General features: G+C 60.4%; 36 protein-coding genes, 1 tRNA gene, 2 rRNA genes and 1 pseudogene. 18 read left to right on the top strand and 22 right to left on the bottom strand.

Features of this window, described 5'->3' with window-relative positions:
* A pseudogene (locus DQ393_RS10790) lies at positions 1–1,348 on the bottom strand (IS701 family transposase); the annotation flags it as partial.
* Between the two features lie 394 nt (positions 1,349–1,742).
* On the opposite strand from DQ393_RS10790, the gene DQ393_RS10785 reads away from it, so the two are divergent.
* Positions 1,743–2,807: a D-alanine--D-alanine ligase family protein gene (locus tag DQ393_RS10785; RefSeq protein ID WP_112341778.1), complete on the top strand. Its 1,065-nt coding sequence runs from the start codon at positions 1,743–1,745 to the stop codon at positions 2,805–2,807.
* 35 nt (positions 2,808–2,842) lie between these two features.
* Here the strand turns inward: DQ393_RS10785 and DQ393_RS10780 are convergent, their stop codons facing one another.
* Positions 2,843–3,190 carry a CAP-Gly domain protein gene (locus DQ393_RS10780; RefSeq protein ID WP_112341783.1) on the bottom strand — a complete coding sequence of 116 codons (348 nt, stop codon included), beginning with the start codon at positions 3,188–3,190 and terminating at the stop codon, positions 2,843–2,845.
* Positions 3,191–3,654: 464 nt separating this feature from the next.
* Between DQ393_RS10780 and DQ393_RS10775 the strand changes: the two genes are divergently transcribed.
* The 4 genes from DQ393_RS10775 to DQ393_RS10760 all read left to right on the top strand — a co-directional run bounded on the left by DQ393_RS10775 (position 3,655) and on the right by DQ393_RS10760 (position 7,848).
* Complete coding sequence (locus DQ393_RS10775) at positions 3,655–4,839, top strand: four-carbon acid sugar kinase family protein (RefSeq protein WP_112341777.1); 1,185 nt, start codon at positions 3,655–3,657, stop codon at positions 4,837–4,839.
* Positions 4,836–5,852: a 4-hydroxythreonine-4-phosphate dehydrogenase PdxA gene (pdxA, locus tag DQ393_RS10770; protein WP_112341776.1), complete on the top strand. Its 1,017-nt coding sequence runs from the start codon at positions 4,836–4,838 to the stop codon at positions 5,850–5,852. The genes DQ393_RS10775 and pdxA overlap by 4 nt, the downstream gene beginning before the upstream one ends.
* A gap of 550 nt (positions 5,853–6,402) precedes the next feature.
* Positions 6,403–6,876, top strand: a complete 474-nt coding sequence (locus tag DQ393_RS10765; protein ID WP_112341775.1) for a VOC family protein — start codon at positions 6,403–6,405, stop codon at positions 6,874–6,876.
* Positions 6,877–7,104: 228 nt separating this feature from the next.
* On the top strand, positions 7,105–7,848 hold the full coding sequence (locus DQ393_RS10760) for a metallophosphoesterase (RefSeq protein WP_112341782.1): 744 nt from the start codon (positions 7,105–7,107) through the stop codon (positions 7,846–7,848).
* 57 nt (positions 7,849–7,905) lie between these two features.
* Here DQ393_RS10760 and DQ393_RS10755 read toward each other — a convergent pair whose 3' ends face one another.
* The 5 genes from DQ393_RS10755 to DQ393_RS10735 all read right to left on the bottom strand — a co-directional run bounded on the left by DQ393_RS10755 (position 7,906) and on the right by DQ393_RS10735 (position 14,163).
* The gene (locus tag DQ393_RS10755; RefSeq protein ID WP_112341774.1) at positions 7,906–11,064 is read right to left on the bottom strand and encodes an efflux RND transporter permease subunit; all 3,159 of its coding nucleotides are present in this window, start codon (positions 11,062–11,064) and stop codon (positions 7,906–7,908) included.
* A gap of 22 nt (positions 11,065–11,086) precedes the next feature.
* Positions 11,087–12,235 (bottom strand): efflux RND transporter periplasmic adaptor subunit, encoded by a 1,149-nt coding sequence (locus tag DQ393_RS10750; RefSeq protein ID WP_112341773.1) that lies wholly within the window; start codon positions 12,233–12,235, stop codon positions 11,087–11,089.
* A gap of 59 nt (positions 12,236–12,294) precedes the next feature.
* Complete coding sequence (locus DQ393_RS10745; protein ID WP_112341772.1) at positions 12,295–12,903, bottom strand: TetR family transcriptional regulator; 609 nt, start codon at positions 12,901–12,903, stop codon at positions 12,295–12,297.
* Between the two features lie 231 nt (positions 12,904–13,134).
* Positions 13,135–13,614 (bottom strand): hypothetical protein, encoded by a 480-nt coding sequence (locus DQ393_RS10740; RefSeq protein WP_112341771.1) that lies wholly within the window; start codon positions 13,612–13,614, stop codon positions 13,135–13,137.
* Between the two features lie 117 nt (positions 13,615–13,731).
* Complete coding sequence (locus DQ393_RS10735) at positions 13,732–14,163, bottom strand: OsmC family protein (protein WP_104824404.1); 432 nt, start codon at positions 14,161–14,163, stop codon at positions 13,732–13,734.
* Between the two features lie 329 nt (positions 14,164–14,492).
* Between DQ393_RS10735 and DQ393_RS10730 the strand changes: the two genes are divergently transcribed.
* Both DQ393_RS10730 and dgoD read left to right on the top strand, forming a co-directional pair.
* Positions 14,493–15,302: a FadR/GntR family transcriptional regulator gene (locus DQ393_RS10730; protein WP_169646382.1), complete on the top strand. Its 810-nt coding sequence runs from the start codon at positions 14,493–14,495 to the stop codon at positions 15,300–15,302.
* Between the two features lie 31 nt (positions 15,303–15,333).
* The gene (gene dgoD / locus DQ393_RS10725; RefSeq protein ID WP_112341770.1) at positions 15,334–16,482 is read left to right on the top strand and encodes a galactonate dehydratase; all 1,149 of its coding nucleotides are present in this window, start codon (positions 15,334–15,336) and stop codon (positions 16,480–16,482) included.
* Between the two features lie 333 nt (positions 16,483–16,815).
* Here the strand turns inward: dgoD and DQ393_RS10720 are convergent, their stop codons facing one another.
* From DQ393_RS10720 to DQ393_RS10695, 6 genes are all read right to left on the bottom strand, one after another.
* Complete coding sequence (locus DQ393_RS10720) at positions 16,816–17,532, bottom strand: Bax inhibitor-1/YccA family protein (RefSeq protein ID WP_112341769.1); 717 nt, start codon at positions 17,530–17,532, stop codon at positions 16,816–16,818.
* Between the two features lie 22 nt (positions 17,533–17,554).
* Complete coding sequence (locus DQ393_RS10715; protein ID WP_112341768.1) at positions 17,555–18,322, bottom strand: anti-sigma factor family protein; 768 nt, start codon at positions 18,320–18,322, stop codon at positions 17,555–17,557.
* Positions 18,309–18,848, bottom strand: coding sequence for a sigma-70 family RNA polymerase sigma factor (locus DQ393_RS10710; RefSeq protein ID WP_112341767.1), 540 nt, complete (start codon positions 18,846–18,848; stop codon positions 18,309–18,311). Before DQ393_RS10710 ends, DQ393_RS10715 begins: the two co-directional genes overlap by 14 nt.
* A gap of 64 nt (positions 18,849–18,912) precedes the next feature.
* A complete protein-coding gene (locus DQ393_RS10705) occupies positions 18,913–19,836 on the bottom strand; it encodes a bestrophin family protein (protein ID WP_112341766.1) in 924 nt (307 codons plus the stop codon).
* Positions 19,837–19,956: 120 nt separating this feature from the next.
* Entirely contained in the window at positions 19,957–20,709 is a 753-nt protein-coding gene (gene msrA, locus DQ393_RS10700; protein WP_112341765.1) for a peptide-methionine (S)-S-oxide reductase MsrA, read from the bottom strand.
* 112 nt (positions 20,710–20,821) lie between these two features.
* Positions 20,822–21,031, bottom strand: a complete 210-nt coding sequence (locus DQ393_RS10695; protein WP_112341764.1) for a SlyX family protein — start codon at positions 21,029–21,031, stop codon at positions 20,822–20,824.
* 234 nt (positions 21,032–21,265) lie between these two features.
* Here DQ393_RS10695 and DQ393_RS10690 point away from each other — a divergent pair, with 234 nt between their 5' ends.
* The 5 genes from DQ393_RS10690 to DQ393_RS10670 are packed head-to-tail and all read left to right on the top strand — an operon-like array spanning position 21,266 to position 26,309.
* Entirely contained in the window at positions 21,266–22,102 is an 837-nt protein-coding gene (locus tag DQ393_RS10690; RefSeq protein WP_112341763.1) for a metallophosphoesterase family protein, read from the top strand.
* Complete coding sequence (locus DQ393_RS10685) at positions 22,099–23,262, top strand: ABC transporter ATP-binding protein (RefSeq protein ID WP_112341762.1); 1,164 nt, start codon at positions 22,099–22,101, stop codon at positions 23,260–23,262. Before DQ393_RS10690 ends, DQ393_RS10685 begins: the two co-directional genes overlap by 4 nt.
* Positions 23,255–24,178 carry a carbohydrate ABC transporter permease gene (locus DQ393_RS10680; RefSeq protein WP_112341761.1) on the top strand — a complete coding sequence of 308 codons (924 nt, stop codon included), beginning with the start codon at positions 23,255–23,257 and terminating at the stop codon, positions 24,176–24,178. Before DQ393_RS10685 ends, DQ393_RS10680 begins: the two co-directional genes overlap by 8 nt.
* The gene (locus DQ393_RS10675) at positions 24,175–25,011 is read left to right on the top strand and encodes a carbohydrate ABC transporter permease (RefSeq protein ID WP_112341760.1); all 837 of its coding nucleotides are present in this window, start codon (positions 24,175–24,177) and stop codon (positions 25,009–25,011) included. Before DQ393_RS10680 ends, DQ393_RS10675 begins: the two co-directional genes overlap by 4 nt.
* A 32-nt stretch (positions 25,012–25,043) precedes the next feature.
* A complete protein-coding gene (locus DQ393_RS10670) occupies positions 25,044–26,309 on the top strand; it encodes an ABC transporter substrate-binding protein (protein WP_112341759.1) in 1,266 nt (421 codons plus the stop codon).
* A gap of 71 nt (positions 26,310–26,380) precedes the next feature.
* Here DQ393_RS10670 and DQ393_RS10665 read toward each other — a convergent pair whose 3' ends face one another.
* Positions 26,381–27,364 carry a substrate-binding domain-containing protein gene (locus tag DQ393_RS10665; protein WP_112341758.1) on the bottom strand — a complete coding sequence of 328 codons (984 nt, stop codon included), beginning with the start codon at positions 27,362–27,364 and terminating at the stop codon, positions 26,381–26,383.
* Between the two features lie 237 nt (positions 27,365–27,601).
* On the opposite strand from DQ393_RS10665, the gene DQ393_RS10660 reads away from it, so the two are divergent.
* Positions 27,602–28,519, top strand: coding sequence for a 3-hydroxyacyl-CoA dehydrogenase (locus DQ393_RS10660; RefSeq protein WP_112341757.1), 918 nt, complete (start codon positions 27,602–27,604; stop codon positions 28,517–28,519).
* A gap of 229 nt (positions 28,520–28,748) precedes the next feature.
* On the opposite strand, the gene DQ393_RS10655 is transcribed toward DQ393_RS10660, so the two are convergent.
* The gene (locus DQ393_RS10655; RefSeq protein ID WP_112341756.1) at positions 28,749–30,329 is read right to left on the bottom strand and encodes an aldehyde dehydrogenase (NADP(+)); all 1,581 of its coding nucleotides are present in this window, start codon (positions 30,327–30,329) and stop codon (positions 28,749–28,751) included.
* Positions 30,330–30,555: 226 nt separating this feature from the next.
* On the opposite strand from DQ393_RS10655, the gene DQ393_RS10650 reads away from it, so the two are divergent.
* Positions 30,556–32,067, top strand: coding sequence for a mechanosensitive ion channel family protein (locus tag DQ393_RS10650; protein ID WP_112341755.1), 1,512 nt, complete (start codon positions 30,556–30,558; stop codon positions 32,065–32,067).
* On the opposite strand, the gene DQ393_RS10645 is transcribed toward DQ393_RS10650, so the two are convergent.
* The 3 genes from DQ393_RS10645 to DQ393_RS10635 form a co-directional block, all read right to left on the bottom strand.
* The gene (locus tag DQ393_RS10645) at positions 32,064–33,593 is read right to left on the bottom strand and encodes a S10 family peptidase (protein ID WP_112341754.1); all 1,530 of its coding nucleotides are present in this window, start codon (positions 33,591–33,593) and stop codon (positions 32,064–32,066) included. The two genes, DQ393_RS10650 and DQ393_RS10645, sit on opposite strands and share 4 nt — an antisense overlap.
* Positions 33,594–33,768: 175 nt before the next feature.
* Positions 33,769–34,473 carry an isochorismatase family protein gene (locus tag DQ393_RS10640; RefSeq protein WP_245430307.1) on the bottom strand — a complete coding sequence of 235 codons (705 nt, stop codon included), beginning with the start codon at positions 34,471–34,473 and terminating at the stop codon, positions 33,769–33,771.
* Between the two features lie 123 nt (positions 34,474–34,596).
* Positions 34,597–35,079, bottom strand: coding sequence for a MarR family winged helix-turn-helix transcriptional regulator (locus tag DQ393_RS10635; protein ID WP_112341752.1), 483 nt, complete (start codon positions 35,077–35,079; stop codon positions 34,597–34,599).
* 77 nt (positions 35,080–35,156) lie between these two features.
* On the opposite strand from DQ393_RS10635, the gene DQ393_RS10630 reads away from it, so the two are divergent.
* The 3 genes from DQ393_RS10630 to DQ393_RS10620 all read left to right on the top strand — a co-directional run bounded on the left by DQ393_RS10630 (position 35,157) and on the right by DQ393_RS10620 (position 39,803).
* Complete coding sequence (locus DQ393_RS10630) at positions 35,157–36,020, top strand: haloalkane dehalogenase (protein WP_112341751.1); 864 nt, start codon at positions 35,157–35,159, stop codon at positions 36,018–36,020.
* A gap of 148 nt (positions 36,021–36,168) precedes the next feature.
* A complete protein-coding gene (locus tag DQ393_RS10625; RefSeq protein ID WP_112341780.1) occupies positions 36,169–37,059 on the top strand; it encodes an amino acid ABC transporter substrate-binding protein in 891 nt (296 codons plus the stop codon).
* Positions 37,060–37,241: 182 nt separating this feature from the next.
* Complete coding sequence (locus tag DQ393_RS10620; RefSeq protein WP_112341750.1) at positions 37,242–39,803, top strand: GcvT family protein; 2,562 nt, start codon at positions 37,242–37,244, stop codon at positions 39,801–39,803.
* A gap of 3 nt (positions 39,804–39,806) precedes the next feature.
* On the opposite strand, the gene DQ393_RS10615 is transcribed toward DQ393_RS10620, so the two are convergent.
* Positions 39,807–40,715 (bottom strand): alpha/beta fold hydrolase, encoded by a 909-nt coding sequence (locus DQ393_RS10615; RefSeq protein WP_112341779.1) that lies wholly within the window; start codon positions 40,713–40,715, stop codon positions 39,807–39,809.
* Between the two features lie 236 nt (positions 40,716–40,951).
* Between DQ393_RS10615 and DQ393_RS10610 the strand changes: the two genes are divergently transcribed.
* The gene (locus DQ393_RS10610) at positions 40,952–41,725 is read left to right on the top strand and encodes a class I SAM-dependent methyltransferase (protein WP_112341749.1); all 774 of its coding nucleotides are present in this window, start codon (positions 40,952–40,954) and stop codon (positions 41,723–41,725) included.
* A gap of 239 nt (positions 41,726–41,964) precedes the next feature.
* Here DQ393_RS10610 and DQ393_RS10605 read toward each other — a convergent pair.
* The 3 genes from DQ393_RS10605 to DQ393_RS10595 form a co-directional block, all read right to left on the bottom strand.
* Positions 41,965–42,041: transfer RNA gene (locus DQ393_RS10605), tRNA-Met, on the bottom strand.
* Between the two features lie 454 nt (positions 42,042–42,495).
* Positions 42,496–42,610, bottom strand: a 5S ribosomal RNA gene (gene rrf / locus DQ393_RS10600).
* Positions 42,611–42,879: 269 nt separating this feature from the next.
* A 23S ribosomal RNA gene (locus DQ393_RS10595) occupies positions 42,880–45,773 on the bottom strand.
* Positions 45,774–46,131 lie beyond the last annotated feature (358 nt).

The following is a 46,131-nucleotide window of genomic DNA, read 5'->3' as shown; positions in this document are numbered from 1 at the left end:
CTAGCACTACTTTGGCAGAATTGAATTTGGGGTCATTAGGAACCTGATACGGCAGTGAGGACATCGTTGTGGTGGATGGTGGTTTGAGAGCGCGGCTATGACAGCGCGTCGGATGGCCGGCAGTGTCGGCTTAGGCGGGCCGTGCCTCTTCCTTTTTTTCCCGCTTTGCCTTGTTGAGGCGTTGATGTTGAAGAAAGGCATAGGCAATCATCGTCATCAACGCGTGTCGGTGGAGGCCCTGCCATGATCGACCTTCAAAGTGATCGAGGCCGAGCTCTTCCTTCATCTGCTGATGGGCCTGCTCGCAGACCCATCGCGCCTTGATGGCCGCCGTGAGCGCTTTCAAGGTCGCCTCGGCCGGCAGATTGGAGAGGTAGTATTTGCGCTCGTCGTTTGAACGCCATTCACCAACGAGCCACGCCACTTCGCCCGGCATGTGCTGCTGTCCCTTGTCGAGGATGCGTTGCGGGTTGCCATCAGCAATCCGAATGCGTAGGGCAGCGAAGCGTGCTGTCAGTCGACCTTTCGTGCCGTGACGCCAACTGACCTTCTTCCAGGTGTTTCCTTCCAAGATCGTTTCGGCTGCGGTCGACAGCGTATCGGGGATCGAATGCTTGCGTGGCCGTCCATGGCCGGCGACAGGAAAGACCAATGCGACATCATGAGGATAAACCTTCTGATGCTTGGGAATACCGACAGCCCAGGTGAGATTGCGTGCACTGAGCCCCTGGCGAAACGCAGCCGACAGACCATAGCCGGCATCCGCAAGCACGGTGCCAAACCGCACGCCTGCGGCCATCAGCCGATCGATCTCGCCGAGCGCGATCTCCGGTTTGGTGCGGGATCGGCGCATCTCCTCGGGAACACCAGCCTTCGCCATCCGATCCTGATCACTCGTCCAACTGTCGGGCAAGAACAATCGTAAGCCCACTGGGACGGGAACCTCGTCGCGGGCCAGCGTCAACGACACCAGCGTCTGGCAATTGGCGCGCTTGCCGAGCATCGACGCGTACTGCGGCGCCACCCCAACAGAATGGTCGCCTTTCTTCGGTAGACCTGTGTCGTCGATCACCAGAAAAGCATCTGAAGCCCCGACAATCCTGTCGGCCTGCACCGCCAGTTCCGCCTCAAGAGGACCGGCATCCCAAATCCCATCCGAGATGAAATGATGCAGGCGGTCGTAGCGATCAGGTGCCAGACGTTCCGCCATCGGCTCGATACTCTTGCGATCACCAGGTCCGATGAGGCCCGAAATATAGACCGGGCACATCTGCCGCCGCTTCTTGTGACCAAGCTTCTCGACGAACGGCTTCAGCCAATCCGCCAGCGCAACATCCAGTTCCGACATCTCGCGCACCCCTGTGAAAGTGCCCAAGATGGCCCATCATCGTAAATGACCGGTTAATCTGCCAAAGTAGTGCTAGGAGTGAGAAATACTGCCGCCCATCCCTCATCCGTAGAAGTGGCTCGTAGCAAGACAATCTCAGTTATAGAAGATCTCGTGATAAATGTGGTTAAGAAGTTCTGATAGCTTTTCTTTACCTTCTTCTCGCTCCTGAAAACCTGCTAGCGCAACACCAGCGGAGCCTTTCTGGCTTCCGTGACTGATAAGGCAAACATAGGCATAGATGAAGACGCTGCTAGGTAAGCCGCCATCACGCCACCCCACCCCAATTCCGCTGCAATCCCCCGTATAACCCCTGCTCCCATCACATCCTCTTTGGCCCGGGAGAAAAGCCTCAATGTCGAAACTACGCGTCGCCGTTCTGTTTGGCGGTCAGTCCACCGAGCATGAGGTTTCCGTCATGTCGGCCCGCAATGTCGTCAAGGCGATCGATGGCGCCAGATATGAGATCGTGCCGATCCTGATCGATCGTGCCGGGCGCTGGCTGCTGGTGGAGGAAAAGGGCGGCGCGCTGCCGGAGCCGATTACCTATGAAGGCCGGCAAGTCTGCCTCGTTCCGGGCGGCAAGGGGCGGCTGATGGCGATCGAAGGGTCTGGCGCGCGCGAGCTGCCTGCGGTCGACGTGCTGTTTCCGGTGCTGCATGGGCTGAACGGCGAGGATGGCTCCATTCAGGGCCTTGCCCAGATCGTCGGCCTGCCCCTCGTCGGTTGCGGCATTCTGGGCTCGGCCAACGCGATCGACAAGGATATGGCAAAGCGCCTGCTGCGCGAGGCCGGCCTGCCGGTGGCGCGCTCGGTCACACTGACGCGCGGCGACAAGCCAGATTTCAATGAGATCGTGAGCACGCTCGGCTCGCCCGTCTTCGTCAAACCGACGCGCCAGGGCTCGTCGGTCGGCGTCAGCAAGGTGCAGGATGCCGCATCCTTCGAGAGCGCACTGGCCGAGGCCTTCCGGCATGACCGCAAGGTGCTGGTGGAAGAATTCGTGCGCGCCCGCGAGATCGAATGCGCCGTGCTGGAACAGCCTGACGGTTCGCTCTTCGTCTCCGTGCCGGGCGAGATCGCCACGGCCGCGACCCACGGCTTCTATTCCTACGAGGCGAAATATCTCGATCAGAACGGCGCCGTCGTCACCGTGCCGGCGGATATTCCGGCTGATACGGCAGAGGTGCTGAAGCGCATGGCAGCGGATGGCTTTCGCGCGCTCGGATGCGAAGGGCTGGCGCGGGTCGATTTCTTTCTACGGCCGGATGGCAGCGTCGCCATCAACGAGATCAATACCATGCCCGGCTTCACCAATATCAGCATGTATCCCAAGGCCATGGGCGCGTCGGGCATTCCCTATCCGGAACTGATCAGCCGCCTGATCGAGCACGGGCTGGCGCGGGCGCGGCAAGGCTGATCCATAGCGACGGCAGGCTCCGATGCCGCCCGCCGTCAGACCTTTTCTTTTTTCCTGGTCTTCACCTTCGGCTCGGCGGGCGCATCCGGCGTCGGCGCGAGCAGCTTTCTGAGCGAAGCGATCTTGTCCTTCACCAGCGGGCGGAAGCGGCTGGCGCGATAGGGCATGTCGGCGGCGCCATAGCCTTCCGGGCCGTCATCATTGCCGCGATGGATCTCCTCCAGCTTCACGCCGATGAAGGTGCCGTCGACATAATGCGTGTACTCGCCGACCCAGCGGATGGTGTAGATCGTTCCCTTGCGGATCAGCTGATCGATGCTGACATGCTTGAACGTATCGTCGATGCAGACGACCTTCTGGCCCACATGGAAATCGTAACTCACCCTGCCCTCCTTGACGCGACTGAAGCGATCCGCCGCGTGGTTGAGATACAAGCATAGCCGCATATGCACAGTCGAGTAAACGCGGGCCGGCGTCGCAGCCGCGATCAATGAAACGGCGGGGCAATTGCATATGGGGTGAGATCGTTGTCGCGCACCCTCCTTCTCCCCTCGGGGAGAAGGTCCCGACAGGGGGATGAGGGGGATTTGCCGGAAGCACGAAATTCTCGGATTCGGTTCAATCGCCCCCTCATCCGACCCTTCGGGCCACCTTCTCCCCGAGGGGAGAAGGTACATGCGGCACCTGCCTGCTCCATATGCCATAGCCCGACATGAAACGGTGACAAAGCAACCCGTTGACATCCCTAATGGAAGGCTGAAGATTGCGCTTCGTCCGAGCCGCCGCAAGGTCTCCCGTCCACTCCGATATCCGCTACCCGCAAGGCCGCTGAAGGCTCCTAAAGTTCATGCCCACTCTCCGCCTCATTGCTGATGACCTCACGGGCGCGCTTGATACCGCCGTCGAATTCGTCGGTGTCTACGGGCCGATCGCGGTCGAGCGCAGCGATGCGCTTTCCGAGAACCTGCCGGATTGCCTCGCGATCGATAGCCGCACCCGCGAGAAGACGGCCGCCGAGGCGGAAGCAATCGTCGGCGGCATTGCGCCGTTGCTGCGGGGGGCCGATCTCGCCTTCAAGAAGGTGGACAGCCTGTTTCGCGGCCCCTGGGCGGCGGAATTGGCTGCCTGCTTCCGGCTCGGCTATTGGCGGCACTGCATTCTGGCGCCAGCCTTCCCGCATCACGGGCGGCACACGAAGGGCGGACGGCAGGTGCTTTATGCCGGCAAGGACGCCTGGCGCGATGTCAGCGGCGATCTCGTGACCCATTTGCGCGCCGAGGGATTGCCGGCCTTCCATACGACGCTCGATAACCTCGAAGGCAAGCACATTCCGGATGGCATCCATGTTTTCGATGCGCATACGGATGACGATCTCGATGCCATCATCGCATGTGTGTCCTCGCGGCTGGAGGGGCCGGTTCTCTGGAGCGGCACCGGCGGGCTCGCCCGTGCTCTGGCGCGCAATATCGAGCTGGCAACGCAGCTTCCGCCCCACGCCGAAAGAGACGCAGGCGAACGCCATCCGGCCCCCTCCGTTCCCATATCGCGCCGGCTGCAAAGGCCGGTGCTCGGCCTGTTCGGCTCGGACCAGCCGATCACGCTCGCGCAACTCCAGGCCTGCGGTCCCAACTGGCTGAAGCTTGGCGAAGGTGCTGATGCCAAAACCGTCGATCATCAAATCCGGCAAAGCGGCGTCGCCATGGTCAGCCTCGACCTGCCGACAGGGCTTGAACGCGACGATGCCGCAAGGTGCATCGCGGCGAGCTTCGGCCGCATGGCCAGGGCATTGCCCGCCCCGGGCACATTGATCGTCGCCGGCGGCGAGACCCTGCGAAACCTGTGCTCGGCGCTCGACGTGTCAGCGCTCAGCATCACCGGCCAGGCAGCGCCGGGCCTGCCGCGCTCCACGATCGTCGGCGGCCCCTGGCAGGGCACCACTGTCATCTCGAAATCAGGTGCATTCGGCGGCCCCACCCTGTGGCGCGATCTCTTAAGTGAAAACGGGCTGATTGCCGGAGGAGAAGAACCATGACGCGGCACTTAGCAATCACCATGGGCGATCCCGCCGGCATCGGCCCGGAAATCATCGTCAAGGCTGCAGCACGACTCAAAGATAGGCTCGATGAAGGTAAGCTGAAGCTGACCATTATCGGCAGTGGCCCTGCCCTGCGGCTTGCCGAGCAACAGCTTGGCCTCGATATCGAAATTCCGGACGTGCAGATGGAGGCCGATTGGCCGAACCTCTGCTTCATCCAGGCCGATGCCGAGGGAGAGCCGATCCTGCCGGGCCGGCTTTCTGCCGATGGTGGCCGCATGGCGTTCAAGGCGATCGAAAAGGGCGTTCAGCTAGCGCTGTCAGGCAAGGTCGGCGGCATCGTCACCGCGCCGCTCAACAAGGAAGCGCTGAACAAGGCTGGCTTCCATTATGCCGGTCATACCGAGCTTTTGGCCGAGCTCACCGGCGCGCGCGGCTCCGTGATGATGCTCGCCCATGGCAATATGCGCGTCAGCCACGTCACCACCCATGTCGCACTCGAGGATGTGCCGAAGCGCCTGACGCCCGAGCGGCTGCGCCTCGTGATCGACCTCACCCACAAGGCGCTCAGGAATCTCGGCATAACCAGCCCGAAGATCGCGGTGGCGGCGCTCAATCCGCATGCCGGCGAAGGCGGCCTCTTCGGCTGGCAGGATATCGATATCTCCGCGCCCACCATCGCCAGGGCGGTGTCCGACGGGCTCGATATCGTCGGTCCCGTTCCCGGCGACACCGTCTTCGTCAAGCTGCGCGCCGGCCAGTATGACGCCGTCATCGCCATGTATCACGATCAGGGCCATATCCCGGTCAAGCTGCTCGGCTTCGAGATCGATCCCGCGACGGGCAAATGGATGGATCTTTCCGGCGTCAACATCACCCTTGGCCTGCCGATCGTGCGCACCTCGGTCGACCACGGCACCGCCTTCGACATCGCCGGCAAGGGCATCGCCAATGAGCGCAGCCTGATCGAGGCGATCGAATTCGCGGAGAGGCTGGCGACGAGCGATTGAGCTTGGTGTCGCATCGGCCAAATGCCTTTCTCGCCTATCGCACCGCTAATGCCCCCCTCTGTCCCTCTCGGGACATCTCCCCCACATGGGGGGAGATCGTTGGGCGTATGTCGCTCCGTTTCAGCTAAAACAACAGGAACACAGGAATCAGCAAGTTTAATGCTTGCTTGAGGCAGGAAGGTGCAGCGAGTGACCAATCTCCCCCCTTGTGGCAGGGCTATCGCATATGGAGGCGGACGAGCACCGTAAGCTCCTTCTCCCCTTGGGGAGAAGGTGGCCCGAAGGGTCGGATGAGGGGGTTATCTATTTGAATTCATGGATTTTAGTGGCCTTGGCGGGCACCCCCTCATCCGCCTGGCGGCACCTTTCCCCGCTGGGGAGAAGGGGGACAGCGGCGCCCTCCGCGAGTTCCCAATCGATATCTAAAAGACAATTTTACCCGCCCGCATCGCGTTGAAAGGCATTTTTCAAAGCTCGGTGTCGGCATCCTGTTTCCTCAGACGTCCTCCGGCAGCTTAGCTAGAGAAGTCCAACGAGAGAGGAACACCCAATGTCCAAGATTGCCCCATGCCTGTGGTTTGCGCGGGAAGCCGAGGAGGCTGCGAATTTCTATGTCTCGCTCTTCCCCGATTCCCGGATCGATCATGTGCAGAAGAATATTGTCGACATGCCCTCCGGCAAGCCCGATGAGGTTCTGGTCGTCACCTTCACGCTCGCCGGCCAGCGCTTCATGGCACTGAACGGCGGCGACCGCATCGAATATAATCATGCGATCTCGCTGGAGGTGGATTGCGCCGACCAGGCTGAGGTCGACCGCCTTTGGGACGGCCTTGTCGATGGCGGCGCGCCGGTGGAATGCGGTTGGGTGACGGATCGCTATGGCGTCTACTGGCAGGTCGTGCCGGCGGTTCTCCGCAAGTATATCGCCGATCCGGATCCGGCAAAGGCCGCTCGCGTCATGCGAGCCTGGATGGGCATGGTCAAACTCGACATTGCCGGACTCGAGGCCGCCTATCGCGGTTGAGCGATCGTTCTGGAGATCGCGTCATGGGCGAGGTTTCCGACGGCGATCTGAAATTCCCTGCAATTTCAGCGGTTCAGACCAATGCCTGCGCTCGTAAGACTTGCGGCAGGTCCATGCTTGGAATACCGTCCTATAAGGACTCGCCGAAAGCGGGTTTCTCGACACTATTTCAGGCAATTGGACTGCCGCGGCCGTTCAGGCACGACCCGGCAGGGAACGGTCGATTTCATGCAGCAGCAACGGAACCGCATCGATCTCACGGGACGGGATTATACCGCGATCTATGCGCTGAGCGACATCCATGGCTGCCACGACGAGATGGCGGAGGCTGAAAGGCGTATCATTGCCGACGCCCGCACCCTTCCCGGCCGAAAGCTCCTGCTGTTTCTCGGCGATTATGTCGATCGCGGCCCGCGCTCCAGTGACGTGCTGGCCCATCTCAGCGCGCCGCCGCCGGCAGGCTTCGACCGCTATGCGCTTTGCGGCAATCACGACGATGTCTTCCTGCGCTTTCTCGATGATCCCGATACCAACGTCCATTGGCTCGAATTCGGCGCGCTGCCGACGCTCGCCTCCTATGGCATCGATGCCCGGCATGTTCTTTTCGACCTTGGCTATAGCGTCCAGCAATTGCGCGACATGACGCTCAGCGCCATGCCGCCGGCGCATGTCGATCTGCTGCGTTCATTGGCGGTAGCCGTCACGTTCGGCTCGACGCTCTTCGTCCATGCCGGCATCAAGCCCGGCATTCCCTTAAGCTATCAGACGGATGAAGACCTGATGTGGATCCGCGAACCCTTCCTGTCGGAAGGACCGCAATTGCCGCTGCTGGTGGTCCACGGTCACACACCGCATTCGCGCCCCACGTTCGGCTCGGGCCGCATCGGCATCGACACGGCAGTCTCCATGGGCGGAAGCCTGACGATCCTGAAGATCGCCGAAGGTAAACACACGATCCTGCTATCGATCTGAACGGCTCAAACAAATATCCCGGCTCGAAAGCCGGGATATTTGTTTCTTTCAGATCTTTTACTCCGCGGCCACGGCCGGCGGCAGCTGGATCGTATTCTGCTCCTCCTCGTCGGCCCGCTCCTTGGCCGGCGGCTCGACCGACTTGCTCTTGGGCTCGCGACCGAAGAACAGGGCATAGCCGGCAGGCAGGACAAAGATCGTCAGCACGGTCGCGACCAGAATGCCGCCCATCATGGCGTAGGCGAGCGGTCCCCAGAAGACGCCGCGCGAAATCGGGATCAGCGCCAGCACGGCCGTCAGCGCCGTCAGCATGATCGGCCGGAAACGACGCACGGCCGAGCCGATGATCGCCTCCTTCCGGTTCATGCCCGCCGCGATATCCTGGTCGATCTGGTCGACGAGGATGATCGAGTTGCGGATGATGATACCGAGCAGCGCGATGACGCCGAGGATCGCGACGAAGCCGAAGGGCGCGCCGCTGATCAGGAGGGCACCGGCCGCACCGATGATGCCGAGCGGGCCGGTGGCGAGCACCAGCATCGCCTTGCCGAAGTGCTGCAGCTGCGCCATCAGGAGCACGACGATGATGACGAGCATAATCGGCGCCTTGGCGGCGATCGAGGCCTGGCTTTCGGCGCTATCCTCTGCGCCGCCCTGGATCTCGATCTTGTAGCCGGCCGGCAGGCTGCTCCTCAGATCAGCCATGTCGCTGTAGAGCTTGGCCGTCACGTCGTTCGACTGCACATTGTCGGGCAGGGTCGCCCGCACGCTGATGGTCGGCAGGCGGTCACGGCGCCATTCTATGCCTTGCTCCATCACGGGCACGATCTTGGCGACCTGCGACAGCGGCACGAAGCCGCCGCTATCGGTCGGGATATAGACCGAATTCACCGAGGTCAGCAGGTGACGGCTCGCGTCCGGCTCGCGGGCGACGATCCCGACGGTTTCCTCACCTTCGCGATAATTGTCGAGCGTGACGCCGGACATCGTGGCCTGCAGCATCTGGCGGATGCGCTGCGAGGTGACGCCGAGAGCGCGGGCGCGATCCTGATCGATGACCAGCTTCATGGCCGGCACCGGCTCAAGCCAGTCGTCATGGATGGCACCGAGCAGCGGGTTCTGGGCAAAGCGCTGCTTCACCTCGTCGGCTATACGGCGAACCTCCTGCCGGTCGGGACCCATGACGCGCAGCTGCACGGGCCAGCCGGTGGGAGGACCGAGGAACAGGCGGTCGACCTTGCCCCGGACGGAGGGGAAATCCGCCGCCAGGATACCGCGCATCTTCGTGATCAGCCGCTCGCGGGCCGGCTCGTCCTTGGCCATGACCAGCATCTGGGCATAGTTCGGATTGGTGAGCTGCTGATCAAGCGGCAGGAAGAAGCGCGGCGCGCCCTGGCCGACATAGGTGGCGATGAAGCGCTTGTCCGGATCATCGGCCATGCGGGCTTCCAGCGCCTGCGCCTGCCGCTCGACTTCCTTGATGCTGGTGCCCTCGGGCAGCCACAGGTCGACGAGAATTTCCGGACGCGAGGACTGCGGGAAGAAATTCTGCGGGATGAACTGGAACGACCAAAGGCTGCCGACGAAGGCGGCGAGCGTCAGGAGCAGAACGATAACGCGGTGGCGCACGGCCCAGGTGACCGACGACCGCAGGCGGCGATAGAAACGCGTGTCAAACACGTCATGATGCTCGCCGGCATGGTGGCGCTGCTTGAGGATCATGTAGCCGAGCCATGGCGTGAAATAGACGGCCACGAACCAGGAGACCACGAGCGCGATGCCGACGACGTAGAACAGCGTGCGGACATATTCCCCGGCCGTCGATGCCGCAAAGCCTACCGGGATGAAGCCGGCTGTGGTGATCAGCGTGCCCGTCAGCATCGGGAAGGCGGTCGAGGAATAGGCGAAGCTCGCGGCATCGAGCTTTACGAGCCCCTCTTCCAGCTTGCGCTCCATGAGCTCGACCACGATCATGGCGTCATCAACAAGCAGGCCGAGCGCGATGATGAGCGCGCCGAGCGAAATGCGCTGCAGGTCGATGCCGAACTCGTACATGATGGCGAAGGTCGCGGCCAGCACCAGCGGAATGGCGATGGCGATCACGAGGCCGGAACGCCAGCCGATCGACAGGAACGAGACGATCAGCACGATGACGAGCGCTTCGCCGAGCGCATGCATGAATTCGCTGATCGCGTCGGTGACGACGTCTGGCTGGTTGGCGATCTGATCGACCTGAACGCCGACCGGCAGCGAGGCTTCGAAGCGCTTATAAGTTTCCTCAACGGATTTGCCGACATCGGTCACCTTGAAGCCAGGAGCCATGACGACGCCGAGCTGCACGCTCGGATGGCCGTTGAAGAGGAACTTGGCGGTATAGGGGTCCTGCAGCCCGGCGGTGACGGTGGCGATATCGCCGAGACGGGTCACCTGGCCGCCGGCGTTGAGCCGCAGGTTCTTGATATCCTCGATCTTGTTGACGTCACCCTCGACCGAGATGCGCACAGAGCGGGTGCTGGTATCGACGGTGCCGGCCGGATCGACATTATTCTGGCCGATAATGGCGTTCCTCAGGTCGTTGAGCGTCAATCCACGCTCGGCCAGGACCTTGGAGGAGACGTCGATATAGATCTGCTCCGCCTGGTCGCCGATGATGGTGGCCTTCTCGACGCCGGGCGTCGAGAGCAGCATGTCACGGGCCTGGATGGCGAATTTCTTCAGCTCCGGATAGGTGTAGCCGTCGCCGCTGATCGAATGCAGCGTGATGAAAGTATCGCCGAATTCATCGTTGAAATAGGGACCGAGCAGGCCGGACGGCAGCTCGTTGCCGATATCGCCCACCTTCTTGCGGATCTGGTAGAAGGCGTCCTTCACCTCGGCGGTGTTGGTGTCGCCCTTGATCTGGATGGTGGTGATGGCAAAGCCGGCGCGGGTGTAGGATTTGACCCAATCGAGATGCGGCGTTTCCTGCAGCTTGCGCTCGATCTTGTTGACCACCTGGTCTTCCATGTCCTGCAGCGAGGCGCCCGGCCAGACAGTCTGCACGACCATGACGCGGAAGGTGAAATCCGGGTCCTCCTTCTGGCCCATATGGGTGAGACCGAGCGCGCCGGCGATGATGATGAGCCCGAACAGAAAACGAGCGATGCTTGGATGGGCGATCGCCCAGCGCGACAGGTTGAAACGCTTCCTCTCGCCGGAGGTGCTGTTGATGGACATGATCTCGTCCCCTCGATCCGGGTCAGCGTACGATATCCGCCGAGGCGGCTTTGGTGTCTGCGGAGGCCTGCTGAGCGCCAGCGCTCGGAAGCTTGACCTTCATGTTCTCGGTCATGAACTGCGTGCCGGCGGCAATGACGACATCGCCGGCCTTCAGGCCATCGGCAACCCTTACGCCGTCATCGGCGAAATCGACAACCTTGATGGCACGGGAATGGACCGTGCCTCCGCTCCGATCGACAATCCAGACGATCTGCTGTCCGTCCTTTTGCGCAAGCGCGCTCAGCGGAATGGACACATAGGGCTGCGTATTGCCGGCGAGCGCTTCGATGGTCGCGGTCATGCCGAGCAGCACGCGCGGATCGTTCGGCAGGCTCACGCGCACCGCGAAGGTGCGCGACTGGTCGGCGCTGCCCGATACTTCGCGCACCTTTCCATCCAGGACGAGAGCCGAGTCGGACCAGAAGCGTGCCTTGACGTCCTTGCCGACCTTGAATTGCGCGATATCCATTTCCGGCACGGCAACCTGCACTTCCTTCTCGCCATCGACAGCAACGGTGATGACGGGCGTGCCGGAACTGACCACCTGGCCAACATCGGCATTGATCGCAGTCACGATACCGCTCATGTCCGAGGTCAGGTCGGCATAGGCGACCTGGTTCTTCGCCTCGGTCAATGCCGAAGCCGCGGAATCCCGGGTCGAGACGGCCTGCTCATAGGAAAGCTCCGCCTGTTCGAGCTGCGACTTGGAGGTGACATTCTTGTCGAAGAGCGTCCGTGCACGCGTGCGGGCGAGCTCGGTCGTCTGCACCTGTTTTTCCGCCGCATCCAGATCGGCCTGCGAGCGGCGCACCGCAAGAATATAGTCGGTGGCGTCCATGCGGGCGATCACATCGCCGGGTTTTACCCTCTGGCCGATATCCACCTTGCGTTCGACGATCTTGCCATTGACGCGAAAGCCGAGATTCATGTCCGTCCGCGCGCGAACGACGCCGGAATAATCGAGTTTGCGCGTTGTATCAGCCTGAGCGATCTCGACGACCTTCACCGGCCGGATCACCTCCGCCGTCTCCTCTTTCTTCTCATTGCAGCCCGCAAGCCCAAGCCCGAAAGCGGCAAAAAGAGCCGCGCCGGCAATGGTCCGTAAAGTGTTGGTCGTCAGCGAAACCATGTCGCTCTCCTAAAGTCGAACAAAGAGTAAGAGCACGCCGGGCACCCGGATGCGCATTGTTATTTCTTCAAAGCCCTGATGACGAACGCGATGATATCCTCGGGATCCGCCTGGTAGGATTTGGCAAGGCACTGTGCCACCATCTGCGGATGACAGAGATCGACGGTCGTCGCAGCGAAGCATTTGGCGGCAAGATGCGGATCCTGTTCGGCGAATTCGCCGGCAGCGATGCCCTCGGCGATGATCTCGGCGACCAGCGCCTGCGTACGCTCGATATGCTTTTCGATGACATGCCAGTCGCGCTCGATGGCGACGATGACCATCTCGTGAACCTTCTGCTCATCCAGCATGGTCTCCAGTATCATCTTGTACTGGGATAGCGCGTAAGCCCGCAGCCGCTCGGTCGCGCTGATCGGCTGATTGCGGATACCAAGGGCCATCTGGTAGCTCTGGCCGAGCATCCGCCCACAGATAGCCTGATGGATTTCCGTCTTGGAACCGAAGAAACGATAGATATTCGCCGTTGACATGCCGAGATCGCGCGCAATGTCGGCCACGTTCGTCTTGCTGTAGCCATAGTGGCGAAACAGCTTTTCTGCGGCATCGAGAATGCGGGTGATGTTTTCCTGGCGGGCAGAATCGGCGCTGACGTCGGAAAGGTCGAGCATGAGCAAGCCTGATGGTTTACGAGTGACGATTTTCAATTTTCGTCACTCGTAAACCATCAGAGCGCCGATGTCAAGAAAACCGCCTGCAACCCACAGGCGGTTTTCGGATGCTATTCAATAAACCGAGAATGTGCCGAACAACTTGAAACAAGAGTTAAATCATCGACAACGTTCCTCGCGGAACGCAGCGAAAGTGTCCGGCATTTTATCGCAGCGGCGAAAGTCGCCTGCTCAGGCGCCGATAAGCGTCGGATGAAAGCGGCGAAGGCTGAAAAAGCCGACGAACACGATCACCACCAGCAGCACCACCTGCGCGGCTAATATCGGCGGCTCGTTGCCATTCGGCGCCAGCGCGTTGAGCACCGGTATCTTCTGGAACGACTGAACGATCAGCACGAGACAGTTGAAGAAGAGCAGCACCAGAGCGCCGATCACGAAGACGGGACGCCAGATACCTGCAAGATGAAACCTGTAGCGCGCCAGCGCCGTCGGAATGAAGATGAGAAGACAGACAGTCCCGACGATGATCGCCGGCGTGACGCCGTGAAATGGAAATAGAAAACCCGTCAGACTGGTGAGAACGGTGGTCAGCATATAGACGAGCGTCGACCGATTGTGACGGTTGCCCACGAGAAATCCATAGGCCACGACAATGCCGCTCATGATGGCAATCAAGCTTATGACAACATGAATCAAGAGAATTCCAGACATTCGCCTCTCTCCGTGAGCACCGCATTTCAATGGAAATGACAGCCCAATGCCCGGATGCGGAATATATACGAAACGCGCCGCGCCAGCTAGCGCGACGCATAAACCTGAAATTGCGGCCTAGGCGGCGTGAACTTCCAGGGAAATCGGAACGGAGGCAAGCGCCTTGGAAACCGGGCAACCGGCTTTCGCCTTGTTGGCGAGCTCGGTGAAGGTCGCTTCGTCGGCGCCGGGAACCTTGCCCGTCAGCGTCAGATGGATCGCGGTGATGGCGAAGCCGCCTTCGACGCTTTCAAGCGTGACCTTCGCCGTCGTCTCCATGCTTTCGGCAGTGAAGCCGGCTTCATTGAGGATCAGCGACAAGGCCATGGTGAAGCAGCCGGCATGCGCAGCACCGATCAGCTCTTCCGGATTGGTGCCGGGAACGCCTTCGAAACGGCTGGCAAAGCCGTAGGGATAATGATTGAGCGCACCGCTTTGCGTCGAGATTTGACCCTTGCCGTCCTTCAAACCGCCTGACCATTGAGCCGAACCTGTACGATTGATCTGCATGTCGTCCTCCTTGTCGTTGAATGAAATTAGGGAGCGGAAGCCGCCTCCCCGTGATGATCGACGGCAAGCGGCTTGGCCACCTGCACCGCCACCATAACCCTTCTATCCGCTGAAGACGACGCCGCGGTAACAAAAGCGGCGTCGATCCCAAAAGGCAATACGAGTTTTCCAAATCATCATACAAGAATATTGCCAATGTATGATGATTATCGTATCATGATATCGACACGGCCGCGAAAGCTGGCCGGGCATCGCCTGCATGCAAGATCCGCCTGCCCTTGGCCGGGGAGATATTGGGAAAGCGTGCGAAACGGTGTGGGGGAGATAGGGTGGAATCGCTGGAAAGACAGGGCCTGGCAAAACAAGGACATGGCTCCTCGACGCAGACGGCGCGCCGCCCGCGTGTGCGCAAAAACGTGACCGCCGCGATCGCCGAAGACATCTGCGCCGAACGTTATCCCTCCGGTTCGACTCTGCCGCGCGAAAACGACCTTTGCGAAATATACGGTGTCAGCCGCACGGTTATCCGCGAATCCCTCAAAGTGCTGGAATCCAAGGGCCTCGTGCGCGGCAAACCGCGCATCGGCACCACGGTCTGCAACAAGGATGACTGGAACATTCTCGACCAGGATGTGCTGGAATGGATGGGTCCCTACATCGCCGATTTCGATATTCTCGGCTCGATCCTCGAAGCGCGGCGCACGATCGAACCGGCTGCCGCCGAATACGCAGCGGAAAGGGCGACAGCTCGCGAGATTGCCGATCTGGAAAACGCCTGGGAGCGCATGCGCGACAGCGGCGATGATCCGGAAGGCTTTACGGAGGCCGACGTGACCTTTCACAACGTACTTCTGAGTGCCAGCCACAATCAGGTCTTCCGGCGCCTGTCCAGCGCCATGCATGCCGGCCTCAAATATGCGCTCCATGCCTCCAACGTCGCCGCCCATAGCCGCGACGAGGCGATTGCGGTTCACGGCGAACTGGTAGAGGCGCTGCGCCTGCGCGACCGCGCCGCCGCGCGCGACTGCGCTCACCGCATGCTCGATCTTGCCGCCCGCGATCTCGCCGTCGAACGACGGCTGGACGAAGGCCGGAAAACAAATCCCGAAACCCCGAGATCCGCGGCATCGCGCCGCTGACGCAACCCGAAGTCCAAACGGAATCATTCCCATGAAAATCACCAAGCTGACGACCTATATCGTTCCCCCGCGCTGGCTATTCCTGAAGATCGAGACCGACGAAGGCATCGTCGGCTGGGGCGAGCCCGTGGTCGAAGGTCGCGCGCTCACCGTCCAGGCGGCCGTGCACGAGCTGGAAGACTATCTGATCGGCAAGGATCCGTTCCTGATCGAGGATCACTGGAACGTCATGTACCGCGCCGGCTTCTATCGCGGCGGCGCCGTCCACATGTCGGCGCTGGCCGGCATCGATCAGGCGCTGTGGGACATCAAGGGCAAAGCGCTCGGCCAGCCGATCCATTCGCTGCTCGGCGGCCAGGTGCGCGACAAGATCAAGGTCTATTCCTGGATCGGCGGCGACCGTCCCTCCGACGTCGCCAACAATGCCAAGGATGTGGTTGCCCGCGGCTTCAAGGCGATCAAGCTCAACGGCTGCGAGGAAATGCAGATCGTCGATACCTATGACAAGGTGGAAAAGGCCGTCGAAACCATCGCCACCATCCGCGAGGCGATCGGCCCCTATATCGGCATCGGCGTCGATTTCCACGGCCGCGTCCATCGTCCGATGGCCAAGGTGCTCGCCAAGGAGCTGGAACCCTACAAGCTGCTCTTCATCGAGGAGCCGGTGCTTTCGGAAAACCGCGAGGCACTGAAGGAAATCGCCAACCATTGCTCGACGCCGATCGCGCTCGGCGAACGCCTTTATTCGCGCTGGGATTTCAAGTCGGTGCTGTCGGACGGCTATGTCGACATTCTCCAGCCCGACCTCAGCCATGCCGGTGGCATCACCGAATGCCGCAAGATCGCCGCCATGGCCGAGGCCTATGACGTGGCGCTCGCCCCGCACTGCCCGCTTGGCCCGATCGCGCTTGCCGCCTGCCTGCAGGTCGATGCCGTCAGCTACAATGCCTTTATCCAGGAACAGAGCCTCGGCATTCACTACAACAAGGGCAACGACATCCTCGACTACATCTCCAACAAGGAGGTGTTTCACTATGCCGACGGCTTTGTCACCATTCCGCAGGGTCCCGGCCTCGGCATCGAAGTCGACGAAGCCTATGTCATCGAACGCGCCAAGGAAGGCCATCGCTGGCGCAACCCCGTCTGGCGTCATGAGGACGGCAGCGTCGCCGAATGGTAATACCACGCCCGTCACCTGACGGACGAGAAACCGCATATCTCCAATGATGAAAGGCCCGATGGCAGCAGATCTGCGCTATCGGGCCTTTTCTTTGGACGGTGCTCTCCTGGTCCGGCGCCTTCCCCTTGCCGCCCCGCGGCGAAGGTGATTTTCGCGAGCGGTTCAGCCAAGTTGGCTCGCCCCCAAAAAAGGTTGCGCCTGCAGTATCGGCGCAGATACTGCAGGCGCGTCATGCGTCTCAACAAGCCCCCAGGGAGACGCATTCCCGGAGCATGATCACCGAAGGCGTGGAGTGCCCTTCAGCTCAGATCATGCTCAAGCGATTAATTCCAACTATTCCCGTTCACCCGTGAAGTTCAGCAGCAGCTGGAAGATGTTGACGAAGTTCAGGTAGAGCGACAGGGCACCGAAGACGGCGAGCTTCTGTTGCGATTCCTGATCATAGTTTTCGGCATACTGTTCCTTGATGTTCTGCGTATCCCAGGCGGTCAGGCCGACGAAGACGACGATGCCGATGATCGAGATGGCGAACTGCAGCGCGCTCGAACCCAGGAAGATATTGACGATGCTGGCGATGATGACGCCGAACAGGCCCATCATCAGGAATGAGCCGATGTTGGAGAGATCACGCTTCGTCGTATAGCCGTAGAGGCTGGTCGCGCCGAACATGGTCGCGGCGATGAAGAAGGTACGCGCGATGCTCGTGCCGGTGAAGACCAGGAAGACGGAGGCCAGCGACAGGCCCATGACCGCGCAGAACGCCCAGAACATCATCTGCGCCGTGCTGGCCGACATCGACTGGATGCGGAACGAGAAGAAAAACACGAAGGCAAGCGGCGCCAGCATGACGACCCACTTCAGCGGGCTCTGGAAGATCGGCACATAGAGCGCCGGCGTCGTGCCGACGATCAGCGCGACGATTCCCGTCACGACAAGGCCGATACCCATGTAGTTGTAGACGCGCAGCATATGCCGGCGCAGCCCCTCGTCGAAGAGCGCCTGCGAGCCGGCGGCGGCTCCGTAGCCGTATCGCGGATTGGTCGGGTTCATGGTCGTTCTCCTTTAATTCGAACTAGTAGAGGCTTCGGGCAAGCTGTTCGGCATCGCCGTCGAGCTGGCTCGCCTGGCCATTGCCGATCAGCGCATAGGCGACTTCACCGATCTGCCAATAGGCAGCCTGGACATCGTCACGCTTGACGTGACTGACGTCCTTGACGGCGAATGTGCCCGGGCGAACGGCAAACAGTGACAAATGCCCATCCTTGCCAGCATCGACCATCATTTCGACGCTTGGACCGAACTCGGACGGATAGATCTGCGCGTCGGTGACGCGCCAGCCACCCGGCAGCTCCGGCAGGACGATCGCCGTCGACGCGCGGATTTCCTCGGGATTGTAATTCGCGATCGACTGCTGCTTGATCTCTTCGCGTACCGCCGTTGTCTTGTAGGCGCGTACTGCGTCATCGACAAAAGCCGGCGGCCGTGTCGACGCGCTGACTTCGCTTGCCGTGAAGGCGCCGAAGGATGTATGCGCGACCCAGCCGGTCGTCACCAGTACGGCAATGGCCGCGACGCGCTGAAAAGAACTCAGCATGCGTCCATAGGCCAGCCCGCGCTCCAGCCGCCGGGCAGCTTCGCGCGTTTCGGCGCGGACGACATGGCCTTCTCCGGCCAACGCCATGCGCAATTCACCGCGGATACTCATATCGGCCATCACCTTGGCCGCGATCTCGGGGTGCTCGGAGAGATAGGATTCCACCTCGACACGGCGTGCGAGCGTCAGCTCGCCATCGACATAGGCGTCGAGATCGGCATCGATGATCGGATCAACGATTTTCATTGCCGCCTCCCTCGATAAGCCTGAGATGTGAAACTTTGGAGGTCGCCTCTTCGAAAGAGCGTAAGCTCGCCCTTGCCCGCGCGATGCGGGACATCAGCGTGCCGACGGGAATGCCAAGCGCTGATGCCGCCTCCTGATAGGAGAGATCCTCGATCGCCACGAGATGCAGCGCCTCGCGCTGCTCCTCAGGCAGACTGAAGAAGGCTTCGCGGACCTGGCTCAAGCGCACCGTATGATCCTGCGATGCCGGCAATACCGGCTCAAGTTCGGCCGCAGCCTCCTCGTGACGGCGGTTCTGCGATTTCGTCTGGCGCAGGCGGTCGATATGCACATTGTGCAGGATCGACAACAGCCAGGTGCGCAGATTGCCGTCGCGTCGGAAGGATGCCTTGCGCTCGTAGGCCTTGACCAGCGCGTCATGCACCAGATCCTCGGCCTCGTCCGCATTGCGCACGAGCGAGCGGGCATAACGTCTCAGCGAACCGAGCTGCCCCAAAACATCGAATGTGCGTCCTTTGCGTTCCATACACCTATATACGGAAGCACTCCGGATTCTATTCCATCGCTCGACGAATATTTTTGCCGATTTTTTACATCAGCAGGAAATCTTTGGGTTGCGGCAGCGGCGGCAGGTCGGTTTCCCCAAGCGCTTCGCGCAGATTGATCTCGATCGTATCCGCAAGCGCGCCGATGGCGAGCGCATTGGGACGCTTGCCGAAAGGGTCTTCCAGCTCGTCGCCCAGCGCATCGAGACCGAAGAAGGTATAGGCGATAAGGGCCGTCACGAAGGGCGAGCCCCAGCCGAGCGTATCGACATAGCCGAAGGGAAGCAGGAAACAGAAGAGATAGGCGGTGCGATGCAGAAGCAGCGTATAGCCGAAGGGCAGCGGCGTATTGCGCAGCCGCTCGCAGGCGGCCTGCACCGCACCCATCTGGCCGATCGTGATATCCAGCATCTGATATTGGATATCGGAAATCACACCCGATGCTTTCAGCCGCGCGAGATCGGCGGACATCAGGCGCAGAATGAGATCAGGCTTGTTGCGGGCCGCATGGTAGAATTCCGCCTCGCTTGGAGCAAGCAAGCGCAGCACCTTGCCCTCGTCGCTGCCGGGCCGCAGAAGACAGACCAGCGCCTGCGCGAAGGCCATGGTCAGCCGCAGCAGGTTTTTGCGCGCCTCGACGCCCGCACCGCCTTCACTCTCCAGCACCAGCGTCTGCCGGGCGAAGCCGCGCGCGAGCTGGACGAACTGCCCCCAGTCGCGCCTCCCCTCCCACCAGCGGTCGTAGCAGGCATTGTTGCGAAAACCGAGAAAGATCGAAAGCGCGATGCCGAGCAGCGAAAGCGCCGAACCGTTGAAGGAGACGATGAGGTTCGGTCGCTCCTCATGGCCCCAGACGATCAGTGCCGATAACAGAAAGATGGCGATGATCTGCGGCAGAATGCGTCGGATGATCGACCCACGAAGGATGAAGAAAAGCTGGAAGAGATTCGGCCGGTCGCGGACGATCATGACGAAACGCACTCTCGATGACTATCTGGTGAAGCAGAAATACACCAGCATCGGGAGTAACGAGAATTTCTTGCAAGGCGGCCCTGACCGGCGGGCATCGCTCGCCGGTCAGGCAGACCATCATTTCGCGCTGACGCTTGCCGTCACCAGAACCGGGTCGGCGCGATAATCCCCAGGGAAGAGATGCTGAAGATTCTTGATCTTCGGCAGGTCGTTGATGACGATATAGGGATAGCTCGGATGCGTCGTCAGGAAATCCTGATGATAGGCCTCGGCGGCATAGAATTGCCGAGCCGGCTCGATCTTGGTGACGATCGCAGCATCGAAGACCTTGGCATAGTTGAGCTGGTCGATATAGGCCTTGGCGATATCGGCCTGCGACTGGCTGGTCGGGAAGATGGCTGAACGATATTGCGTGCCGGTATCCGGGCCTTGACGGTTCAGCTCCGTCGGATCATGCGCTACCGAGAAATAGATCTGCAGCAGATGGCCGTAGCTGATCTTATGGGGATCGAAAACGATACGCACGGATTCGGCATGGCCGGTATCGCCCGAGCCTACCATTTCATAGTGCGCAGCATTCTTGCTGCCGCCGGTGTAGCCGGATGTGGCGCTGATCACGCCGTTGACGTGCTGGAAAACGCCCTGAACGCCCCAAAAGCAGCCGCCGGCAAGCACCGCGGTCTCCGTATTGGCGGAGGATGCCTTTTCATCCATGCTCGGCGCGGGAATGACGCGGGCGTCCTCGGCAGAGGCGCGACCGACAAATTGCAGCGCAACGCCGCCAAGCAATATCGCCATCGCCGCAAAGCCGGCCAAGCGAGTGACGCGGGCTGAATAAATGCGGATCGTGTCTGTCGATAAAGTCTTCATGACGATTTCCTCTCGACCGCGATTATAAATGCTCCGGTCATAAGGAAATACGGGAAGACAGGGATTTTTGTTACACACGCCCGCGTGTAACACCGAAACGTGAACGAGGCCCTCAGTAATGCGGCGGCTTGGTGATGGCCGGAGCGTCGAGCGACTGCTCCTCCAGCGTCAGAAACCGCTCGGTCAGCCGATCAAGTTTCTGCCGCGTCTGCTCCACTACCTTCCATTGCTCGGCAAGCTGGTCGGAAAGTTCCTCGATCGTCTTGGCCTGGTAGGCGACCGTCTCCTCAAGTTTGATGATGCGGCTCTGTTCGTCTGACATGTCTGATCCCTTTCACAACGATCTACAGCACCGGTACCGCCGCGTACAGTCTTTCCATTTGGCGTAAGGCAAGCGGCAGCGTCGTTTGACGGCAATGTGACAAAACTGAAAAACAGCTGAAAACACCTGTTACCTGACTGACATGGGGCCCCTCTAAAGAGAGCGCAGAGACGCGTCGGTTTGAGGGCAATCCCTTCCGCAGGCGCACCATTCTGAAGATTGCGGAGAAGCGCCTTGAAGATCATCCAGATCACCGACACGCATTTGAGCCCCAACAAGCCGCATTTCAACGGCAATTGGGAGCCGCTGGCGAAATGGATCGAGGCAAGCGGCGCCGATCTCGTCGTTCATACCGGCGATCTCAGCGTCGATGGCGCCGACAAGGACGAAGATCTCCTCTTTTCCATGGATCTGATGCGGCAGATTTCCGTGCCGATGCTGATCGTGCCCGGCAACCACGATGTCGGCCACCTGCCCGGCTCCTATCAGCCCGTCAATCCCGAGCGGCTGGACCGCTGGCGCCGCCTCGTCGGTCCGGACTACTGGGCGAAGGATATCGGTAACTGGCGCCTGATCGGCCTCAACAGCATGCTGATGGGCTTCGAGGATGCCGAGGAGCAGAAGCAGTTCGACTGGCTGCAGGAGAAGCTCGAAAGCCGTGGCGAGCGCCGCATCGCCCTCTTTGCCCACAAGCCGCTCTTCGTCGATGCGCCCGATGAGGGCGATACCGGCTACTGGAGCGTGCGCCCCGCCCAGCGCCGTCGGCTCTACGATCTGATCGCGGCCCATGACGTGGCCCTCTTCGGCAGTGGCCACCTGCACTGGACCTGGGAAGGCCGCTTCAACGATACCAAGCTGGTCTGGGCACCGCCCGCAGCCTTTATCCTCGGTGAGATGGAACGCGAAATGCCGGGCGAACGGCTGATCGGCGCAGCGATCCATGAACTTGGCGAGACGGTCTCGACCGAGCTCGTCGCCGTGCCCGGCATGAGCGCCTACTTCCTCGATGATGTCGTCATGGAAGTCTATCCGCAGGCAGCACCGAAGGCAAAGAAGGAGCCGGCCGAATGAGTGCGCTCTCGCTTCGCGGCATCGCCAAATCCTTCGGCGGCAACGCCATCCTGAAAGGCGTCGATCTCGACGTCCAGCCTGGCGAGTTCATCGCTCTCGTCGGCCCGTCCGGCTGCGGCAAGAGCACGCTATTGCGCATCCTCGCCGGCCTCGATCATGCAGACAGCGGCGAAATCGTCCTCGGCGGCAGGGACGTTTCCGGCGTCGCCGCGGCGGATCGCAATATCGCGATGGTCTTTCAGTCCTATGCGCTCTATCCGCACCTGACGGCCTCGGAAAACATTGCCGTGCCGCTTGCCATGCGCCGCCTGTCGCGCGTGCAGCGCCTGCCTTTCATCGGCTCGCTGATCCCCGGCCAGCGCGCGACTCGCGCCGGCATCATCCGCGATGTCCGCGAAATGGCCGTCTCGCTGAAGATCGATCACCTGCTCGACCGCAAACCTGGCCAGATGTCCGGTGGCCAGCGTCAGCGCGTGGCGCTCGCCCGCGCCATGGTGCGCCGTCCCGCCGTCTTCCTCATGGACGAGCCGCTTTCCAATCTCGATGCCAACCTGCGTGTTCACGCCCGTGGCGAGATCGTCGATCTGCACCGCCGCGCCGGCGTGCCGACGGTCTACGTCACGCATGACCAGGCCGAGGCGCTGTCGATGGCCGACCGCGTCGCCGTCATGATCGGCGGCCAGCTGCTGCAACTCGCATCGCCCCAGACGATCTATGACGACCCGGCACATGTGGAAGTCGCCCGTTTTGTCGGACAGCCGCGCATCAATCTGCTGCCGGCGCTCGCCGAAAACGGCACCGTCGCCTTTGGCGGCATCCGGCTGGCGCTCGAAGACAGTGCCTTTGCCGGCAGGAACGTGACCCTCGGCATTCGCCCGGAATTCGTGCAGCTCTCCCAGGGCCGTCAGGATGCGCTCGCCGCCCACATCGAGCGCATGGAGTTCCTCGGCTCCGAAGTCATCCTCTACGCCAAGCTCGATGCCATCGGTGAAACCATGGTCGTCAAGCTCGCACCGGCGGAAGTCGCCGGCCTGTCCGCCGGCATGCCGGTTGCGCTGACGCTCACGGCCGAGCAGGCCTTGGTCTTCGCCGAAGACGGCCGCCGCCTGCGCGCGAGCCCGACGACCGTCGACGCCACGCGGGAGAAGGCGCATGGCTAGCATCGCTGCCACCTCCTTGCCGATGCAGGCGGCCGCGGCGCGCGAGCGCAGCGAAGCCCGTACGGCTCTCCTCTTCGCCCTGCCCGCCATCATCCTGATCGTGCTCTTCATCATCGTGCCGATCGTCGCCGTCGTCGTACTCGGCTTCACGGATTTCCAGCTCGGCGACAAGAGCCTGCGCTTCGTCGCCTTCGAGAACTATGCGCATCTGCTTCGCGACCGCGCCTTCATAAAGTCGCTCTGGAACACGGCGACCTATACCGCCATCGTCGCACCCGTCTCGATCGTGCTCGGCCTCGGCGTCGCATTGCTGATCGAAAGCGAAGGCATCGGCCGCAGCTTCTTCCGCACGGCCTACTTCCTGCCTGTTGCCTCGCTGATCGTCGCGATGGCGACCGTCTGGCAATATCTCTTCCACCCGACGATCGGTCCGATCAACGCGCTGCTCGGCGAAATCGGCGTGCGCGGACCGAACTGGCTCGGCGCCTCGGCGACCGCGCTCTACAGCCTGTCGATCATCGGCGTCTGGCAATCGGTCGGCTTCAATATGGTGCTGTTTCTCGCCGGCCTTACCGCCATCCCGCGAGAACTCTACGCCGCAGCCGAAGTGGATGGTGCGAAATCGTCCTTCGACCGTTTCTGGCTCGTCACCTGGCCCATGCTCGGACCGACGACGCTCTTCGTCACCACGATCAGCATCATCAATGCGGTGAAGGTCTTCGATACCGTCAAGGCCCTGACAGACGGCGGCCCGAACCATGCTTCGGAAGTGCTGCTTTTCACCATCTACCAGGAAGGCTTCGTCTATCTCCGCGTTGGTTATGCCTCGGCGATGACCACGGTGTTTCTCGCCATCCTCGTGGTGCTGACCTTCCTGCAATATCGCGTCCAAGACCGGCAGGTGCATTACACATGACCTCGACAGGCTTCACTCCCGGCCGCATCCTGCGCCTCTCTCTGCTGATCCTGGGCTCGCTCATCTTCCTCGCGCCCTACATCTTCATGATCTCGACCGCCGGCAAGGCGCAGGACGATATCTTCACTTCGGCGCTAAAGCTGATCCCGACGCATTTCTATTACGTCGAGAACATCGCCAAGGCACTGAGCAAGGTTTCGATGGGCACGCTGCTGTTCAACGGCGTCTTCGTCTGCGGGCTGATCTTCTTCTTCCAAGTGCTGATCGCCATCCCCTGCGCCTATGCCATGGCGAAGCTGAAGTTTCCGGCCGCCCGCACGATGATGGTTCTCGTCATGCTTGGGCTGCTGGTTCCGATCCATGCGACGGCGCTGCCGCTCTATGTCGGCTTCAACGGCCTGTCGCTGCTGAACAGCTACGCCGCCCTGGTCGCGCCCTTCTCGATCTCGGTCTTCGCGATCTTCATGTTCCTGCAGTTCTTCCGCGCCATGCCGGATGATCTGATCCATGCCGCCCGCCTCGACGGCATGTCGGAAATCGGCATCGTCGCCCGCGTCATCGTGCCGAATGCCTGGCCGGCGGTCACGGCTTTCGCGATCTTCTCGGTCGTCGCGCACTGGAACGATCTCTACTGGCCGCTGATCGTCATCACCAAGCAGGAATATTTCACGCCGCCGCTGGGCCTCATGTATTTCCGCGCCGCCGAAGCCGGCGACGACTACGGCGCGCTCATGGCGGCAACCCTCATCATCACCCTTCCCCTCGTCGCGGCATTCCTTCTGGCTCAGAAGCGTTTCGTCGAGGGCATCACCATGACCGGTCTCAAAGGATGACCGGTTCGAAATTTGAAAACGGAGAACGAGCGATGAAGCATATCACCCAGATTCTCGCCGCCGCGGCCATTTCGATGGTCGTGACGGTCCCGGCCTATGCCGAAACCACCCTGACGGTTCACTATCCCATGCCCGGCTTCTTCAAGAACGTGATGGACACGATCTCGAAGAAGTTCATGGAAGAAAATCCCGACATCAAGATCCAGTTCGCCGCTCCTTCGGCCACCTATGAGGAAGGCATCCAGACTATCCTGCGCCAGGCCGGCACCAGCGAGATGCCGGATGTCACCTTCATCGGCCTCAACCGCCTGCGCATGATCGACGAGCGCAATGTCGCCGTCGATCTCGGCCCTCTCGTCAAGAAAGAGGGCAACATGGCCGAGAAGGGCTTCTCGGACACGATCCTGAAGCTCGCCCAGGTCAAGGGCAAGCAGGTCGGCCTCGCCTTCGCGACGTCCAACCCGATCATGTATTACAACGCCGACCTGGTGAAGGCTGCCGGCGGCAATCCGGACAACCCGCCGAAGACCTGGGATGAGGTCATCACGCTTGCCGGCAAGATCAAGGCGCTCGGCAACGGTGTCGACGGCATGGACTTCCGCTGGCAGGGCGACGACTGGATGTTCTCCGCCCTCCTCTTCGGCGCCGGCGGCAAGATGCTGAGCGACGACGAGACGAAGGTCGCCTTCAACGGTCCCGAAGGCCAGAAGGCCGTCGAACTGATCCAGCGCTTCGTCAAGGAAGGCGGCATGCCGGTCTTCACCAAGGCTGCCGGCGAACAGGCTTTCGCTGCCGGCAAGGTCGGCTTCGAATTCCAGACGACCGGCGCGCTCGTCAACACCATCAAGAATGTCGGCGCCAAGTTCGACCTGCGCACCGCCAAGCTGCCGCTGATCGACCCGGTCAATGGTCGCCTGCCGACGGGCGGCAACGCCGTCGTCATCCTGACCCACGACCCGGTCAAGGAAGAAGCCGCCTGGAAATTCGCCAAGTTCGCCGCCGGCCCCTATGGCGCCTCGGTCGTTGTTCCCGGCACCGGCTATGTTCCGAACAATGAGCTTGCTGCCAAGTCGGCCGAATATCTTGGCGATTTCTACAAGAAGAACCCGCTGTTCCAGGCCGGCCTCAGCCAGATGTCGATCATGGTTCCCTGGTATGCCTTCCCGGGCTCCAACGGCGTCAAGGTTACGCAAACCATCGTCGACAACCTCTCACGCATCGTCGACGGCTCGGCCGCTCCGAAGGAAGCGCTCGACGACGCCGCTTCCGACGTCGAAGGCCTGCTGCCGCGCAGTTGATCTTTCGAACCCATCTGAACGATCCGCGCCGCCTCTTAACAAGAGGCGGCGTTTTCATATGCAAAGGGATGTCAGGATTGGAGAGTGAGATCGCGCACTGTGCCGCCCGCACGCAGCCGATAGGGTACACTCAGATGACGCGGCGGCGCGGCATTCTCAGCCATATCGAGCAGCAGCGAGGCGGCCGCCGCCCCGATCGTCCCATCCGGAATTTCGACGGTCGTCAGAGAAACTTCCCCTAGAAAACCAAGGGAAATCCCGTCGAAGCCGGCGACGGAAATATCGCGCGGGATCGAAAGACCCTGGCGCCGAAGCGCACCCATGACGCCGAGCGCCAGAAGATCGTTGGAAGCGATGATCGCCGTTGGGTTAAACCGCGAAATAGCATCAGAAAGATCGAGCTGCTCGAGGTTATTCACGAAGGAAATCTCCAGGGCATCGAGAGGCTGTTGCCCCGCCGCCGTCATCGCCCTGACATAGCCTTGATAGCGCAGTTTCGCCCGATCCGATGCCGAGAAATGCCCTGATATGAATAGGATGCGGCGGTGTCCCTTGCCCAGGAGATGCTCGGTCAGGTCCCGGCCCGCACCGAAATTGTCGGTCGCGACCGCAGCTGTGAAGCGGCTGGTCGGAAGATTTCCAAGCAGCACAGTCGGCGGCAGGGCGGATGACAGAACAAAACTGCGCTCGGGATCGCAGAGTGTCAGGATGAGGCCAGTCGGCTGCTGCTGGAGCAGCGAGACGACGGCATCGACCTCCTGTGCCGGATCGTAGTTCGATTGGGCGATCAGCACGCTATGCCCGGCATGCAGCGCCCTGTTCTGGATACTGGATAGAGATGCGGCGAACACGGGATTGGTGATGCTCGGAATAAGCACCCCGATCGCCGGCCGGCCGGTGCCGGTACGCCCACCCGCCCGATAGCCAAGCTCCGCCGCCGCCCGGCGCACGCGCCGCACCATCTCGTCGCTGACCGGACCACTGCGATTCATCACCCGGCTGGCGGTCGCGACGGAACAGCCGGCGCGAAAGGCGATCTGCTGGAGCGTCGACATGATATCAATCACCTCCGGCTTCGGTTTCAGCCCTATGGGACTGTCGGGGATTTATATCAGGCCGATGACACTTATTTGACAGGTCTCCGCGCGCACCGCGACAATCCGGCCCTTGATCTTTGCTGCAGCGCAGCAGATGGTCGTTACGATCGCAGCGGCGAATGATGTTGTCATCAACCGATGCCATGATTGCCGCACTGTGATCCGCAGATCCGCTCCCTTTGAAAGGATGCTCTCATGTCAGAAGCAGAAGCACGGACGCCTGCCACCACCGACCAGACCGAAAGACTGTTCTTCCTCGATATCAACGACGGACGAATTCTTTCCTCCGCCATCGACGGCACCGATCTCAAGCTCATCGTCCAGCGGCAAGGCCGCAGCCCCGACGGCATTCTCGTCGACAGCGAGAACGGCTGGATCTATTGGACGGAAATGGGCAGCGACTACAACGCCCATGACGGCTCCATCGAGCGCATGGACCTCGACGGCGGCAACCACATCACATTGATCCCGCCAGGCAGCACGCTCGTCACGCCGAAGCAGATCCAGCTCGACCGCGACAACGGCAAGCTTTATTGGTGCGACCGCGAAGGTATGCGGGTGATGCGTGCCAATATCGATGGCAGCGATATCGAAACCCTGGTGCAGAATGGCGACAGCCCGGAAGACAGCGCCGATATCGAACGCTGGTGTGTCGGCATCGCGCTCGATCTGCCGCTCGGCCAGATCTACTGGACCCAGAAGGGACCGCCTGATGCCGGCCTCGGCCGCATCTTCCGCGCCGGCATCAATATACCGGCCGGCGAAACCGCGACGAGCCGCAGCGACATCGAAATCCTGCTGGACAAGCTACCGGAACCGATCGACCTCGAACTGGATCTTGCCACCCGCACGATCTACTGGACCGACCGCGGCAATCTCCCGCGCGGCAATACCGTTAATCGCGCCCAAATGGATGATCTCGCAGCAACCTCCGAAGTCGTCCTCGAAGGCCTCGACGAAGGTATCGGCCTCTCGCTCGATCTCCCCAACAACCGCATGTTCTTCACCGACATCGGCGGCAATCTCTATTCCGCAAGCCTCGATGGTTCAGGCGAGCGCGAACTTCTTCACCATGCCGGCTCGTTTACCGGGATTGTTTACGCTGAGATTTGAGGTTTGAAATCGACTTCATGCCTGCCGTGGCGCGTTGGGGCCGACCCTCTTCCTTCGAGGGTCGCTCCTTCGCTAAGCTCGGTCGCTCCCGCCTCAGGATGTGGGCGGAAAAGGCCGCTCACTTGAAACGATTTGTACTTAGCTTCGCCTGAAAGAAAAGATTAGCCCTCACCCTGAGGAGAGTCCGAAGGACTCCTCGAAGGGCGAGGGCGGATGAGGCTCTGATCAGTTACTTGCGCACGCCATCCAGCAGATGCGGCAGCGACTTCACCCCATCGTCACGCAGCTCAGACGGCAGCAGTCCTTCCGGGAGATCCTGATAGGAGACCGGGCGCAGGAAGCGGCGGATGGCGAGTGTGCCGACCGAGGTGGTGCGGCTGTCCGAGGTCGCCGGGAAAGGCCCGCCATGCACCATGGCATGGGAGACTTCGACGCCGGTCGGCCAGCCATTGGCGAGAATACGCCCGACTTTGCGCTCCAGCACCGGCACCAGCTTGGCGGCTGTCGCATAATCTTCCGCTTCGATCTGCAGCGTCGCGGTCAGCTGGCCCTCGAGTTTTTCCGCAACGGCGATCATCTGATCGACATCCTTGCAGCGCACGAGAAGGCTTGCCGCGCCGAAAACTTCGTGGCCCAAGCGCTCGTCGGCTAGGAACTCCTGCGCTTCTGTCTCGAAAAAGATACCCGGGCTGCGATTGACGCCTTCAGCCGGCGCGCCGTGAGCGACGGTCTTGACAGCCTCATGCTCGGCCAGCGCGGCAACGCCCTTGTCGAAGGCGGCGTGAATGCCTGGTGTCAGCATCGGCGCGGGCGCACGGCCGGTCAGGGCACCGCTGGCGGCCTGGACGAAGCGGTCGAGATCGGGGCTTTCGATTGCGAAAAGCAGGCCTGGATTGGTGCAGAACTGGCCGGCACCGAGCGTCAGGGAATCGATGAAGCCCGTACCGATCGCCTCGGCGCGTGCCGCGAGAGCGGCCGGGAACAGGAAAACGGGGTTGACGCTGCTCATCTCGGCATAAACCGGGATCGGCTCCGGCCGGGCCGCGGCAATGGCGCCAAGCGCCAGGCCGCCACCACGCGAGCCGGTGAAGCCGACGGCCTTGATGCGCGGATCGCGCACCAGCGCCGCACCGGTTTCGTTGGCACCGGTCAGCAGCGAGAAGGTGCCCTCCGGAAGACCGGATGCAGCGACGGCGGCGCGGATGGCGCGGCCGACCAGTTCGCCCGTGCCCGGATGGGCAAGATGGCCCTTGACGACGACCGGGCAACCGGCGGCAAGAGCCGAAGCCGTATCACCACCGGCAACCGAGAAGGCGAGCGGGAAGTTGCTGGCACCGAAGACGGCAACCGGGCCGAGCGGGATCTGGCGCAGGCGCAGGTCCGGCCGCGGCAACGGCTTACGCTCCGGCAGTGCCGGATCGACGCGCAGATCGAGCCACTCACCGGAGCGAACGACCTGGGCAAACAGCCGCAGTTGGCCGACGGTGCGGGCACGCTCGCCCAGCAGACGCGGCACCGGCAGGCCGGTCTCTTCCGTTGCCCGCTCGATCAGAGCATCGCCGATCTCCATGATGTTGTCGGCGATCTTTTCGAGGAATGCCGCACGCTGCTCGGGGCTGGTCGCACGGTAAACGTCAAACGCCTGCGCCGCCAATTCACACGCTTTGGCAACGTCGCTCTCGCCGGCGATCGCAAAGGCCGGCTCCAGGTTTGCGCCGGTTGCCGGGTTGATGGCACGCACGGTTCTATTGCCGCCGGTGGAATCTGAGCCGATCAGCAGATCGCCGCGAATCTCGAAAGACTGTGTCATGGGTATTCCTTAAGGATGTCAGAGCGCTGAGGATTGCGCGCCACGAGAGCAGATAGCAGGATGGGATGACAGTTATAAGATGATAATCGTCATCTAATTATCAAGGTACAAGTGCTGAGATCAAGGCATCAGCGTCAATTAATCATACTTTATCTGCATATGGTATTGCAGCCCCTTTCATGCCAATTTAGCAGCCATCCGAAAGACCGAGTGCGGCCAAGCCCATATGTCCATTGCACTTCTTGGTGATCCGATCGTCCAGTTCTGTATCCTGGTTGTCGTCGGCACATTCGTTAGCCGCGTCATGCTGCGTCACCAGCGCGCTGGGCGTCTGATCGGCCAGATCGCCTTCTTCGTCTGCCTGACCGTGCTTTTGCTCTATCATGGCATCGTACCCTATGAGCCGAGCCCACCGCAGGATTCCGTGACGCTGCGCACCTTTGTCGGCTTTGCCAAGATCGTCTGGTGGATCAACGGCGCATGGGTGCTGATCGCCTTCGTGCGGCTCTTCCTGATCTTCGAGCGCAAACCGCGCGAAGGCCGCCTGCTGCAGGATCTGATCGTCGGCATCATCTATCTCGGCGCCATTCTCTCCATTGTCGGTGATGTCTTCAGCGTTCCGATCGGGACACTGATCGCGACATCGGGCGTCTTCGCCATCATTCTCGGCCTTGCCTTGCAAAGCACGTTGAGCGACGTCTTTTCCGGCATCGCACTCAACCTCGGCCGCCCCTATACCGTCGGCGACTGGATCGTTGTCGACAATGATATTCAAGGCCGCGTCGTCGAAACGAACTGGCGGGCGACGTATCTCCTGAGCGGCACCAACGATCTGGTCGTCATTCCCAATAGCGTCCTCGCAAAGACACGGCTCACCAATCTTTCATCGCCCGATGAAAGTCACGGCGCCATCGTCACCGTGAGAATCCAGCCGACCACGCAGCCACGCGTCGTCGCCGACGTCATGCAGAATGTGCTGATCAGCTGCAATTCCATCCAGAAGACGCCCGAACCTTCGGTCGCCATCAGCTCGATCGATGAACAGGCCATCGAATTGCAGCTTTCCTTCCGCGTGCGCGAGATATCCCTGGCGACAGCAGCCAAGAACGAGATCTACGATCTCCTCTACCGCCATGCGAAAGCAGCAGGCCTGAAGCTCGCCGGCCCTCCCGGCACGATCACCGTTGCGGCGGAACACGCGGCGGAAACCGTCAAAGAACAACAGAACCCCGGCACGCCATGGCGATTGCTCAACAACATCCCGCTTTTCGCTTCACTGACCGAGGACGAAAAGGAGCATCTGGCGACAAACATGCAGCGCCGCACCTACCACAAGGATGCCGTGATCGCCGAACAGGATGCTCGCCTACGCGCGCTCACCATCGTCCGTTCGGGCGTCGTCAGCATCACCCGTCGCGAAGGATATCGGCAGATCGAGCTGACGCGGCTCGCTCCGGGCGACTATTTCGGCGAAAACGGCCTGCTGATGGGCACGGGCGAAGTCGGGACGGTCCGAGCCCTAACCTTTGTCGTCACCTATGAAATCGGTGAGGATTGCCTGGCGCCCTTGCTGCATGACAGGCCCGCGCTCGCCGAGGAGCTCGGCGCCATCATGGCGAAACGCATCGAGGCCGAGCAGCATCTCTTCGCCAATGCCGATATGCTGGTCCATGGCACACCCGTCAGCACGCTGAGTTCGCGCATCAAGCATCTCTTTCAGCTACAGCAGCACGACTAATTCGACTTTGCCGATGGCGCCGCCTGAACCTGCCCGGCATAAAAGGCCTTGGCATCCATCGTGAACTGCTCGCGTGACGCCGGTCGTGTGTAGAACATGTGACCGCCGCGATAGAGCTTCAGCGCCAGGCGATCGGCAAGGGCCTGCGGCATATGGTCGAGCACATATTTGTTGACGCCGAAGGGGATGACGAGATCGCTGTATCCCTGCCCCAGCAGAACCCGGAAGGATGGCGACAACGACAACAGCTCCTTGAGATCGTCGGTGGCACCGGCGGTTGATCGAGAGCCGCCGTTCCGCCCGCCCCATTTCCACTCCCTGTTCACTGCTCCCGACAGCAGCGTGTAGGTCATGTCCGTGTGGAAGCCTAGCTCATCGCGGGCATAGCTCGAAAAGGCACCGCCATAGGCACGGACGAAACCGTCGAGAACCGGATCGCCGCCATGCTCAGCCTCCGATTGCGGATAGGGATCCGGTGCCAGAAAGGAGGCGTCATAGGCACTCGCTATATCTCCACCGTTCCCATCGGAATGTTTGCGGTAGACCCCACTGAGAAAACCCTGGTTCCTGGCGACGACATCTTGCGGTATGCCGGTCAGCTTCGCTACCCGGCCATAGAAGGCGCGGCCGGCATCGCCCGATGGCGGCGGCCCGGCGAGGGCGGGCAGATAGTCATTCAAGGCGAAGGCCTGCGCATCCTGGATCGCTTTCTCGCTGAAGGCATTTTGCCGTTCCAGCTCGGCTGCCGCCAGCGAAGGCAGCTCCAAGGCCGCACTGAGCGCATCTCCACTATCACCAAAGACGAACCGGCCCTCCAGCAGAGGCGAGAGCATGACGATGCCGGAAATCAGGATGCCCTGATCCTCGCGCAGGCTGTTGGCGACCTTGACCGAGCGAAACCCGCCATAGCTTTCGCCAAGAATATATTTCGGTGACGAGGCGCGGCCATTATGGCCAATGTAGAGCGCTATCGCTTTGGCCAGGCTTTCGGCATCGCTGTCGACGCTATAGAAATCATTCTGATCATCGGGCTTGGCAGTGCGGCTCCAGCCGGTACCGATCGGATCGATCAGCACGAGATCGGTAAATTCGAGCCAGCTTTGCGGATTGTCGACCAGCTTGGCATTGGCGCCATCGCGACCGTCCGGACCAAAATCGACGATGCGCGGGCCGACGAGCCCGAGATTGAGGAAGGCCGAAGCCGCGCCCGGCCCACCGTTGAAGACGAAGGTCACGGGCCGGTTCGCATCCCGGTTCTTGGCGACATAGGCGGTGTAGAAGACCGCCGCGCTACGCTGGCCATCCTGGCCGAAGAGGTCGAGCGTGCCCGCCGTTGCCGTATAGGGTATGGTCTTGCCATCCGCATTGAGCACATGGTCGCTCACGGCATCCGGCGGCAGGAGCGAAAGCACGCCACTGCCACCGGCGGCGGCATTACGGCCTTGCTCGGGCGGTGCGGCGGATGCGGTTGCCGATATCAGCGAAAAAGCCAGCACCAGGCCGGGAACCATCTGGCGAAAAGACATGAAATCGTATCCTCCGAGGGTTCGTCGCATAGAGGTTATTGCCGGCGATACTATGTCACAGACGACAACCACCGAAACTCAAGAGATGTTGATCGATGGATCATCGAGCGCGGCACTTTTGGAGAATGGCGCGCTTTCCTGCTGGCCGGCCGGCTGCAGGGTAAGCCGCGGCGGATCAGAACTTGATCCGGTCGATGCTGGTCAGCGCCGTCTTCTGCGCGACGCCGGGTGCATTGACCATGTGCCAGGCCACATATTGCTCGCCGTAGAGCTCGGTCGACGACATGCCGTCGACGGGAAGCACGATATTCATGCCGTTGAGCGCTGCGTCCGTTGCGGTGTCCAGCACCGCACCCTCCGCGGCCGTGCCTGTCACGATGACGGTCTTGATGCCCTTATCGGAAAGAATGCTGCGCAGGTTGGTGCCGATGAACTTGTCCGGCCCGGATTTGACGACCGGCTCGCTTGCCAAGGGTGCCAGCGCGGTCGCGATATCCTGCGCCTGGCCAACGCCCGCCAGACTGAAAACGACGAGCATCTCCTTGGCGCGGGCTTGATCGAGCAGGGTTTTCACCTTGGGCACGGAAGCGAGGCAGCGCGGCTTTGTATTCTTGTTGCAAGGCCCCTTGGTCGGATCCTGCGCGCCATTGAAATCGAGGATCAGCAGCGCCGTCGTCTCCGGATCGACGGTAACAGTCTTCAGCTCCGGCGGCGCCGGCGGCTTCACCTTCTGCCAGTCGTCGATGATCGTCTGCGCTGCCGCCGGCGACGGGAAGGTGGCGCTAAGGCCTGCACAAAGAACTGCAAAACCGGCACATAAGGCAAAACCTGCTCTGCCTATCGCACCGCCTCCGTATCGAAGTCCATTGCTCCTGTGCATCAGCGTCCTCATGGGTTTGACGATGGTGCAGGATTGATAGGCGAGAAAATGCGCTGGCGTAACGAAACTCTTCGTGATGGTCTCGCGGCGTGTTCAGCCGACGCCATGAGCGGGGGGAGCCGCCTATGGGCCTGTATCACCCATTGGGTCTTCGTCATTCTTGTCGCCGCTGCGCAGCTTTCCCAGCAGGCTCTGCAGGGCTTGCTTGAGCGCATCGATCTCTTCCGAACCAGCCATGTCAGACCAGCGCTGATCCACCAGCCGGCCGGCTGCCATTGCGACAGGCCGCACTCCCCTGCCGCGTTCGGTCAGGAAGACCAGCCGTGCACGTCGGTCGTTGGGATCTGGGCGGCGTTCGACGTAACCCAGGCGCTCCAGCTCCTCGACCGCCTGCGTCATCGTCTGCTTGCGGACATGCGCAAGCCGGGTGAGTTCGCTCACCTGGATTCCTTCCGGGCGCATGAAGGTGAAGACATTGGCATGCGATGGCCGGATATCGTCGAAGCCTGCTTTTTCGAGAGCTGCATCGACATCCTGCGCCCAATGCTGGTGAACGAGCCGCAGCAGCAAGCCCAGTGACAGATGTGTCGGAACGCGCTTTTCCATGAGATATAGACAGGTACCTGACCAATGTGATAAATAGTCAGGTACCTTACCATTTCTCATCAGGAAGGGATACCCGCATGCCCTCACTCAATGTCCTGGACTCGACGATCTTCTACGAGGATGCCGGAACGGGGACACCCTTCGTCTTCCTGCATGGCAATCCCACCTCCTCCTACCTTTGGCGGCATGTAGCGCCCGCGATCGCCACGCCTGCCCGCCGTCTTGCCCCCGATCTCATCGGCATGGGCCGGTCCGGCAAGCCCGATATCGCCTATTCATTTGACGACCACGCGCGCTATATCGAGGCTTGGTTCGACGAACTCGCGCTCGATGATGTCGTATTGATCGGCCATGATTGGGGTGGCGCTCTCGCCTTCGACTGGGCGACCCGCCATGCCGAGCGCGTGCGCGGCATCGCCTTCATGGAAACGATCGTGAGGCCGATGACCTGGGAGAATCTCCCAAATGCGCGTCCTCGCTATGAAGCGCTGCGGACGGCCGGGGTCGGCGAAACCAAGGTGCTGGACGAGAATTTCTTCATTGAACAGGCTCTGAGGGCCACCGTTCTCAAAGGATTGAGCGAAGAGGATCACGCCGTTTATGCCGCCCCCTATCAAACGCGCGAAAGCCGCCGGCCGCTGCTGGCCTGGCCACGCTCGATGCCGATCGAAGGCGAGCCGGCCGATGTGATCAGGCGTATCGAGACCTACGACGCCTGGCTTGCCGAGAATGCCGATGTCCCCAAATTGCTGCTCACCTTCGAAGGTCCGCCCGAGACGCTGTTGATCGGCGAGCCTATGACAGCCTGGTGTCGCGCAAATATTGCCAATCTCGACGTTAGGAATTGCGGACCGGCCAGGCACAATGCACCGGAAGATCAACCTGAAGCCATTGCCGCCGCGATTTCCGACTGGGCGGATCGCCACGCCTTGTTCGGATAAACATCTGGCCTTCCGGCGCACCACAGTTTCCGCCACTCCTGCTCGACAGGAAAGACCGGGGACAATCCGCCGTTGACAAAAACCTGACAGCCCATAATCTGCGCCTAAGCCCTTGCGATTGCCTATTTTTCTTTTGGAGATCGGGATGATGCCGGCGAATTGCATGAGACGACTGGTTCTGGCAGGCATTCTCCTCGGCATATCTGCCTATACGGCAGCGGCAGCACAGACGCTCGACCGCATCGCCCAAAAAGGCACGATCCGCATTGGCTACATCAGCGACGAAGAACCCTTCTCCTTCAAGAAGAAGGACGGCAACCCGACGGGCTATGCCATCGACCTCTGCGGCAAGATTGCCGATGCCGTCGGACGCAAGGTCGCCAATCTGAAGCGCGACTATGTCGAAACCGCACTCGCCGATGGCTTCGACGCGGTGAAGAGCGGCCAGATCGACCTTCTCTGCGGCGCCCTCACCATCAATCTCGGACGGCGTCAGAGCGTCGACTTCTCGCAGCCGATCTTCATCACCGGCGCCAGCGCCCTGCTGCGCAAGGATTCGCCCGATTATCTGATGACTTTGTTCCTCGACAAGCGACTGGCGCAAGTCTCCGCCAAACCCGCCCCCGCAACGAGCACGATCGGCGTTCGCGCCAACACGACGACGGGCGCGACCCTGCGTGAAGCGCTAGGCTCCGACGTGCCGAAGACGCGGATCGCCGAGTTCGCCACGCATCAGGACGGCCTGGTCGCGCTCGAAAACCACAAGATCGATGCCTATTTCGCCGATCGCGCCCTGCTCTTCGATCTCGCTTCCCATGCCCGCAATCCGTCCACGCTCGCCATCGGCAACCGCCTCTTCACGCATGAGCCCTATGGCATAGCGCTCCGGCAAGACGATTCCGCCTTCCGCCTCCTCGTCGATCAGACGCTAACCGAGACCTACCAGTCGGATGATTTCGCCAACCTGCTGACGACCTATTTCGGCGAGGAAGGCCCGATCCTGCGTCGCGAGATCATGATGCAATCCATCCCGCAATAAACGCCCCCGAGGCGATGCCGTCGCCTTTGCGACATGATCACTTGTAACTACGGGCGCGATGTCTCGATGGGAAACGGCCTTGCAGTCGTCGTGCAAGCATCTTGAATATGTCGTAGACAGGCTCTGGTCGGCGTCGCACACATCATAAAATCCGTCTCCAGTATCAATCAGGGTCGCACGAAATGGCAGTATTTCCTCAAAAGGCGAAGGTCGTAATCATCGGGCTTGGCGGCATCGTCGGCGCATCGATCGCCCACCATCTGATCGAGCGCGGCTGGGACGATATTGTCGGCATCGACAAGTCCGGTATCCCGACGGATATCGGCTCGACGGCGCACGCCTCCGACTTCTGCTACACGACCAGCCATGATTTCCTTTCCTGCTGGACGACCCTCTACTCCATCGATTTCTACGATAAGCTCGGCCACTATGCCCGCGTCGGCGGCCTGGAAGTCGCCCGCGTCGGCGATGACGACCGCATGGCGGAAATCAAGCGCAAGGTGACCTCGGGCAAGGCCTTCGGCACGCGCGTGAGCCTGGTCGACCCCGCAGAGATCAAGGAAAAATTCCCGCTGATCGAGGAAAGCATGGTCCAGGGCGGCATGTGGGACCCGGATGCCGGCCTCGTCATACCCCGTTCGCAGACCGTTGCCGGCAAGCTGATCGACCAGGGCGAAAAGAGCGGCAAGCTGCAATCCTTCGCCAATACGCCGGCCCAGTCGCTGATTGTCAAAGACGGCCGCATCAGTGGCGTCGTCACCCATCGCGGCACGATCGAAGCAGACTATGTCATCGTCTGCGCCGGTCTCTGGGGCCGCCTGATCGCCGAAATGGTCGGCGAAGACCTGCCGGTCATGCCGGTCGACCATCCGCTGACCTTCTTCGGCCCCTACAACGAGTTTGCCAACACCGGTAAGGAAATCGGTTTCCCGCTGATGCGCGACCAGGGCAACTCCGCCTATATGCGCGACACTGGCGACCCGAAGACCGCCGAAGGCGGCCAGATCGAATGGGGTTACTACGAAGAGAAGAACCCACGCCTCTGCCATCCGCGCGACCTCCTCGAAAAGCATGAGGCCCGTCTGTCGCCGTCGCAGCGCGACCTCGACATGGAACAGATCATCGAGCCGCTCGAACGCGCCATGGAACTGACGCCGATCCTCGGCGAACTCGGCTACAATGAAGGCCACTCCTTCAACGGCCTCCTGCAGGTCACGACCGATGGCGGCCCATCCGTCGGCGAAAGCCAGAAGATTCGCGGCCTCTGGTATTGCGTCGCCATCTGGGTGAAGGATGGCCCCGGCTTCGGCAAGCTGGTCGCCGACTGGATGACGGACGGCCGCACGCCGATCGACCACAACCGGATCGATTATTCCCGCTTCTACCCGCATATGCTTGAAGAGAAATTCATCGAAGGCCGCTGCACCGAGGCGGCCCAGAAGATCTATAACCCCGCCGTCCACCCACGCGAACCCTATGCCACCGGCCGCAACATCCGCCGCTCGCCCTTCTATGAGCGGGAAAAAGAGCTCGGCGGCTATTTCATGGAGCTTGGCGGCTGGGAGCGCGCGCATGGCTATGCCGCCAACGAGCACCTGCTCGAAAAATACGGCGACCGCATCCCGGTGCGCGAAAACGAATGGGACAACCGCCATTTCTGGCGCGTCTCCAATGCCGAGCACCTGGCGCTGAGCGAAGATTGCGGCATCATCAACCTCTCGCACTTCGCCATGTACGACATCGAGGGCCCCGATCATGTCGAGCTGCTGGAATGGCTCTGCGCGGCCAAGATCGGCGGAGAGGCCAATATCGGCAAGGGCATCTACACCCACTTCCTCGACGACGAGGGCATGGTGCGGGCCGATTTCACCGTCATCCGCATGGCCGACCGCTGCCGCCTGATCGACGGCGCCGACGCCGGCCCGCGCGATTTCCACTACATGCGCCGCGTTGCCCAGGATAAGGGTTTCGACGTCACCATCACCGATGTCACCGAACGCTATGTCACGATCGGCATCTGGGGACCGAATGCCCGCACCAACCTGCAGAAGGTGGTCGAGCACCCGGAAAGCCTCTCGCACGAAAACTTCCCCTTCGCCGCGATCAAGCAGATCCGCATCGCCGGCAAGAACGTCACGGCATTCCGCATCTCCTATGTCGGCGAACAGGGCTGGGAACTGCACATGGCCTATGGCGATGCGTTGGCCGTCTGGGATGCGCTGCGCTCGACCGGCGCCATCGCCGTCGGCGTCGAGACCTATGCCAACAGCCGCCGTATGGAAAAGAGCCTGCGCCTGCAGAATGCCGACCTGCTGACGGAATATAATCTTCTCGAAGCCGATCTCGCCCGCCCGAAGGTCAAGGAAGCCGATTTCCGCGGCAAGGCCAAGCACCTCGAATACCGCGCCCGCGAACACCAGCCGGCCATGCTCTGCACGCTTGTGATGACCGACAACATCGACTCCAACGGCGTTGCCCGCTACCCCGTCGGCATCCTGCCGGTCATGGATCCCGAAACCGGCGAAACCCTGGTCGATGAGCTCGGCCGCCGCTCCTTCACCACTTCGATCGCCTACGGCCCGACCATCGGCAAGAATATCGCACTCGCCTATCTCCCCTGGTCCTATGCGCAGGAAGGCCGCAAACTGAAGGTCGAATATTTCGGCGAAACCTACCCGGTCGAAGTCGCCGGCGTCGGCTACAAGCCGCTCTATGACGCAGAGAACCTGAAGCCGAGAAGCTGATCTTTAACGACCGGAAAGCGAGGTCATGCCTGGCTTTCCGGTTGTCTGTCGGGCCGTGTGATCGATGATGGCCTGCACGATCTCGTCAATGTCGCGCTCGTGGATTTCGTGCCCTCCACCCTCGATCCGGTGCAGCCGCACATTTCGCACGACCTTGGTGAAAGCCTCGCCATGCCCTATGGGAAACAGCGGATCGGCTGACCCGTGGATCGCAAGGACCGGCAGCTTGATATCGGAAGCGTGAAGCCTTGCTGGCCTTTCTTCGCTCACAAGCGTGAAATGGTTCGTAGCACTGGCAAATGACGGCGCCCGCGCCATGTCGCGGGCGATCAGGGCACTTGCGGCATCAGGATCGTGCGGATGCCGGGTGCCGGCAAGCATGGCCGTCTCGCGGCGCAGGAAATCGGCAATGGCCTCGAGTTTGGACCAATCGACTGCTTCGGCCGAACTGGAATGCTCCTGATAGGCCTTGGTCGAGGAAGGCAAGCCCTCGACGCCGAGCGGTGATGTGCTGATCAGCGTGAGGGTCCGCACACGCCGGGGATGGCGCAACACGACCTCCTGTGCAACGGCGCCGCCCATCGACATGCCCACCACATGCGCCGTTTCCAATCCGTAGCCGTCGAGAATGGCGATGGCATCGTCGGCCAAGTCGCTGAACGAATAATGGGGTTCGCCTTGCGGATAATGTGTCGAGAGGCCCGTATCGCGCTGGTCGTATCGGATCACATAGCGCTGGCGGGCGGCGAGCGCCTCGCAGAACCTGTCCGGCCACCACAGCATCGAAGCCATCATTCCCATGATCAATATGATGGGCGGGCTGGAGGGATCACCGAAAGCCTGGGTCTGCAGTTTCGCTCCCCCGACCTCGATTGACGTCTCGGTGGCTGCGAACGATCTCGTTTCTGCCATGACAAAACCCATCCGATTGCGAATTGCAACTGGATTCATATTGCATAACCGATTTTATTATGCAATCAGTTTTATGAGGCTGCAACACGGGGCATCGACGTCCGTCGGAGCAGTTCCAGAAAAGCGTCCAGCGGTTTTTCATCCGGAATTGTGTGAGAACAATGGATTGGAGTTGTTCGAGGGTCTTGCGAGAACTGCGCGCAATAGCGATCGAGACGAGATGAGGGAGGCTTGTAGTGCTGCAATGTGCTGATTTTTACGACGCTGAACTATCACGGCATAACCTGCATTTGCGAGCCGCCGCCCGCGTCCGGACGCATGACCGGATACTCGATATCGGCTGCGGCGCTGGACAAACCACTCGCGAAGCAGCTCTTGCCGCAACACAAGGCAGCGCGGTCGGCGTGGACACGTCCGCCGAGATGCTTGAGATTGCCCGCCAACGCAGCGCCGAAGCCGGATTGGGCAACATCAGCTTCGAACTGGGTGACGCACAAACTCACGACTTTCCAGCTGCCGGCTTCGACCTATGCATCAGCCGGTTCGGCGTCATGTTCTTTGCAGATCCGCCGGCGGCATTCACCAATATCGCCCATGCAATGCGCCCGGGTGGACGCATCGCCTGGATGGTATGGCAAAACCAGGAGCGCAACGAATGGTCTGGCGCAATTCGGAATGCGCTAGCTCCAGGGAGCAGAATTCCAGAAAATGCCGGCAAGCCGTTTTCGCTTGGCGATCCCACCATAGCCAAAGAGCTGTTAAGCACCGCCGGCTTCACCTCGATCGACTTCACCGAGGTGAAGGAACCGGTGTTCTATGGGGCTAATGTCGATGCCGCCCTTGATGCCCTTGCCGGTCTCTATATGGTCAAGGACGCGCTCATGCACACCGATGAGGCACCCGACCGGCCACTGCAGCGGCTGCGTGATCTACTGGAAGCGCATATGACCTTCGGAGGCGTGCTGTTCAACTCCCACGCATGGATCATCACCGCTGAGCGAGCCCGTTGACTGAGCAGCCCCTCGCCTCTCCCGGCGAAAGCACTACAACGCAAATCTAGGAACGCTCGCTTGTGCCTTTGCACCTTTGATATTGTGTGTATTGGGAACGCTTGGTTCGGTGTTCAGGCTTTGTTTTGCGCGTTGCGTTGCGTGGTTTGGTTATGCTTGTTTTGGGGGCTGATGGTGGATGCTCTCGGCGTTGGCAGAAGGCAAGAAGCCGGCGTTAGGCGGGCCTTGTGTGGGAAGGTTGGTTGCGGGGGCAGGATTTGAACCTGCGGCCTTCAGGTTATGAGCCTGACGAGCTACCGGGCTGCTCCACCCCGCGTCACCAGCGTAAGCCGCGTTGCGGCTTATCGCGCTTGCGTGAACCGCTATGCGGTTCATGCTTCATCCGGGCAAATCTGAAGGATTTGTCCCTTGTTCCCAGCGTAAGCCGCGTTGTGGCTTATCGCGTTACCGACGCAAATCGCGGAGCGATTTGTCGTCTTATCCAGCGCAAATCGCGGAGCGATTTGTCGCGTATTTCCAGCGTAAGCCGCGTTTGGGCTTATCGCGGTTGCGCAAACCCTTTGGTTTGTCGCGCCCTTGGCACCGTATTTCGGGCGCGTCGGGGTAATTTCCTGGCTCCAGAAGCGGCAAAGGCCGCATGAGCGGCCTATTGTAGCACGGCTTGAGCCGTCTGTGTGATGAGAAGATTTTATGAGGCATAGATTGCTTGAGCAATTTAGCGTGACGCATAAATCGATTTCATCGATTTAGCGTGGAGTTGCGATTAGCAGACCTGGCAGCGACCTACTCTCCCGCGTCTTAAGACGAAGTACCATGGGCGCAGGGGCGTTTCACGGCCGTGTTCGGAAAGGGAACGGGTGCAGCCACCCCGCCATAACCACCAGGTCGGCAAAGCGCAACTTGTTGATCCATGCGAACGCATGGATCAACAAGTTGCTCTTTCTGGGCTGATATGCCTTTCCTTCTCGCTTGTCGCTCGAAGGGGACATCAGCCGTCCATACGGAGGCTTGCTGTTCATGCTGCTGCATGGACAATTTGAGAAGCTGGATTTTTTTATTTGAACACGTCTTGGATGCTGGGCAGAAGCGGCTATTGCCTACTGCCTACATCCTATTGGCTCGTCGAATTTATTCGATGAGCACTGGCAATGGGAACGATCAAGCCAATCGAGCTATTAGTACCGGTAAGCTTCATGCGTTGCCGCACTTCCACACCCGGCCTATCAACGTGGTCGTCTTCCACGGCTCTGATAGGGAACACTCGTTTCCAGGTTGGTTTCCCGCTTAGATGCCTTCAGCGGTTATCCATTCCATATATAGCTACCCTGCTATGCCCTTGGCAGGACAACAGGTCCACCAGAGATATGTCCATCCCGGTCCTCTCGTACTAGGGACAGATCCTGTCAATATTCCTACACCCACGGCAGATAGGGACCGAACTGTCTCACGACGTTCTGAACCCAGCTCACGTACCGCTTTAATTGGCGAACAGCCAAACCCTTGGGACCTGCTCCAGCCCCAGGATGCGATGAGCCGACATCGAGGTGCCAAACAACCCCGTCGATATGGACTCTTGGGGGTCATCAGCCTGTTATCCCCGGCGTACCTTTTATCCGTTGAGCGATGGCCCTTCCACGCGGGACCACCGGATCACTATGACCGACTTTCGTCTCTGCTCGACTTGTCAGTCTCGCAGTCAGGCGGGCTTATGCCATTGCACTCGACGACCGATTTCCGACCGGTCTGAGCCCACCATCGCGCGCCTCCGTTACTCTTTCGGAGGCGACCGCCCCAGTCAAACTACCCACCATACACTGTCCCGGATCCGGATGACGGACCGCGGTTAGACATCCATGACGATAAGGGTGGTATTTCAAGGATGGCTCCACAAGAACTGGCGTCCCTGCTTCAAAGCCTACCACCTATCCTACACATGCCGACACGAATGCCAGTGTAAAGCTATAGTAAAGGTGCACGGGGTCTTTCCGTCTGACCGCAGGAACCCCGCATCTTCACGGGGAATTCAATTTCACTGAGTCTATGTTGGAGACAGCGGGGAAGTCGTTACGCCATTCGTGCAGGTCGGAACTTACCCGACAAGGAATTTCGCTACCTTAGGACCGTTATAGTTACGGCCGCCGTTTACTGGGGCTTCGATTCAGAGCTTGCACCCCTCCTCTTAACCTTCCAGCACCGGGCAGGCGTCAGACCCTATACGTCGTCTTGCGACTTCGCAGAGCCCTGTGTTTTTGGTAAACAGTCGCTACCCCCTGGTCTGTGCCACCCTCACATGCTTGCGCACATAAGGGTCACGCTTCTTCCGAAGTTACGCGTGCAATTTGCCGAGTTCCTTCAACATAGTTCTCTCAAGCGCCTTGGTATACTCTACCTGACCACCTGTGTCGGTTTCGGGTACGGTCTATACGGTGGAGCTATTTCCTGGAACCGCGTCCCCGCCCACACAATCCAATAAGTGTGAACAAGTTAAGCAATCCGTCACTACCACCAGGCCCACGAATATTAACGTGGTTCCCATCGACTACGCGTGTCCGCCTCGTCTTAGGGGCCGGCTAACCCTGCTCAGATTAACTTTAAGCAGGAACCCTTGGTCTTTCGGCGAGAGGGTCTCTCACCCTCTTTATCGTTACTCATGTCAACATTCGCACTTCCGATACCTCCAGGACCCCTCACGGGTATCCCTTCATCAGCTTACGGAACGCTCCGCTACCACTCCTCAAAGAGGAATCCTCAGCTTCGGTGCATGGCTTCAGCCCCGTTACATTTTCGGCGCAAAGACCCTTGACTAGACCAGTGAGCTGTTACGCTTTCTTTAAATGATGGCTGCTTCTAAGCCAACATCCTGGTTGTTTTGGGATCCTCACATCCTTTCCCACTTAGCCATGACTTGGGGACCTTAGCTGGAGGTTAGGGTTGTTGCCCTTTTCACGACGGACGTTAGCACCCGCCGTGTGTCTGCCTGGTAGTACTTCCCGGTATTCGGAGTTTGGTTAGGATCAGTAAGACGGTGAGTCCCCATAGCCCATCCAGTGCTCTACCCCCGGGAGTATTCGCCAGACGCTCTACCTAAATAGATTTCGCGGAGAACCAGCTATTTCCGAGTTTGATTGGCCTTTCACCCCTAGCCACAAGTCATCCCAATCTATTGCAACAGATGCGGGTTCGGTCCTCCAGTTGGTGTTACCCAACCTTCAACCTGCTCATGGCTAGATCACTCGGTTTCGGGTCTAATGCAACAAACTATATCGCCCTATTCAGACTCGCTTTCGCTTCGCCTACACCTACCGGCTTAAGCTTGCTTGTTACACTAAGTCGTTGACCCATTATACAAAAGGTACGCCGTCACCCTTGCGGGCTCCGACTGTTTGTAGGCATCCAGTTTCAGGTTCTATTTCACTCCCCTTGTCGGGGTGCTTTTCACCTTTCCCTCACGGTACTGGTTCGCTATCGGTCATGCACGAGTACTTAGGCTTGGAGAGTGGTCTCCCCATGTTCAGACAGGATTTCACGTGTCCCGCCCTACTCTAGGACAATAAAGCTATCTACGCGTACGGGGCTGTCACCCTCTACGGCAAACCTTTCCAGGTTCTTCCACTTTAAACTTCATTGCCACTGGCCTGGTCCGCGTTCGCTCGCCACTACTTGCGGAGTCTCGGTTGATGTCCTTTCCTGCAGGTACTTAGATGTTTCAGTTCCCTGCGTTCGCTTCTTACACCCTATTTTATTCAGGTGAAGATACCTTGTTACAATGCTTAGAAACCAAGCGCGTCTTTGACGCGCTCTCAGGCAATAGGTCTTAGGCAGTAGGCAATAGCGTCTGTTTCAATCCACTACTGCCCATTGCCTATTGGCTACTGCCTCGCACCTCACGGCGCGCTTGATTTTCTAAGCATTTAAGGTGGGTTGCCCCATTCGGAGATCCATGGATCAAAGCTTATTCGCAGCTCCCCACGGCTTTTCGCAGCGTATCACGTCCTTCATCGCCTGTGCATGCCTAGGCATCCACTAAATGCCCTTACGACACTTGATCGTTCTCATTGCCAATGCTCATCATCTAGTTGTTCGTTTCCAGCGGAAACGACAACAGACCGGGTTACCTTTTACAACCCAGCCTACTCAACAATGCCATCGACGTGTTCGACAGGCTTGCTTTATCGGAGCTACGCCGAGCAGCTCGCTTGCAGCCTGTCTTAAGACCAGCTTCTCGAGATTTGATCCGATACCGCGCGGTCAGGCAACGGTAATCCAGCCGTCCGTCAGATGCAGCCCAGAAGGACTGCAAACAACAACGACCCAGAGCGACAAGCTTCCTTCCTACCTCCGATCTCTCCACCATATCCGGCCGGCTAGGCCATCCTTGGTTTCATAAAGACCGGGCTCGGACGCCT

It is taken from the genome of Martinezella tropici (assembly GCF_003287875.1).
GTDB classification, from domain to species: Bacteria; Pseudomonadota; Alphaproteobacteria; order Rhizobiales; family Rhizobiaceae; genus Rhizobium; species Rhizobium tropici_C.
The sequence above is the reverse complement of the archived record's forward strand: the minus strand, read 5'-3'. Positions and strand labels throughout refer to the sequence as shown.

Coding starts and splice junctions, on each gene's coding strand:
- DQ393_RS10785 (WP_112341778.1), top strand. CDS start 1,743: ATGTCGAAACTACGCGTCGCCGTTCTGTTTGGCGGTCAGTCCACCGAG.
- DQ393_RS10775 (WP_112341777.1), top strand. CDS start 3,655: ATGCCCACTCTCCGCCTCATTGCTGATGACCTCACGGGCGCGCTTGAT.
- pdxA (WP_112341776.1), top strand. CDS start 4,836: ATGACGCGGCACTTAGCAATCACCATGGGCGATCCCGCCGGCATCGGC.
- DQ393_RS10765 (WP_112341775.1), top strand. CDS start 6,403: ATGTCCAAGATTGCCCCATGCCTGTGGTTTGCGCGGGAAGCCGAGGAG.
- DQ393_RS10760 (WP_112341782.1), top strand. CDS start 7,105: ATGCAGCAGCAACGGAACCGCATCGATCTCACGGGACGGGATTATACC.
- DQ393_RS10755 (WP_112341774.1), bottom strand. CDS start 11,064: ATGTCCATCAACAGCACCTCCGGCGAGAGGAAGCGTTTCAACCTGTCG.
- DQ393_RS10750 (WP_112341773.1), bottom strand. CDS start 12,235: ATGGTTTCGCTGACGACCAACACTTTACGGACCATTGCCGGCGCGGCT.
- DQ393_RS10745 (WP_112341772.1), bottom strand. CDS start 12,903: ATGCTCGACCTTTCCGACGTCAGCGCCGATTCTGCCCGCCAGGAAAAC.
- DQ393_RS10740 (WP_112341771.1), bottom strand. CDS start 13,614: ATGTCTGGAATTCTCTTGATTCATGTTGTCATAAGCTTGATTGCCATC.
- DQ393_RS10735 (WP_104824404.1), bottom strand. CDS start 14,163: ATGCAGATCAATCGTACAGGTTCGGCTCAATGGTCAGGCGGTTTGAAG.
- dgoD (WP_112341770.1), top strand. CDS start 15,334: ATGAAAATCACCAAGCTGACGACCTATATCGTTCCCCCGCGCTGGCTA.
- DQ393_RS10720 (WP_112341769.1), bottom strand. CDS start 17,532: ATGAACCCGACCAATCCGCGATACGGCTACGGAGCCGCCGCCGGCTCG.
- DQ393_RS10715 (WP_112341768.1), bottom strand. CDS start 18,322: ATGAAAATCGTTGATCCGATCATCGATGCCGATCTCGACGCCTATGTC.
- DQ393_RS10710 (WP_112341767.1), bottom strand. CDS start 18,848: ATGGAACGCAAAGGACGCACATTCGATGTTTTGGGGCAGCTCGGTTCG.
- DQ393_RS10705 (WP_112341766.1), bottom strand. CDS start 19,836: ATGATCGTCCGCGACCGGCCGAATCTCTTCCAGCTTTTCTTCATCCTT.
- msrA (WP_112341765.1), bottom strand. CDS start 20,709: ATGAAGACTTTATCGACAGACACGATCCGCATTTATTCAGCCCGCGTC.
- DQ393_RS10695 (WP_112341764.1), bottom strand. CDS start 21,031: ATGTCAGACGAACAGAGCCGCATCATCAAACTTGAGGAGACGGTCGCC.
- DQ393_RS10685 (WP_112341762.1), top strand. CDS start 22,099: ATGAGTGCGCTCTCGCTTCGCGGCATCGCCAAATCCTTCGGCGGCAAC.
- DQ393_RS10680 (WP_112341761.1), top strand. CDS start 23,255: ATGGCTAGCATCGCTGCCACCTCCTTGCCGATGCAGGCGGCCGCGGCG.
- DQ393_RS10675 (WP_112341760.1), top strand. CDS start 24,175: ATGACCTCGACAGGCTTCACTCCCGGCCGCATCCTGCGCCTCTCTCTG.
- DQ393_RS10670 (WP_112341759.1), top strand. CDS start 25,044: ATGAAGCATATCACCCAGATTCTCGCCGCCGCGGCCATTTCGATGGTC.
- DQ393_RS10665 (WP_112341758.1), bottom strand. CDS start 27,364: ATGTCGACGCTCCAGCAGATCGCCTTTCGCGCCGGCTGTTCCGTCGCG.
- DQ393_RS10660 (WP_112341757.1), top strand. CDS start 27,602: ATGTCAGAAGCAGAAGCACGGACGCCTGCCACCACCGACCAGACCGAA.
- DQ393_RS10655 (WP_112341756.1), bottom strand. CDS start 30,329: ATGACACAGTCTTTCGAGATTCGCGGCGATCTGCTGATCGGCTCAGAT.
- DQ393_RS10650 (WP_112341755.1), top strand. CDS start 30,556: ATGTCCATTGCACTTCTTGGTGATCCGATCGTCCAGTTCTGTATCCTG.
- DQ393_RS10645 (WP_112341754.1), bottom strand. CDS start 33,593: ATGTCTTTTCGCCAGATGGTTCCCGGCCTGGTGCTGGCTTTTTCGCTG.
- DQ393_RS10640 (WP_245430307.1), bottom strand. CDS start 34,473: ATGCACAGGAGCAATGGACTTCGATACGGAGGCGGTGCGATAGGCAGA.
- DQ393_RS10635 (WP_112341752.1), bottom strand. CDS start 35,079: ATGGAAAAGCGCGTTCCGACACATCTGTCACTGGGCTTGCTGCTGCGG.
- DQ393_RS10630 (WP_112341751.1), top strand. CDS start 35,157: ATGCCCTCACTCAATGTCCTGGACTCGACGATCTTCTACGAGGATGCC.
- DQ393_RS10625 (WP_112341780.1), top strand. CDS start 36,169: ATGCCGGCGAATTGCATGAGACGACTGGTTCTGGCAGGCATTCTCCTC.
- DQ393_RS10620 (WP_112341750.1), top strand. CDS start 37,242: ATGGCAGTATTTCCTCAAAAGGCGAAGGTCGTAATCATCGGGCTTGGC.
- DQ393_RS10615 (WP_112341779.1), bottom strand. CDS start 40,715: ATGGCAGAAACGAGATCGTTCGCAGCCACCGAGACGTCAATCGAGGTC.